Source organism: Massilia sp. YIM B02769 (genome assembly GCF_030411995.1).
Lineage (GTDB): Bacteria > Pseudomonadota > Gammaproteobacteria > Burkholderiales > Burkholderiaceae_D > Telluria.
In genome coordinates, this window is sequence record NZ_JASNRC010000001.1 from 522,853 (window position 1) to 568,230 (window position 45,378).

The 45,378-nt window shown below is 65.6% G+C and carries 40 protein-coding genes and 1 riboswitch (1 of these 41 only partly in view); of the genes, 21 read left to right on the forward strand and 19 right to left on the reverse strand.

Going from position 1 to position 45,378, the window contains the following annotated elements:
- The 4 genes in view from gspD to QPK31_RS02480 are tightly spaced (at most 10 nt apart) and all read left to right on the forward strand, a layout consistent with a single transcriptional unit that may run on beyond the window.
- On the forward strand, positions 1–45 hold the final stretch of the coding sequence (gene gspD / locus QPK31_RS02465; RefSeq protein ID WP_290421347.1) for a type II secretion system secretin GspD. The gene continues 2,250 nt to the left of window position 1, outside the view; 45 of the gene's 2,295 nt are visible here — the last part of the coding sequence; the start codon falls outside the window, past its left edge; the stop codon is at positions 43–45.
- A gap of 6 nt (positions 46–51) precedes the next feature.
- The gene (gspE, locus tag QPK31_RS02470) at positions 52–1,473 is read left to right on the forward strand and encodes a type II secretion system ATPase GspE (RefSeq protein ID WP_290421348.1); all 1,422 of its coding nucleotides are present in this window, start codon (positions 52–54) and stop codon (positions 1,471–1,473) included.
- 4 nt (positions 1,474–1,477) lie between these two features.
- Positions 1,478–2,698: a type II secretion system inner membrane protein GspF gene (gspF, locus tag QPK31_RS02475; protein WP_290421349.1), complete on the forward strand. Its 1,221-nt coding sequence runs from the start codon at positions 1,478–1,480 to the stop codon at positions 2,696–2,698.
- Between the two features lie 10 nt (positions 2,699–2,708).
- A complete protein-coding gene (locus QPK31_RS02480) occupies positions 2,709–3,422 on the forward strand; it encodes a type II secretion system protein N (RefSeq protein WP_290421350.1) in 714 nt (237 codons plus the stop codon).
- A 331-nt stretch (positions 3,423–3,753) separates the two neighbouring features.
- Here QPK31_RS02480 and QPK31_RS02485 read toward each other — a convergent pair whose 3' ends face one another.
- The 10 genes from QPK31_RS02485 to QPK31_RS02530 all read right to left on the reverse strand — a co-directional run bounded on the left by QPK31_RS02485 (position 3,754) and on the right by QPK31_RS02530 (position 13,260).
- A complete protein-coding gene (locus QPK31_RS02485) occupies positions 3,754–4,485 on the reverse strand; it encodes a helix-turn-helix transcriptional regulator (RefSeq protein WP_290421351.1) in 732 nt (243 codons plus the stop codon).
- A gap of 292 nt (positions 4,486–4,777) precedes the next feature.
- On the reverse strand, positions 4,778–4,981 hold the full coding sequence (locus QPK31_RS02490) for a hypothetical protein (protein ID WP_290421352.1): 204 nt from the start codon (positions 4,979–4,981) through the stop codon (positions 4,778–4,780).
- Positions 4,982–4,990: 9 nt separating this feature from the next.
- Positions 4,991–6,328: an ATP-dependent protease ATPase subunit HslU gene (gene hslU / locus QPK31_RS02495; protein WP_290421353.1), complete on the reverse strand. Its 1,338-nt coding sequence runs from the start codon at positions 6,326–6,328 to the stop codon at positions 4,991–4,993.
- Between the two features lie 14 nt (positions 6,329–6,342).
- Entirely contained in the window at positions 6,343–6,879 is a 537-nt protein-coding gene (gene hslV, locus QPK31_RS02500) for an ATP-dependent protease subunit HslV (RefSeq protein WP_290421354.1), read from the reverse strand.
- Positions 6,880–7,001: 122 nt separating this feature from the next.
- On the reverse strand, positions 7,002–8,351 hold the full coding sequence (locus QPK31_RS02505; RefSeq protein ID WP_290421355.1) for an STAS domain-containing protein: 1,350 nt from the start codon (positions 8,349–8,351) through the stop codon (positions 7,002–7,004).
- A gap of 262 nt (positions 8,352–8,613) precedes the next feature.
- Positions 8,614–9,066 (reverse strand): RNA polymerase-binding protein DksA, encoded by a 453-nt coding sequence (dksA, locus tag QPK31_RS02510; RefSeq protein WP_229436024.1) that lies wholly within the window; start codon positions 9,064–9,066, stop codon positions 8,614–8,616.
- Positions 9,067–9,267: 201 nt separating this feature from the next.
- Positions 9,268–10,317 carry a GTP-binding protein gene (locus QPK31_RS02515; protein WP_290421356.1) on the reverse strand — a complete coding sequence of 350 codons (1,050 nt, stop codon included), beginning with the start codon at positions 10,315–10,317 and terminating at the stop codon, positions 9,268–9,270.
- 114 nt (positions 10,318–10,431) lie between these two features.
- Positions 10,432–11,358, reverse strand: a complete 927-nt coding sequence (locus QPK31_RS02520) for a tyrosine recombinase XerC (protein ID WP_290421357.1) — start codon at positions 11,356–11,358, stop codon at positions 10,432–10,434.
- 2 nt (positions 11,359–11,360) lie between these two features.
- Positions 11,361–12,023, reverse strand: coding sequence for a DUF484 family protein (locus QPK31_RS02525; protein ID WP_290421358.1), 663 nt, complete (start codon positions 12,021–12,023; stop codon positions 11,361–11,363).
- A 175-nt stretch (positions 12,024–12,198) separates the two neighbouring features.
- Positions 12,199–13,260 (reverse strand): porin, encoded by a 1,062-nt coding sequence (locus QPK31_RS02530; protein ID WP_290421359.1) that lies wholly within the window; start codon positions 13,258–13,260, stop codon positions 12,199–12,201.
- A gap of 465 nt (positions 13,261–13,725) precedes the next feature.
- On the opposite strand from QPK31_RS02530, the gene QPK31_RS02535 reads away from it, so the two are divergent.
- A complete protein-coding gene (locus QPK31_RS02535; RefSeq protein ID WP_290421360.1) occupies positions 13,726–15,360 on the forward strand; it encodes a tetratricopeptide repeat protein in 1,635 nt (544 codons plus the stop codon).
- Between the two features lie 62 nt (positions 15,361–15,422).
- Here QPK31_RS02535 and dapF read toward each other — a convergent pair whose 3' ends face one another.
- Genes dapF through QPK31_RS02550 form a run of 3 tightly spaced genes read right to left on the reverse strand, consistent with a single transcriptional unit; the run spans position 15,423 to position 18,001 of the window.
- Positions 15,423–16,286 (reverse strand): diaminopimelate epimerase, encoded by an 864-nt coding sequence (dapF, locus tag QPK31_RS02540; protein WP_290421361.1) that lies wholly within the window; start codon positions 16,284–16,286, stop codon positions 15,423–15,425.
- Complete coding sequence (locus QPK31_RS02545) at positions 16,287–17,153, reverse strand: lipid A biosynthesis acyltransferase (protein WP_290421362.1); 867 nt, start codon at positions 17,151–17,153, stop codon at positions 16,287–16,289.
- Entirely contained in the window at positions 17,150–18,001 is an 852-nt protein-coding gene (locus tag QPK31_RS02550; protein WP_290421363.1) for a lysophospholipid acyltransferase family protein, read from the reverse strand. The genes QPK31_RS02545 and QPK31_RS02550 overlap by 4 nt, the downstream gene beginning before the upstream one ends.
- A 184-nt stretch (positions 18,002–18,185) precedes the next feature.
- Here QPK31_RS02550 and metK point away from each other — a divergent pair, with 184 nt between their 5' ends.
- The 4 genes from metK (at position 18,186) to metF (ending at position 22,438) form a co-directional block, all read left to right on the forward strand.
- On the forward strand, positions 18,186–19,352 hold the full coding sequence (gene metK, locus QPK31_RS02555; protein ID WP_290421364.1) for a methionine adenosyltransferase: 1,167 nt from the start codon (positions 18,186–18,188) through the stop codon (positions 19,350–19,352).
- Between the two features lie 252 nt (positions 19,353–19,604).
- Positions 19,605–19,676, forward strand: a riboswitch (S-adenosyl-L-homocysteine riboswitch).
- Positions 19,677–19,705: 29 nt separating this feature from the next.
- Entirely contained in the window at positions 19,706–21,118 is a 1,413-nt protein-coding gene (gene ahcY, locus QPK31_RS02560; RefSeq protein WP_290421365.1) for an adenosylhomocysteinase, read from the forward strand.
- A 146-nt stretch (positions 21,119–21,264) separates the two neighbouring features.
- Positions 21,265–21,618: a phage holin family protein gene (locus tag QPK31_RS02565; protein WP_290421366.1), complete on the forward strand. Its 354-nt coding sequence runs from the start codon at positions 21,265–21,267 to the stop codon at positions 21,616–21,618.
- A complete protein-coding gene (metF, locus tag QPK31_RS02570; RefSeq protein WP_290421367.1) occupies positions 21,605–22,438 on the forward strand; it encodes a methylenetetrahydrofolate reductase [NAD(P)H] in 834 nt (277 codons plus the stop codon). Before QPK31_RS02565 ends, metF begins: the two co-directional genes overlap by 14 nt.
- A gap of 159 nt (positions 22,439–22,597) precedes the next feature.
- On the opposite strand, the gene QPK31_RS02575 is transcribed toward metF, so the two are convergent.
- A complete protein-coding gene (locus tag QPK31_RS02575) occupies positions 22,598–23,128 on the reverse strand; it encodes a 5-formyltetrahydrofolate cyclo-ligase (protein ID WP_290421368.1) in 531 nt (176 codons plus the stop codon).
- A gap of 136 nt (positions 23,129–23,264) precedes the next feature.
- Between QPK31_RS02575 and QPK31_RS02580 the strand changes: the two genes are divergently transcribed.
- The 6 genes from QPK31_RS02580 (at position 23,265) to QPK31_RS02605 (ending at position 30,846) form a co-directional block, all read left to right on the forward strand.
- Positions 23,265–25,313: a transglycosylase SLT domain-containing protein gene (locus QPK31_RS02580; protein ID WP_308633644.1), complete on the forward strand. Its 2,049-nt coding sequence runs from the start codon at positions 23,265–23,267 to the stop codon at positions 25,311–25,313.
- Positions 25,314–25,368: 55 nt separating this feature from the next.
- Positions 25,369–26,331: a complex I NDUFA9 subunit family protein gene (locus tag QPK31_RS02585; RefSeq protein ID WP_290421370.1), complete on the forward strand. Its 963-nt coding sequence runs from the start codon at positions 25,369–25,371 to the stop codon at positions 26,329–26,331.
- 25 nt (positions 26,332–26,356) lie between these two features.
- Positions 26,357–27,076, forward strand: a complete 720-nt coding sequence (locus tag QPK31_RS02590; protein ID WP_290421371.1) for a glutathione S-transferase family protein — start codon at positions 26,357–26,359, stop codon at positions 27,074–27,076.
- Between the two features lie 2 nt (positions 27,077–27,078).
- A complete protein-coding gene (locus tag QPK31_RS02595; RefSeq protein WP_290421395.1) occupies positions 27,079–28,215 on the forward strand; it encodes a multifunctional CCA tRNA nucleotidyl transferase/2'3'-cyclic phosphodiesterase/2'nucleotidase/phosphatase in 1,137 nt (378 codons plus the stop codon).
- Between the two features lie 379 nt (positions 28,216–28,594).
- Entirely contained in the window at positions 28,595–30,148 is a 1,554-nt protein-coding gene (locus QPK31_RS02600) for a DAHL domain-containing protein (RefSeq protein ID WP_290421372.1), read from the forward strand.
- A 17-nt stretch (positions 30,149–30,165) separates the two neighbouring features.
- A complete protein-coding gene (locus QPK31_RS02605) occupies positions 30,166–30,846 on the forward strand; it encodes a GNAT family N-acetyltransferase (RefSeq protein WP_290421373.1) in 681 nt (226 codons plus the stop codon).
- Between the two features lie 201 nt (positions 30,847–31,047).
- Here QPK31_RS02605 and QPK31_RS02610 read toward each other — a convergent pair whose 3' ends face one another.
- Positions 31,048–31,563 (reverse strand): Lrp/AsnC family transcriptional regulator, encoded by a 516-nt coding sequence (locus QPK31_RS02610; RefSeq protein WP_290421374.1) that lies wholly within the window; start codon positions 31,561–31,563, stop codon positions 31,048–31,050.
- Positions 31,564–31,807: 244 nt separating this feature from the next.
- On the opposite strand from QPK31_RS02610, the gene QPK31_RS02615 reads away from it, so the two are divergent.
- The 3 genes from QPK31_RS02615 to QPK31_RS02625 all read left to right on the forward strand — a co-directional run bounded on the left by QPK31_RS02615 (position 31,808) and on the right by QPK31_RS02625 (position 39,190).
- The gene (locus QPK31_RS02615; protein ID WP_290421375.1) at positions 31,808–35,368 is read left to right on the forward strand and encodes an indolepyruvate ferredoxin oxidoreductase family protein; all 3,561 of its coding nucleotides are present in this window, start codon (positions 31,808–31,810) and stop codon (positions 35,366–35,368) included.
- 202 nt (positions 35,369–35,570) lie between these two features.
- Positions 35,571–37,205 carry a S41 family peptidase gene (locus QPK31_RS02620; protein WP_290421376.1) on the forward strand — a complete coding sequence of 545 codons (1,635 nt, stop codon included), beginning with the start codon at positions 35,571–35,573 and terminating at the stop codon, positions 37,203–37,205.
- A gap of 224 nt (positions 37,206–37,429) precedes the next feature.
- Positions 37,430–39,190, forward strand: coding sequence for a M14 family metallopeptidase (locus tag QPK31_RS02625; protein WP_290421377.1), 1,761 nt, complete (start codon positions 37,430–37,432; stop codon positions 39,188–39,190).
- Positions 39,191–39,261: 71 nt separating this feature from the next.
- Here QPK31_RS02625 and QPK31_RS02630 read toward each other — a convergent pair whose 3' ends face one another.
- A complete protein-coding gene (locus QPK31_RS02630; RefSeq protein ID WP_290421378.1) occupies positions 39,262–39,783 on the reverse strand; it encodes a phosphoglycerate mutase family protein in 522 nt (173 codons plus the stop codon).
- Between the two features lie 80 nt (positions 39,784–39,863).
- On the opposite strand from QPK31_RS02630, the gene QPK31_RS02635 reads away from it, so the two are divergent.
- Positions 39,864–41,090, forward strand: a complete 1,227-nt coding sequence (locus tag QPK31_RS02635) for a YbfB/YjiJ family MFS transporter (RefSeq protein WP_290421379.1) — start codon at positions 39,864–39,866, stop codon at positions 41,088–41,090.
- Between the two features lie 12 nt (positions 41,091–41,102).
- Here QPK31_RS02635 and ttcA read toward each other — a convergent pair whose 3' ends face one another.
- The 3 genes from ttcA to QPK31_RS02650 form a co-directional block, all read right to left on the reverse strand.
- Positions 41,103–42,032, reverse strand: a complete 930-nt coding sequence (gene ttcA, locus QPK31_RS02640; protein WP_290421380.1) for a tRNA 2-thiocytidine(32) synthetase TtcA — start codon at positions 42,030–42,032, stop codon at positions 41,103–41,105.
- Positions 42,029–42,427, reverse strand: coding sequence for a dihydroneopterin aldolase (locus tag QPK31_RS02645; protein WP_290421381.1), 399 nt, complete (start codon positions 42,425–42,427; stop codon positions 42,029–42,031). The genes ttcA and QPK31_RS02645 overlap by 4 nt, the downstream gene beginning before the upstream one ends.
- A 64-nt stretch (positions 42,428–42,491) precedes the next feature.
- Positions 42,492–43,274, reverse strand: coding sequence for an SDR family oxidoreductase (locus tag QPK31_RS02650; protein ID WP_290421382.1), 783 nt, complete (start codon positions 43,272–43,274; stop codon positions 42,492–42,494).
- A gap of 58 nt (positions 43,275–43,332) precedes the next feature.
- On the opposite strand from QPK31_RS02650, the gene QPK31_RS02655 reads away from it, so the two are divergent.
- Complete coding sequence (locus tag QPK31_RS02655; RefSeq protein WP_290421383.1) at positions 43,333–44,481, forward strand: class I SAM-dependent methyltransferase; 1,149 nt, start codon at positions 43,333–43,335, stop codon at positions 44,479–44,481.
- Positions 44,482–44,629: 148 nt separating this feature from the next.
- On the forward strand, positions 44,630–45,378 hold a 749-nt coding region (locus tag QPK31_RS02660), incomplete at its 3' end, for a J domain-containing protein (protein WP_290421384.1).

Sequence of the window (45,378 nt, forward strand, 5' to 3'; positions counted from 1 at the left end):
CCGGTACCCCAGTACCGCCCGGTGCAGCCGTCGAACGGGAAGTAACACGCCATGACTAATTTGTTGCCTTACGCCTTTGCCCGCGACCACGGGGTGCTGGCGCGCGCCGGCGACGACCCGGCGCAGAGCGTCGAAGTGCTGATCTCGAACAGCACGCCGCCGGCGGCAATCGCCGAAGTGTCGCGCCGCTTCGGGCGCATCGCCCTGCGCCGCCTCGATCGCAGCGAACTCGACGACGCCATCGCCAGCGCCTATGCCTCGGCCGGCGGCGACGCCAACCAGGTGGCCGACGAATTCGACGCCGACCTCGACCTGACGCGCCTGCTGCAGGATGTGCCGGCCATCGAAGACCTGCTCGAATCGTCCGACGACGCGCCGGTGATCCGCATGATCAACGCGCTGCTCACGCAATCGTTGCGCGAAGGCGCCTCCGATATCCACATCGAACCCTTCGAGCAGACCTCGGTCGTGCGCTTCCGCATCGACGGCGCCCTGCGCGACATCGTGCGTCCGCGCAAGGGCATCCATGCCTCGCTGATTTCGCGTATCAAGATCATGTCGCAGCTCGACATCGCGGAAAAACGCCTGCCCCAGGACGGCCGCATCACCCTGCGCATCGGCGGCAAACCGGTCGACGTCCGCGTTTCCACCTTGCCGACCGGCCACGGCGAACGCGCGGTGCTGCGTCTGCTCGACAAGGAAGCCGGCCGCCTCGATCTGTCGCACCTGGGCATGAGTCCCGATTTGCTGCCGCAGTTCGACAAGCTGATCAACCAGCCGCACGGCATCGTGCTGGTCACGGGTCCGACCGGTTCCGGTAAAACCACCACGCTGTACGCGGCGCTGTCGCGCCTGAACGCCTCGACTACCAACATCATGACGGTGGAAGACCCGATCGAGTACGACCTGAACGGCGTCGGCCAGACCCAGGTGAATGCGCGCATCGACATGACTTTCGCCAAGGCCCTGCGCGCGATCCTGCGCCAGGACCCGGACGTGATCATGATCGGCGAGATCCGCGACCTGGAAACGGCGCAGATCGCGGTCCAGGCCTCGCTCACCGGTCACTTGGTGCTGGCGACCCTGCACACCAACGATGCCGCCGCCGCCGTCACCCGCCTGCTCGACATGGGCATCGAACCGTTCCTGCTGTCGTCGTCCTTGCTGGGCGTGATGGCGCAGCGCCTCGTCCGCAAGCTCTGTCCACAGTGTAAGAAAAGCGATGGCGTGCAATGGCATGCGGTGGGCTGCGAACGCTGCGGCCACACCGGCTACCAGGGCCGCGTGGGCGTCTACGAGTTGCTGGAAACCGACGAGCGCATCCGCGCGCAAATCCACAACCAGGCCTCCGAAGCCGAGATCCGCACGGCGGCCCAGGCCAGCGGCATGAAAACCATGCGCGAAGACGGCGAACGCTGGCTGCGCGAAGGTGTCACCACGCAGGCGGAATTGCTGCGCGTGACGAAGGACTGAGGCCATGCCGGCATTCCGTTACGAAGCCGTCGATACGGGCGGCGCCACGCGCAAGGGCGTGGTCAACGCCGACAGCCCACGCGCCGCGCGTGCCGACCTGCGCACCCAGGGACTGACCCCGCTCAGCGTGGAAGCCATCGCGGCCCAGGTCGATGCCTCCGGCGCCACCCGCGCACGCGGCATCGGCGAGCGCCTGTCGCAAAACGAACTGGCGCTGTTCACGCGCCAGCTGGCCAGCCTGCTGGAAGCCGGTTTGCCGCTGGAACAAGCCTTCACGGCCCTGCTGGAACAGGCCGAAAAGCCGTATTTGCGCGACCTGATCGCCTCGATCCGCTCGGAAGTGATGGGCGGTATTTCCTTCTCGGCAGCGCTGTCGCACCACCCGCGCGACTTCGCCGAGATCTACCGCGCCCTTGTGGCGTCGGGCGAACAGATCGGCCAGCTGGCCAAGGTGCTGTCGCGCCTGGCGGACTACATCGAGCGCCGCAATGCGCTGGTGCAAAAGGTGCGCCTTGCGTTCACCTATCCGGCCATCGTTACCGTGGTCGCGTTCGCCATCGTGATCTTCCTGCTCACCTATGTGGTGCCGCAGATCGTCTCGGTGTTTGCGAACACCAAGCAGAAGCTGCCTTTCCTCACCGTGGTGATGCTGGCCGTGTCCGACTTCATGCGTGCCTGGGGCATCGTGCTGGGCCTGGCGCTGGTCGGCGCCTGGTTTGCCTGGCGTAACGCCCTGAAGAATCCCGTGCTGAAACGGCGCTGGCACACCTGGCTGCTGACCGCGCCCGTCTACGGCAAGTTCGAGCGCAGCCTGAACACGGCGCGTTTCGCCAGCACCCTGGCGATCACCACCGGGTCCGGCGTGCCGATCCTGCGCGCTTTGGACACCAGTCGCGAAACTTTATCGAACGTTGCGATGCGTGAGCTGGTCGAACAGGCGACGGGCAGCGTGCGCGAAGGCGTCAGCCTGGCGCGGGCCTTGTCGGCGCAAAAACATTTCCCGCCGATGCTGGTGCACATGATCCGCGCCGGCGAGATCACCGGCGAACTGCCGGCCATGCTGGAACGCGCCGCCAACTCGCAGCAGGCCGACCTCGAACGCCGCACGCTGACCATCGCCGGCCTGCTCGAACCGGTGCTGATCCTGGCCATGGGCCTGGTCGTGCTGCTGATCGTGCTGGCCGTCCTGATGCCGATCATTGAAATCAACCAGCTGGTGCGCTAACAAGGACATCATGAAGCGTTTGCCCATCCTTCTCACCCTGCTTGCGCTGGTCTTCCTGGCGGTCTCGGCCACCTATTGGGCCATGCAGTTGTACAAGCCAAAGCAGCCTCCACTTGCCGCGGCGCCACCGGCCGGCATCCCCGAGCCGGCGCCCGATGCCGCCGCAACCTTGTTCGGCGGCCAGGCCGCCACTGTCGCCGTCAGCAATTACCAGTTGACCGGCATTGTCTCGGCTGGCCGCGACAGCGTGGCCATCATCGTTGCCGACGGCCAGCCGCCGAAGGCCCTGAAAGTCGGGCGCGAACTGGCGCCGGGCGTGACCATCAGCGAAGTGCACCCGCGTTACGTGATGCTGTCCGATGGCGGCGTCATGAAGCGTGTGGAATTGATGGCCGACACCAAGCCGGCGATCCCGCTGTCGGGCGCCGCCATGCCGCCGCAAGCGCCGACTATGCAGGCCGCCCCGGTCGGCGCCATGCCGGCGGTCGAGCCGCAAACCGCACCGGGCGCCGTGGTGCGCGGCCCACCGCCGCCGGGCGAAGTCGACCCGGTGGTCGGGCCGAACGAAGAGCCGCCGCAGGAAACGCCGCCATCGCCGGCCGCCGCGAATTACAACCAGTACAACCAGGCCGTGCAAGGCAATGGCGCACCGGCCCAGCCGCAGATGCCGCCGCCGACGCGGGTGATGGGGCAGCCGTCTAGCGACCAGCCGGTGACGCAGTAAGGCGTTCGCGCTGTAAGGGCGTTCGGCACGAGCGGCAAAGCGCGTCCCGCAAACGGTCGCGTGGCCCGCAACCGCAACCGTAGGGTGGGCAGCTCGCTGCCCACGCGGAACGTCGCGTCATCTGCGGCTTTCACGTAATGGTTGGCTGAAGCGTCCTGATCAGGCTCGAAAGATACACGTTAGCGCTGATCCCTTCATACGCCAACACGTCGCCAATTCTTCGGCAAGCTCGGGTGTCGTCTCTTTGCTGGCTTACGCGTGGGCAGCGCGCTGCCCACCCTACGGTCACCTGCGCTGGCCAGGTCCAGGCGAGCTGCTACGCAATGGCCTTTTATCGCCGCAACGCCGTAAACGCCGCAAACTCCCACGACCGGAACCCCACCACCAAACTCATTCCATCCCGCTCCTCCGCCGGCAACCTGCGGTCATGCTTGTGCAACCGTGCCAGCTCGGCCGCCAACTGGGCAATCTTCTGCGCCACCTCGGCCGCACTGGCCGGCGACAGCCGCGCAGGCAAGCACATCAGCGTCTCGCCCGGCCCATCGAAGCGGCCCGCAAAGTAATCCGGCACCATGTGCTCGCGGAAGAATTGTTGTACCGGCCCGTCCGGCAGCCAGTGGAAGGCATGCGAGACGCGCATGCCATAGCGGTTCAGCGGACGCAGCTCGATCAGGCCCAGCCGGTCGAGCTCGGCCATGGCGGCGATGCATTCGGGCTGGGTCAGGCGGTAGTTGTCGACGATCTGCTCGAAGGTCCAGTGTCCCAGGCAGCAAATCGCCACCAGCAGCAGGTGCGGCTTGGCGACCAGGGCGGTTTCCTGGGGCAGGGTCAGGGCGTCGGCTTGCGGACGGGCATCGGCAGCGCGGCGCAGCACGTCTTCCAGGGCAATGCCTGCCGCCTGGCAGATCTGGGCCAGGCGCGACAGCGGCATGTCCTTCTGGCCGAACAGGCGCTTGACGCTCGACTCGCTCATGTCGATGCGTTCGGCCAGGGTTTTGTAGGTGAGATTCGCCGCGCGCAGCTCGGCGCGCAGCACGTCGACGATCAGCTCGGGTGAGCTCATGGGAATCCTGTTCAATGGCGGTGGCGCCGCACAATGTACAGGTGAATTGTTAGACAGGCAAGATGACGGGCGAGGACGTTGGCGATGCCAGCGTCCGCAGTTGGAGTGTGGTGCGCCTCTGTTCAAGTGAGGAGACCGCGTGGACACGTCATTGATGCTCCCAGCATCAATGACCCACTCTACAAAAGCGACTTACGTAGGGTGGACTCCCGAGTCCACGCGGTCTTTCGTGTCGATAAAAACCCGACGACATGCAAAATCCCGAATACCGGAACCGAAACTCCCGGAGAACTTACTCCTCCTCGTCCGCCATCAGCTTCACTTTCTTCAACTGCCGCTTGGCATCCTGGCGCTCGCTCGACAACGGCTTGGCGTGCGCCCCTGCCGAGCGGGCCTTGGCCAGTGCGGCGATCGGGTTGCGCGGCTTGCCGAACTGCTGCGACGGCTCGACGCGCAGACGCATCTTTTGCCGGGTCGCGAGTGCCTTGTTCGCCATGTTTGCTCCTTACAGCACGTAGCGCGACAGGTCTTCGTTGGCCGACAGCACGTCCAGGCGGGTGTTCACGTAGGCCGCGTCGATCGTCACCAGCTTGTCCTGCCTGTCGCTGGCATCGAAGGAGACTTCCTCGAGCAGCTTTTCCATCACCGTGTACAGGCGGCGCGCGCCGATATTCTCGGTGCGTTCGTTGACCGAGAAAGCGATCTCGGCCAGGCGGTGGATGCCGTCATCGAGGAAGTCGACCTTGATGCCCTCGGTACCCAGCAAGGCTTCGTACTGGGTGGTCAGGCAGGCATCGGTGCTGGTGAGAATGCGCTTGAAGTCGTCGATCGACAGCGATTCCAGCTCGACACGGATCGGGAAACGCCCCTGCAGCTCCGGAATCAGGTCCGACGGCTTCGACAGGTGGAACGCGCCCGAGGCAATGAACAGGATGTGGTCGGTACGGATCATGCCGTACTTGGTGTTCACGGTCGTGCCCTCGACCAGCGGCAGCAAATCGCGCTGGACGCCGGCGCGCGAGACGTCGGCGCCGCCGTGTTCCGAACGGGTCGCGATCTTGTCGATCTCGTCGAGGAAGACGATGCCGTTGTTCTCGACATTGTGGATCGCCTTCTGCTTCATCTCGTCTTCGTTGATCAGGCGCGCCGCTTCTTCCTCGGCCAGCACCTTCATCGCTTCCTTGATCTTCATCTTGCGCGGCTTCTTGCGCGTGTTGCCGACGCCGGCAAACATCGACTTGATCTGTTCCGTCATTTCTTCCATGCCCGGCGGCGCCATGATTTCCATCTGCGGCGCGGCATCAAGCACTTCGATTTCGACTTCGCGGTCGTCGAGCGAACCTTCGCGCAGGCGCTTGCGGAAGGTCTGGCGCGTGCTGTCGCCTTCCTTCGCCTCGGCGGAGGCGCTGACATTGAAGCCGAAGTCGCGCGCCGGCGGCACCAGGATGTCGATGATGCGGTCTTCGGCGGCATCTTCGGCGCGCTGGCGCACCTTTTTCATTTCCGAGGCGCGGGTCTGCTTCACGCCGATGTCGATCAGATCGCGGATGATGGTGTCGACGTCGCGGCCGACGTAGCCGACCTCGGTGAACTTGGTGGCTTCGATCTTGATGAAAGGCGCGTCGGCGAGTTTCGCCAGGCGGCGCGCGATTTCGGTCTTGCCGACGCCGGTCGGGCCGATCATCAGGATGTTTTTCGGGGTGATCTCGTGGCGCAGCGGCTCGGCCACCTGCTGGCGGCGCCAGCGGTTGCGCAGGGCGATGGCGACGGCACGCTTGGCCTTGCCCTGGCCGACGACGTGCTTGTCCAGTTCCGACACGATTTCGAGGGGAGTCATGTTCATGATATGCATGCCGGTCAGTCCAGCGTTTCGATGATGTGGGACAAATTGGTGTAGATGCACAGCTCGCCGGCAATCGTCAGTGCTTTCTTGACGACCTCGGCAGGCGGCAGCTCGGTGTTTTCCTGCAGCGCCTTGGCTGCGGACTGGGCGTAGATGCCGCCCGAACCGATCGCACCGATGCCGTCTTCCGGCTCGAGCACGTCGCCATTCCCGGTGATAATCAGGGTCACTTCCTTGTCGGCCACCAACAGCATCGCTTCAAGCTTGCTCAGCATGCGATCGGTGCGCCAGTCCTTGGCCAGCTCGACCGAGGAGCGCAACAGATTGCCCTGGTGTTTCTCGAGCTTGGCTTCGAAGCGGTCGAGCAGGGTAAAGGCGTCGGCGGTGGCGCCGGCGAAACCGCACAGGACCCTGCCCTGGTACAGTTTGCGCACCTTGCGCGCCGAGCCCTTCATGACGACGTTCCCCAGGGTGACCTGGCCGTCGCCGCCCAATGCGACTTGCGCGCCGCGACGTACACTCACAATCGTGGTGCCGTGAAATTGTTCCATATCTGCCTCGTGGTTGACTAGCCCTCCGCAAGTGGGGCTATTGCACAAAATTGCAAGACAGGATGACGCTAAAGCTCAGCAGTATTCGCAGACTGCCATTCCGCACGATCGCTCAGTACAGTTCAATATCTGTGCGCATACAGGCGCGCACAGTCGCCGTAGTTCAGGAGGCGCAGCAGGGCCGCCACCATGTGGTTCAGCTCGCGCAGCTCGACCGGATGCCCCGCGCCGGCCAGGCTCCGCAGCCTGACGTGCAGGGCGCCGGCCGCGGTGAAACCGATGCGCGCCAGGCGCGAGCAGTCGAGCACGACCGGCGTCGCGAGGACGGGCACGCCGCCGTCCGTAGCGCCGGAAACGTCCCCGTCCGAGGCGGCATAGGCATCGATCGCCGCCAGCAAGGCGCCGATATCGCCGTCCACCGCCGGCGGCAAGAGAAAACGCTGTTCGGCTTCCAGCCCCGCGGTATTCGCCGCTGCCGCGCTGGCCGCGCCGGCCGGGGCAAGCAGCGGCGTTTCGAACGACGGCGGCGACACCTCGAAGGTCACGCAATAATCCATCGCGGTTTCCTCGAAATCCTTTTCGCGGTCCAGCAGTTGCAGCAGTTCGAGCAGGAGCAGCCAGGGCGCTTCGCCACTGCCGCGTTCGCCGATGGCCAGCATCGGGCGCAGCACCGCCAGCAAGGCGTCCGCGCCGGCCAGGACCACGGCGCGCTCTTCGCGGCGCAGGGCTTGCAGGCTGGCCAGCAGGGCGCCGCAGCCTTCGGGATTGGCGCTGCGCACGGCGCCGAAGTCGAGCCGCACCGGCGTGCCCGGCGGCGCCGGCTTGCGCAGCGCCGCCAGGTGCGCGCCCAGGCTGGCGTCGAGCGCGGCCGGCAGGCGCAAGGCCGGGGCCACGCCCGCGAAAGCCGGTTGCGGCGCGGCGCGCGGCAGACGGTCGGTGTAGGCGGGCGGGGAAGTTTCGAAATGGCTGGCGTAGTCGATGGCGATGCTGTCGAAGTCCTGCTCGCGGCCCTGGGCCTGGTACAGGTCGAAGAGCATCCACCAGGGCAGGCGTTCGGTGCGGCCGAGCTCGCCCAGGCAGTCGCGCAGCATGCCCTCGGCCAAATCCGCCTGGCCATTGGCATACAGGATGGCGCTTTCCTCGACCACGGGCGCGTTGGCCGGGGTGACGGCGGTGTCCGGCTGTTCGGCCAGGGGGCCGAGTTCGGTGTCGGCGCTGGTGGCCAGCGGAGTGGCGGCAGCGGCCGGCGGGCGGTGGCCGCTGCCCCAGCCGGCGTCGAGGTCGTCGAACAGGTCGGTGGTCATGGCCAGTTCGATGGCGTCGATCTTGGCGGCGGTGGCGCGCGCGATGTCGCGCTGGCGCTCGCGTTCGGCATCGGTCGACAGGCGCGAGGGTTCGCCCGCGCGCAGGCGCGTGGCCGGCGCCTCGGCTACCCCGTCATTCTTTTTCTTCAGGAAGGAGAATAAGCCCACGTCGTTTCCGTCTATCGTTTGCCCGCTGTTACCTTACGCCTGCGTCGCATGACAGTGCGCTTTGCAAGCGCTCATCCATGACGGTAGCACGGACGCCCACGCGACGTCCTGCGCACACGTGCGCAGGCGCAAACCCTGTGCAGGCGAGCGCTAGTGTATCCCATGGGAAAGATTTTGACGGCACGCCTGGTGCTGCCGGACGTGTAAAAAAGAAAAAAGCATGCGGTTGCGCGCATGCTTTTTCGGTGGGGGCGTGATCGGATCAGTCGCCGTACAGTTTTTGCTTCAGTTCACGGCGCTGTTGGGCTTCGAGCGACAGGGTGGCGGTCGGACGGGCGATCAGGCGCGGAATGCCGATCGGCTCGCCGGTTTCCTCGCACCAGCCGTATTCGCCGGCTTCGATGGCGGCCAGCGATTGCTGGACCTTTTTCAGCAGCTTGCGTTCGCGGTCGCGGGTGCGCAGTTCCAGCGCGTGCTCTTCCTCGATGGTGGCGCGGTCGGCCGGGTCCGGGACCAGGACGGTTTCGCGCAGGTGCTCTGTGGTCTCACCGGCGTTTTTCAGCAGCTCTTTCTCGAGCTGTTGCAGGCGGTCCTTGAAGAACGCGAGCTGGGCCGGGTTCATGTAGTCCTCGTCGCCCATCGCCCGAATTTCCTCTTCCGAAATGAGTCGGTCTTCGGACTGCGCGGCGGTATTCGATTTCGTTGTTTTAGTCATGTTGCCTTCGATACGACAGAGGTTTCATTTTATCAGCTGGCTCAGCAACAACGCCGGGTCACGGGGCGTGTACGTCTTCCAGCTGCCATGACGGCACAGCAATCTGCCGTCTTCGCCGCCGGACTGGCCGGCGGCGCCTGCTTGGCGGTGCCTGTCATGCCGTGGCAAAAGGCGCGACGGGTACCGCGAAACCGGGATAGTTTATACCAAACACTGTTCCAATCCGCGGATAAATACGTCTTTTGGTAAATTTTTACCAATAAACACCATTTTACTGCCTCGGGCTTCGTTCTCTTCCCACTTTGCGCCCAGGTCACTGCCCATGATTTGATGCACGCCTTGGAACACGACTTTGCGGTCGGCGCCCTGCATGGAAAGAACGCCCTTGTAGCGCAGCATGTTCGGGCCGAAAACCTGCACCAGGCTGCCGAGGAACTGGTCCAGGCGTTCCGGATCGAAAGCGCGTTCGCTCTTGAACACGAAAGCGGCGATGTCGTCGCTGTGGTGCGAATGGTGGTGGTCGTGGCTGCAGGCCTCGCCGTGTGCATGGTCGTGGCCGCAATGCGCGTGGTCGTGGTCATGATCATGATCGTCGGCGCGCAGGAAATCGGGATCGAGCTCCAGCTTGTCGTTCAGGTTGAAGCCGCGCAAGTCCATCACTTCGCTCAGCGGCGCGCTGCCGAAGTCGGAGGTCGAGATCGGCGCGCGCGGGTTGATGCGCGCCAGGCGCGCCTTCAGGGCGTCGATGGCGGCGGCATCCACCAGGTCCAGCTTCGAGAGCAGGATCTTGTCGGCAAAGCCGACCTGGCGCTGGGCTTCTTCGTGGCGGTCCAGCTGGTCCATCGCATGGCGGGCGTCGACCACGGTCACCACGGCGTCGAGCAGGTAGTAAGCACCAACTTCCTCGTCGACGAAGAAGGTCTGGGCCACCGGTCCCGGATTGGCCAGGCCCGTGGTTTCGATGACCACGCGGTCGAAAGCGAGTTCGCCGGCTTCGCGCTTTTGCGCCAGGTTCGTCAATGCGACGATCAGGTCGCCGCGCACGGTGCAGCAGATGCAGCCGTTGTTCATCTCGACGATCTGCTCGCCGCTGTCCTGGACCAGGATTTCGTTGTCGATGTTTTCCTGGCCAAATTCGTTTTCGATGACGGCGATGCGCAGGCCGTGTTCCTCGCGCAGGATGCGGTTGAGGAGGGTGGTCTTGCCGGCGCCGAGGAAGCCGGTCAGGATGGTGGCAGGAATCAGTGACATGGTCTTTACGTTGCGTTGTGCCTGGTATCAGGCGCGGAGAATCGAAAGATTATGCCGTAATTTGCAATCTGCCACCATCAACCGTGCCAGCCTTTGCGTCAGCTCAGGTAAAGCCTACTTCAGCTTCGCCCGCGGATGCGCCCGGTCATAGACAGCGGCCAGGTGCTGGAAGTCGAGCGCCGTGTAGACCTGGGTAGACGTGATGCTGGCGTGGCCCAGGAGTTCCTGCACGGCGCGCAGGTCGCCCGAGGATTGCAGCAGGTGCGAGGCAAACGAGTGGCGCAGCACGTGCGGGTGCACGTGCACCGGGGTGCCGGCCTTCAGGGCATGCTGTTTCAGGCGGTGCTGGACCACGCGCGGCGTGACGCGGGTGCCGCGGCTGGACAGGAACAGGGCGGCGCTGCCGTCGCTGGCCGGCGGACGCACCGCCAGCCAGGCCGCCAGCGCCTCGCGCGCCGGGGCGCCGACCGGCACCCGGCGCATCTTGCCGCCCTTGCCGGTGACCACGACGTCGCCGGCGGCGGCATCGAACCAGCCGAGCGAGGCGCCATGCGCGTGGTCGGTATAGGCCAGGTCGAGCCCGGCCAGTTCCGACACCCGCAGGCCGCTCGAATACAGCAGTTCGAACATGGCGCGGTTGCACAATTCCTCGGGCTCGGGATGGCCGTGGCGGTTCGCTTCCAATAACTGCACGGCGTCGTCGACGGCCAGCGCCTTCGGCAGCGACTTGGCGCGGCGCGGGGCGCGCACGCCGTCGACCGGGTTGGCCGGCAGGGCGGTGTGCAGCGACAGCCACGCATAGAAGCCGCGCCAGCCGGACAGCTTGCGGGCGATCGAACGCGGATTCTGGCCGGCGCCATGCAGGCGCGCGGCAAAGCGGCGCATGTCGGCGTGGTTCAGCCTGGTCCAGTCCGTGTGGCCGGCCAGTTGCGCCAGCTCGGCCAGGTCGCGCCGGTAGGCGCCGATCGTGTGCGGGGACAATTGGCGCTGGGTGAGCAGTTCACCCAGGTAGCGCTGCGCCCAGTCTGCGCCGCCCTCCATGCTCAGGCGCGCAGCTGGGCCAGCGCGGTGCTGGCGCTCTGGCCCAGCTGGACCAGGAAATCGGTGGCCATGACTGGGCTGAAGCGTTCGGTATCCGGCGAACCCAGTACCAGCAGGCCGAAGGTCTTGCCGTCGGCCACCAGCGGCAGCAGTACGGTCGAGCGTACCGCTGCCGGATCGTCGAGCCAACGCACCGCCTCGAAATCCTTGTTCGGGCCGCAATAGGGCACGCGCAGGCTGGCCGCGAACAGGCGCGCATCCTCGGTCACGCCGGCTGCGAATGGAGCGTCGGCATGTTCTGCTGCCACATTCCACAAGCGCAAGGTGGCTTGCGGCACGCCGAAGTGAGCGACCAGGCCGTCGACCAGGTCGCGTGCCATGGCCGCGCCGCCTTGCGAGCGCAGCAGGGCCAGATGCCAGGCGTGGAAATTGTTCAGGATCGTGGTGTTGTCGGTGGCGGTACGCACCAGTTCCGCCATGCGCAGCTCGAGCGCGTTGTATTTCGCGCGCATCACTTCCATCTGGCGTTCCTGCAAGGACACCGTCTTGCCGGTCAGCGGGCTGGACAGCCTGACGTCGCCCAGCAGGCCGGCATGTTCTTCGAAAAAGCGTGGATGGTCGGCCAGGTATTGGGCGACGGCGGCGGAGTCCAGGGTGGCGGTCATCTTAGGTCTTGCAGTAATAGTGTGTGCGCAATTCTACCCGAGCGGGACAGGGCGGCGGGCAGAAAAAGGGCGCCTGCGCAACGCCGTTCCCGGCACGGTGGAATGAAAAAAGGCGGACACCGTTGCCGATGTCCGCCTTCCTTATCCAGTCTGTCGGGCCGGAGCCCAGGTCAGCTTAGAACGAGTGGTTGATGCCCAGGTCGTAGTAGTTGACCGAACGATCCACGCCGAACTGGGCCTGAGGGCCAGTCTTGCGCGACGCGTCGATGTACAGGTAGGTACGCTTCGACAGGCTGTACTCGTAGCCCAGCGACATCTGCTTGGTCTTGATGTAGTTGTCTGGATCTTTCTGGCCGTAACCGACCAGGATCTTGCCTGGACCCATGGTGTAGTTGGCGCCCAGGACCCATGCGTTGGTCTCAGGACCGACGCGGACACCGTTCGCCAGCACTGGCAGCGCGGTGAAGGCGTTGCCCTGGTCCTGGTGGGTGTACAGGGCCATCAGTTTCAGTTGCGGGGTTGCCATGAACGAACCGGCAGCCGACCAGACCTTGGTTTCGACGGCGTTACGCTCGTAGCCCAGCATCAGGGCTGCAGGACCGTTGTTGTAGGTGGTCGAGATCGAGAACGGATTGGCCGATGCTTCGGCGCCGACCGGGTACTGGGTGCCGACTGCACGGCCGTTGGCGCCTGCGCCTTCCTTGGTGGCGATCGCGGCGTTCACCTGGAAGCCGCTGACGACTGGCGAGTTGTACCAGAAGGCGTTCGACCAGCGGTTGTTCGACGAGTTGGCTGGTTCCAGCGGTGCCGAGTTGTAGCCTGCGACTGCCAGGTCGGTGTAGAAGCCGCCCTGGTTCGGCAGTGCGTGCCATGGCTCGAAGGCGCCGATGGTTTCCTGGTACGGGGTCAGGCCACGACCGATGCGGACCATACCGAAGTCGCCCTGCAGGCCGACGCGGCTCTGGCCCTGGAACAGCGGACGCGAACCGTTTTCGACGGTGCCGGTGTCCGACTCGTAGCGGATTTCCAGTTGGAACAGGGCTTTCAGGCCGTTGCCCAGGTCTTCAGTACCCTTGAAACCCAGGGTGTTGGCTGCGCGCTTGCCGATCGACAGGGTGTTGCCGCTGCTTTTCTGGACGCCAGCATCGACGGTACCGTAGATCTGGACGGAGGTTTGTGCATGGGCAACGCCGGCGAAAGCGCCAACAAGAGCGACTGCCATCAGTGACTTTTTCATTTATTCGTATCCTTCTTATAAGTGAATCGGGATCCAGAGAGCATTGAGACTTTATTGGTTTGCTGAATACTCGGACGAGTGAACAGTAATTGCTTAATGCGTCAAGATTGCCGGATTGGTTAATTATGCGTGCTGGACTTGGTGGAAAGCCAATTTAACCAATCGTGCTGTTGTATTTTCGAAACGCTGAGCTCGCCTTTTCGCACCATCGAAGTGCTTGCCGCACTGCAATGTGGCTGAGTTCCGCTTCGTTTCGGTGCCCTTGTTCGATATCAATCATTGGGCGGTTCGGGTCATGACGGGCCCGGTGCTGGCTTAGACTTTTCCCAAACCCGTGCAGTGTGGGCGTGATTTTTCCGGTTCTTGTATATTGGCAACTTTGGCCGCGGCAGGCGCCGCCGGTCGCCGCCTTGCCGGTCCTGATCGCGCTCCTGCTGCCCCATCCCATTCATAAAGACCCGAACGATGGCTAATCGTGAAGAACTGGCGATCATCCGCGGCGCCCGTGCCGGCCGCGCCGATGCCCAGCTCGCGCTCGGCAAGCGCTACCTGTTCGGCAGCGCCGGCCTGCCGCAGAGCCTGCCAACCGCGCTGCACTGGCTCGACCGCGCCGCGCGCCAGGGTTGCGCCGAATCGTGCGAACTGATCGGCAATCACGTGCCGATCGAGCTGGCGCGCCAGCATCCGACGCCGCTGGCGCCCTGGTACGAGCAGGCCTACGACGCCGGCAATACCCGCGCCGGCCTGGTGCTGGCCCAGCTGTTGCTTGAAAAGCCAGGCGTGGCCGCCGTGCCGGCGCGCCGGGCAAAAGCCTTGCGCGCCCTGGAGGACGCGGCCCGCGCCGGTTTCGCCGAGGCCCAGTGGCTGCTGGCGCGCCAGCCCGAAGCCGTCGCGACGGTCGCCGGTGCCAACGGCGCCGGCGCCCTGCGCAGCCCGGCACGCGCGCCGCATGCGCCGGCCGCCAACGCGCCTGCCTCCGCAGGCGGATCGGCCGGCAACTGCCAACCCTGGCTGCGCCGGGCCGCCGACAGCGGCCTGGCCGAAGCGCAGTTCGCCTTGCTCGAGCAAAGCTGGAAAGGCGAACGCTGGAGCGATTACTTCGAGCGGGCGCTGCCGCTGGCGCGTGCCCTGGCCAAGGGCGGCAGGGAACAGGCCCAGCGCCTGACGCCGGGCGAAGTCGGCCTGCTGTCCCGGGTCGCACGGCTGGTCGAACAGGGCGAGGGCGCGGGTGTGGACGAGACCGAGCTGCACACTTTCTGGGAACTTGCCGCGGCCGAGAACGACCGCCATGCCCAGCTGGCCATGGGCCTGTGGTATGCACGCATGCAGGTCGACGGCACCCGGGTCGCGGGCGGCGCCGGCGCGGCGAATTTCAAGAAGGCGATCCGCTGGCTGCTGCTGGCCGGCGAACAGGGGCTGGCGGCGGCCTGGTACGCGCTGTCGCGTATCTATATCAAGCCTGAATTTTCCCAGCGCAATGTGGCCGACGCCCAGCGCTATCTGGAACGGGCTGCCGAAATGGGTTACCGGGTCGCCCAGCTCGAGTGCGGCAACAATGCCTGGCGCGCGCGCCGCGAAAACGAAAACAACGATGTGCGCGCCGTCTACTGGCTGCAGCAGGCCGCCGCCGGCGGCTGCCCCGACGCTGCCGGCGCGCTGCACAAGATCGCCCCGCGCCTGTTCGATCCCGTGCATACCGAAACCGGGGCCCTGCTGGGCTGCGCGATCGATCTCTCGAACCACCCGCTGCTGGCCGCGCGGCTGGAACTGGCGGCGCTGTTCAACCTCAGCCGCGCCGAAGCGCTGCTGGTCGACCTGCATGCGGCCGACCAGGGCCACTGCCTGGTGATCGACATCCGCGCCAGCTATGGGCGCAGCAAGCGGCGCCTGGTCATGATCGACACCGCGCACGAGCGCCAGGCGCTGGACCGCATCGTGGCCTTGTTCGAGAACATCGATTGCGGTCCTGGCGGGCCGGAAGGCAATTACCGCCAGCGCCTGTACCGGCTGCGCACCGTCGTCACCGAAGCCGGACCCGGGCTCAAGCCAAGCGGGCCAGGCACGCGGCGCGCGAATGCGTCCTACGGCATGGCGGCCTGACAACTCAGGCGCGCATGCCTCGGATGGCGCTCAGATGGACTTAGATGGCGCTCAGATAACGCTCAGATGGCTATTTCGCCTTCGAACACCGTCACGGCAGGGCCGCTCAGGTAAACCGGCTGGCCTTCGCCGGCCCAGGCAATCGACAATTCGCCGCCGCGCGCCGACACCCGCACTGGGGAATCCAGCAAACCGCGCCGGATGCCGGCCACCACCGCCGCGCAGGCGCCGGTGCCGCAGGCCAGGGTTTCACCGGCGCCGCGCTCGTACACGCGCAGCCTGACATGCCCGCGTTCGACGACTTGCATGAAGCCGGCATTCACGCGCTTCGGAAAGCGCGGGTGCCGCTCGATCTGCGGACCAAGCTCGGCCACCGGCGCGGTGTCCACATCGTCGACCACCTGCACCGCATGCGGATTGCCCATCGATACGGCCGATACCAGCACCGTGTGCCCGGCATTGTCCAGCCGCAGGTCCAGGGGCCACAGGGTATCGCGGCCCTCGGGCTGGCCGGCCAGGCCGCTGCTGTCAAAAGGCACGGCAGCCGGTTCCAGCACCGGCGCGCCCATGTCGACCGTCACGCTGCCGTCGTCTTCCAGGCGCGGCTCGATGATGCCGGCCATGGTCTGCACACGGATGCTGCGCTTGTCCGTCAGCCCTTTTTCGCTGACGAAGCGGACAAAGGCGCGCGAACCGTTGCCGCACTGCTCGACTTCGCCGCCATCGCTATTAAAGATGCGGTAGCGGAAATCGCAGCCCGCTTGCGTCGGGCGTTCGACCACCAGGATCTGGTCGGCGCCGACGCCGAAGCGGCGGTCGCCCAGCTGGCGCCACTGCGCGCTGCTGAAGTCGATGTCCTGGTGGATGGCATCGATCACGACGAAATCGTTGCCGGCGCCGTGCATTTTGGTGAACTTGAGTTTCATTTATTCGTCGTACAAAGAAGGTTCGCCTGGCGGGCGCGTCTTGAAGCGCTTGTGCGTCCAGAAATATTCGCTCGGGGCTTCGCGCACGCGTTCCTCGATGAAGGCGTTCATGCGCCGCGTCGCTTCGACCATGTCGGTGCCCGGATAATTTTCCCAGGCAGGAAAAAAGCGTACGCGCCAGCCCTGGTAGTTCGGCAGGAAAGTCGCCACCACCGGGATCACCTTGGCGCCGGTGGTCGCTGCAATACGGCCGAGCGCGGTCAGCGTCGCCGCCGGCACGCCGAAGAAGGGCACGAATTCGGCATCTTTTTCGCCGAAGTCCATGTCCGGCAGCATGAAGTAGGGCAGGCCGTCGCGCAATGCGCGCAAGATCGGCTTGATGCCTTCCTTGCGCGTGACCAGGCGCACCGGGCCGTAGCGTTCGCGGCCGTGGCGCAGCAATTTGTCGAAGGCTTCGTTCTTTTGCGGCACGTACATGCTGCACACGGGGATCACGCGCGACGCGACACCGGCCACATCCAGGCAGACGAAGTGCGGACAGAGCAGGATGGTCGGGCCGGCTTCCATCTCGGCCTGGGGCACGGCCGGCTCGACCTGGATCAAACTGCGCACGCGCGCTTCCGGCGCCCACCACAGGATGGAACGCTCGAAAATGCTGCGCGAATAACCGCGGAAATGCTGGCGCGCAATCGCATGCCGCTCTTTTTCGCTCAGTTCGGGCAGGCACAGGCGCAAATTGGTCAGCGCGATCTTGCGCCGTTTGCCGAGGATCAGAAACATCAGGCTGCCGATGGCTTCGCCGAAACGGCCGAGGATGGGGAGCGGCAGCCAATGCAGCAGCCACAGGAAAGCGATCAGGACCCTCATGCGACGGCCTCGGCTTGCGGCGCATCGACGCCCTGCGGTTGTTTATAGCGGTTGTAGCTCCAGAAATACTGGGCCGGTGCACGAGCAATCAATTGTTCCATCGCGCGATTGATGCTGGCGGCCTGCTCGGCCGGGCTGCCGGCGAGCTCGCCTTCGAAGGGCACGAAGCGCACCACGTAGCCGCGCCCCTTTGGCAGGCGCTCGGCATATACCAGCAGGATGTCGGCCTTGCCCAGCTGGGCAAGCTTGGCGGGCAGCGTCATCGTGTAGGCGTTGCGGCCGAACCATGGCGCCCAGGTGCCTTCGCCTTCCTGCGGCACCTGGTCGGGCAGCAAGCCGATCGGCTGGCCGCTCTTCAGGGTCTTGGCCAGGATGCGTACGCCGGACAGGTTCGCCGGCGCCAGGTGCAGGTTGTGGCGCGCACGGGCGCCTTCGACCAGCGGCCGCAAGGCGTCCTTGCGCGGCGGGCGATACATGACTGTCAATGCCGTGTGCAGGGCAATTTGCTGGGCTGTCATTTCAAAACAGCCAAGGTGTGGCGTGAGGAACACAATCCCGCGGCCGGCATCGAGCACGCGCTGGACCATGTCCCAATTTTCAACAGTTGCATGGCGTGCCACGCGTTCGGGTTTGCCGCACCACACGAACGCCAGCTCGACGATGGCCTTGCCGGCTTCGGCAACGGCGGCGCGTCTATAGGCGCTGTACCCGGCCTGGGCCAGGTTGGCGTCGAGGCGGCGGCGGTAGGAAGGGGAGAGCAGGTAGACCAGCCAGCCAAGGGCGGCGCCCAGCGCATGCAGCATGCGCAAGGGGAAAATTGACAAGACTCTGAATAAAATAACTAGCATGCGTTTGATCGGGGTTGAGGACGAGACGGTCCCCTCCGCCAAAAATTTCTTAAAGGAGCGTAAAATACCACTTTACGCAGGATCCGCCGAGTTAATAGACAACTTGCGAAGCGGAATATAAATGTCGCTAAAGCGTCGCAGGCATGTTGCTGCGGCAGTTTTTTGAACAGTAACAGGAGCCTTCATGTCCAACGATTACCTCTTCACTTCCGAATCCGTCTCGGAAGGCCATCCCGACAAAGTCGCCGACCAGATTTCGGACGCGATTCTCGACGCCATCCTCGAGCAGGACCCGCGTGCCCGCGTCGCCGCCGAAACGCTGTGCAACACCGGCCTCGTCGTGCTGGCAGGAGAAATCACGACCCACGCCAACGTCGATTATATCGGCGTGGCACGCAACACCATCAAGCGCATCGGCTACGACAACACCGACTTCGGCATCGACTACAAGGGCTGCGCGGTCATGGTCTGCTACGACAAGCAGTCCCCGGACATCGCCCAGGGCGTCGACGAAGGCGCTGGCCTCGACCTCGACCAGGGCGCCGGCGACCAGGGCCTGATGTTCGGCTACGCCTGCGACGAAACCGCCGAGCTGATGCCGGCCGCCATCCACTATGCCCACCGCCTGGTCGAGCGCCAGTCGCAGCTGCGCAAGGACGGCCGCCTGCCATGGCTGCGTCCCGACGCCAAGTCGCAGGTCACCCTGCGCTACGTCGACGGCCGCCCGGTCGCCGTCGACACCGTGGTCCTGTCGACCCAGCACCATCCGGATGTCACCCACTCGCAGATCGAGGAAGCGGTGATCGAGGAAATCATCAAGCCGATCCTGCCGCGCGAGTGGCTGCAAGGCACCAAGTACCTGGTCAACCCGACCGGCCGCTTCGTCATCGGCGGCCCGCAGGGCGACTGCGGCCTGACCGGCCGCAAGATCATCGTCGACACCTACGGCGGCGCAGCCCCGCACGGCGGCGGCGCGTTCTCGGGCAAGGATCCGTCGAAGGTCGACCGTTCGGCTGCCTACGCCGCCCGCTACGTGGCGAAGAACATCGTCGCCGCCGGCCTGGCGCGCCAGTGCCAGGTGCAGGTCAGCTACGCCATCGGCGTGGCGCGTCCGATCAACATCACCGTGTACACCGAAGGCACCGGCGTGATCTCCGACGAGAAGATCGCCAAGCTGGTCATGGAACACTTCGACCTGCGCCCGAAAGGCATCGTGCAAATGCTCGACCTGCTGCGCCCGATCTACCAGAAAAGCGCCGCCTACGGCCACTTCGGCCGCGAAGAGCCGGAATTCACCTGGGAGCGCACCGACAAGGCGGCGCTGCTGCGCGCCGAGGCTGGCCTGTCGTAAAAGACGAAGCGGCTGCTTTGGTAGGGTGGGTTCTTGAACCCACCATTGATATGTGGGCATGCCGCTGACGCTGGCCAGCATGGGGTGGGTTCGAGAACCCACCCTACGTCTACCGAAATTGGTGGGTTCGAGAACCCACCCTCCGTCTACCGAAATTGGTGGGTTCAAGAACCCACCCTACGTTCATGTTGCAGCCGCAGCAAATTGGGCGCCGCCGAGCTTCCCCCAAGCGCCATCCGTGCTAAACTACTCCGTTCCGAGGAGCGTTGCGACGAAAAGATTCCTTTTCGCCAGGCTCGGACATCAACACTGCGCTCACGTTACTTTTTTCTAAACATTGAAAGGAGGGCGTGATGAGCGCCGTACTGAAAGACACCCAAGACTTCCTCGTTGCAGACATCTCCCTGGCCAGCTGGGGCGAGAAGGAAATCCGCATCGCCGAAACCGAAATGCCGGGCCTGATGGCGATCCGCGAGGAATACGCCGCGACCCAGCCCCTGAAGGGCGCACGCATTGCCGGTTCGCTGCACATGACCATCCAGACCGCCGTGCTGATCCGCACGCTGGAGGCCCTCGGCGCGCAAGTGCGCTGGGCGTCGTGCAACATCTACTCGACCCAGGACCACGCCGCCGCCGCCATCGCGTCGGTCGGTACCCCTGTCTTCGCCATCAAGGGCGAGACCCTGGACGAATACTGGGAATACACCCACCGCATCTTCGAGTGGCCAGGTGACAACCACGCCAACATGATCCTCGACGACGGCGGCGACGCGACCCTGCTGCTGCACCTGGGCACCCGCGCCGAAAAAGACATCTCCGTACTGGCCAACCCAGGCTCGGAAGAAGAAATCTGCCTGTTCAACGCCATCAAGGGCCGCCTGGCAAAAGACCCGACCTGGTACTCGAAGCGCCTGCCATGCATCCTGGGCGTGACCGAGGAAACCACCACCGGCGTGCACCGCTTGTACCAGATGCACCAGGAAGGCAAGCTGGCCTTCCCGGCGATCAACGTCAACGACTCCGTCACCAAGTCGAAGTTCGACAACCTGTACGGCTGCCGCGAATCGCTGGTCGACGGCATCAAGCGCGCCACCGACGTGATGGTCGCCGGCAAGGTTGCCGTCATCGCCGGTTACGGTGACGTCGGCAAGGGCTCGGCCCAGGCCATGCGCGCCCTGTCGGCGCAAGTCTGGGTCACCGAAATCGATCCGATCTGCGCACTGCAGGCGGCGATGGAAGGCTACCGCGTCGTGACCATGGACTACGCTGCAGAGCACGGCGACATTTTTGTTACCTGCACCGGCAACTACCACGTCATCACCGAAGAGCACATGCTCAACATGAAGGACCAGGCGATCGTCTGCAACATCGGTCACTTCGACAACGAAATCGAAGTCGCCGCACTCAAGAAATATGAGTGGGAAAACATCAAGCCGCAGGTCGATCACGTGATCTTCCCGTCGGGCCGCCGCATCATCCTGCTGGCCGAAGGCCGCCTGGTGAACCTCGGTTGCGGTACCGGTCACCCGTCTTACGTGATGAGCTCGTCTTTCGCGAACCAGACCATCGCCCAGATCGAGCTGTTCGCCAACACCGACAAGTACCCGGTCGGCGTCTACACGCTGCCGAAGCACCTGGACGAGAAAGTCGCGCGCCTGCAGCTGAAGAAGCTGAACGCGCAGCTGACCACGCTGACCGAAGAGCAGGCCGCCTACATCTCGGTGAGCCAGGACGGTCCGTACAAGCCGGATCACTACCGCTATTAATTCGCCGCGGTAAAACGGGCGCCGTGGGCGCCCGGGCATGGATGGGCATGGCCTGTCCATGGCGGATCATGCCGTCGTCACATTGCGCTGGCATGATTCGTGTCTTCTACCCAACAACAAGAAACGCACCACGAAAGAAGTTGAACATGCGCCTGCTCCTGACCTGGCTGATCAACGCCGCTGCGTTGATGGCCTTGCCTTACCTGATGCACTCCGTCGCCGTCAGTAATGTCGGCACCGCCCTGATCGCCGCACTCGTGCTGGGCCTGGTCAACACGCTGATCCGGCCCGTGCTGGTATTGTTGACTTTGCCTGTCACGTTGCTGTCGATGGGGTTGTTTATCCTGGTCATCAATGCCTTGCTGTTCTGGCTGGTGTCGCACTGGGTAAGCGGTTTCGAGGTGGCGGGTTTCTGGTCGGCCTTCCTGGCGGCTATTTTGTACAGCATCATTTCGTGGGCGCTTTCCACCTTGCTCCTGAAAGACGATGGAAACTCATAATTTCAGCATCGAGTTTTTTCCGCCCAAGACTCCCGAGGGTGTGGAAAAACTGCGCGTCACGCGCCGCAAGCTGGCCGAACTGAACCCGACCTATTTTTCGGTCACCTTCGGCGCCGGCGGCACCACCCAGCAGGGTACGCTCGATACCGTGCTCGACATCATGGCCGATGGCCACATGGCCGCGCCCCACCTGTCCTGCATCGGCGCCACGCGCGATTCGATCCGCGCCATCCTGCAGCAATTCCAGCAGCAGGGCATTCGCCGCCTGGTGGCGCTGCGCGGCGATTTGCCTAGCGGCTATGGCGGCGCCGGCGAACTGCGTTACGCCAATGAACTGGTGGAATTCATTCGCCAGGAAACCGGCGACTGGTTCCACATCGAGGTGGCGGCGTATCCGGAAATGCACCCGCAGGCCCGTTCGCCCCAGGATGACCTGCAGAATTTCGCGCGCAAGATCGGGGCCGGCGCGAATGCCGCGATCACCCAGTACTTCTACAATGCCGACGCCTATTTCCAGTTCGTCGACAACGTGCGCAAGATGGGCATCGAGGTGCCGATCGTGGCCGGCATCATGCCGATCACGAACTATACGCAACTGATGCGGTTTTCCGACATGTGCGGCGCCGAGATTCCGCGCTGGGTGCGCCTGAAACTGGCCAGCTTCGGCGACGACAGCGCCTCGATCAAGGCTTTTGGCCTGGATGTGACAACCGGCTTGTGCGAACGCCTGCTGGCGGGCGGCGCGCCTGGCTTGCACTTCTACAGCATGAACCAGGCGGCGGCGACCACCGCGATCTGGCAGCGCCTGACTGGCAACTGAGCGGCAACTGAGCGGCACTAAGTGGCAAATAAGCGGCAACTGAGCGGCACTAAGTGGCAAATAAGCGGCAACTGAGCGGCACATGAGCTGCAGCGCCCATAGCTTCAGCATAAGAAAACCCGGCAGCGCCCAAGCGTTGCCGGGTTTTTTATCCTCTGACTATTCCAGGTTCGTCTTCTCGGTCACGATCAGGTCGAGCGGCAAGTCGTGCACATCGATATCGAACTGCGCCGCCTGGCAGGCGTAGGCCACGCCGAGTGTCGCCGGACGCACGCCCCCGGCCAGCGTGCGGTCGTAGAAGCCGCCGCCATAACCGAGCCGGTAACCCTGTTCGTCGAAGCCGAGACAGGGCACCAGCAACGCCGGCGGGCGCGCGACGAAGCGCAAGTCGGCCGGCGCCGCGATGCCCGTCACGTCCTTGCCCATCGCTTCGCCGGGTGTCCATGCCGAAAATGCCAGCGGCGCATGGCGCTCCAGCACCACCGGCAAGGCCAGGGCCGCGCCTTCCAGGGCGAGCAGGCGATAGGGTTCGCTCAAATCCGGTTCGCCGGCCAGCGGCCAGTACACGGCCAGCAGCGGCGGACGGGTGCGGCGCCACCAGGCCAGCACTTGCTCGCCGATGCGGCGGTCGGCGGCGCGCTTGTCGTCGCCGTCAATGCCGGCACGTTGGGATTTGAGGTGTTTGCGCAACGCCGCCTTCGCTGCGGCCGCGCTTGCCTTGTCCAGAGCCGTCCCGCTTGAGGCGTTCTCTGGCGGCACGATTGATGCGCATGGTATTCTTGATTCGCCGGTCATGTTATCGAATGAGGGTAGAACAGCTGTGTTTTTGCTTCCAAGGAAATTGATCGCCGGCGCCGTTTTTGCTGCAACCAGCGTCGCCGCCACCCATGTTGCCGCCATGGCCGATGCGCCGCCAGCGGCAAGCTCGCCCGCACCGGGCGCCGCCACCGTTCCTGCCGCGCCTGCCACCGCATTGGCCACCACCTCGGCCGTCGCATTGGCAGCCGCCCCGGCCAGCGAGGCATCGCGCGCCGACGACGACACCTTCCTGCTGCTGCGCGAAGCCGCGCGCCAGAACGATGCCGCCCGCACGAATGCGCTGGCTTCGCGCCTGCCGAACTACGTGCTGCCAGGCTACGTTGAGTATTATCGTCTCAAACCACGCCTGCGCGAGGCCACGCAGGATGAGATCCGCAGCGTGCTCAACCGTTACGAAGGCAGCGCCGTGGCCGACCGCCTGCGTACCGACTGGCTGCTCGAACTCGGACGCCAGCGCGAGTGGAACACCTTCGAGCGCGAAATGGCCCTGCTGGTACGCAGCGACGACCTGCAGGTACGCTGCTATGCCTTGCTGGCGCGCGCCCTGCGCGGCGAACGCGTGGCAACCGAAGCGCGCGCCCTGCTGGTCAATCCGCCGTCATATGGCGAAGGCTGCGCCGCCCTGATGACCCAGCTGTCGCAACTCAACCAGCTGAGCCAGGCCGATCTGCTGGCGCAACTGCGCCTGGCCGGCGAAATGGCGGCCACCGGGCCGTCGCGCCGCATCGCCGCGCTGCTCGGAGCGTCCGATACCCGCGCCGCCCAGGCCGTCGACGTGCCGGCGGTGGCGATGGCGCGCGGCATCGGCGCGAATCGCGTGGAACACGAGATCTACCTGGTGGCCCTGGGCCGCATGGCGCGCACCAGCCTGAAGCTGGCAACCGTGGCGCTGGAAAAGAACAGCAGCAAGTTCACGCCGGAAGAGCGCGCGATCGGCTGGGCGAACGTGGCCCTGGCCGCCTCGATCACCCTGTCGAACGATGCCCACGATTACTGGAAGCGGGCCGAAGGCGCGCCGCTGACCAATTTCCAGCTCGAATGGAAAACCCGCATGGCGCTGCGCCGCGGCGACTGGGCGACGGTGGCCGCCACCATCGACGCCATGCCGCCCACGCTGGCCGCCGAGTCCGGCTGGATCTACTGGCGTGGCCGCGCCCACGAGGCACAGGGACGCAGGGAAGATGCCCAGGCCCTGTTCCGCCGCATCGCCACCCCGAACAATTTCTATGGCCAGCTTGCCACCGAAGAGCTGGGCGAACTGGTGAACACGCCGCCGCTGGCCGCAGCGCCGACGCCGGGCGAAGTGGCCTATGTGGCGGCGCTGCCGGCGGTGCGCCAGGCCCTGAAATTCTACGAACTGAGCCTGCGCGCCGACGGCAACCGCGAGTGGAACTGGGCGCTGCGCAATTTGTCGGAACGCCAGCTGCTGGCTGCCGCCGAGTATGCGCGCCGCAACGAATTGCTCGACCGCATGGTCGAAACCTCGCTGCGCACGCGTAACGAGCTCGACTTCAACCAGCGCTTCCCGGCGCCGCACAACGACATCCTGCAACCGACGGCGAAAGGGCTGTCGCTCGATACCGCCTGGGTGTATGGATTGATCCGCCAGGAATCGCGCTTCGTCAGCGATGCGCGCTCGGGCGTGGGTGCGGCCGGCCTGATGCAGGTGATGCCGGCCACCGGCAAGTGGGTGGCGGCGAAGATCGGCCTGACCGATTTCGTGCACGACATGCTGCACGACGCGCGCACCAACATTACGCTGGGCACCAATTACATGAACATGGTGCTGGAAAATAACGGCGGCTCGCAGGTACTGGCCACCGCCGCCTACAACGCCGGCCCGGGGCGCTCGCGCACCTGGCGCGGCGTGCTCGACGCGCCGATGGAAGGCGCCATCTTCGTCGAGTCGATTCCCTTCACCGAAACCCGAACCTATGTGCGCAATGTGATGTCGAATGCGACGAACTATGCCGCTTTGTTCGACAAGCGGCCGCAATCGCTCAAGGCACGCCTGGGCACGATTACCCCGCGAGGAAGCACCGGCGCCCTGCCTTGATTTACCCTTGATTTACCCTTGATCTGCCCTGCTGTGCCTTTTTGACGAGGCTTCCATGCGCGACCTGTCGGTGGTGGTGTTCGGCGGTTCCGGTTTCATCGGCAATCACTTGCTGGCCATGCTGGCCGAGGACAGCATTCCCGTGCTGCTGCCCACGCGCCATCCCGAGCGCGTGCGCCACCTCACCATGCTGCCCGGCGTCGACGTGGTCGAGGCCGACATCCATGACGACGCCACCCTGCGCCGCCTGCTGGCCGGGCGCACCGCCGCGATCAACCTGGTCGGCATCCTGCACGGCAGCCGCGCCCATCCCTACGGCCCGGAATTCCGGCGCGCCCACGTCGAGCTGCCGCGCCGCATCGTCGACGCCTGCGCCGCCAGCGGAGTCGACCATTACCTGCACATGAGCGCGCTCGGCGCCAACATCGACGGCCCCTCGATGTACGCGCGCTCGAAGGCCGACGGCGAACTGGCCGCGCGCAGCCGGCCTGACGTCGCCGCCACCATCTTCCGTCCCTCGGTGGTGTTCGGCCCCGGCGACCATTTCCTCACCGTGTTCGCGCGCCTGCAGCGGCGTTTCCCGGTCATTCCGATGGCCTGCGCGAACGCCGTGTTCCAGCCGGTCTACGTGTGCGACGTGGCCCAGGCCTTCCTGCATGCGCTGCGCGACCCGGCCACCCGCCAGCAGGTGTATCCACTCGGCGGCCCGAACGTGTACACGCTGGCCGAGCTGGTGCGCCTGGCCGGGCGCTATGCCGGCTGCGAGCGGCCCATCGTCGAATTGCCGGAGCGCCTGGCGCGGATCCAGGCACGCCTGTTCGAGCGGCTGCCGGGCGAACCCATCCTCACCCGCGACAACCTCGACTCGATGCGCGTCGATAACGTGATCGACCCGGCGGTCCAGGACTTGACAGCGGCCGCGCTGGGAATCAAGCTCACAGCGCTCGAATCCGTCGCTCCGCACTACCTGGCGCCGGGCGAGCCGCTCGACCGCCTGCGCACCCGCGCCGGCCGCTAACCCTTATTCCCCGCACAGGAACGCCATGCAGACCACGGAACTCGACCCGACCCTCAGCGATGCACTGAACAAGGCGCGCCAGCCCGGCCTGACGCTCGTCATCGGCAACAAGAACATCTCGTCGTGGTCGATGCGGCCCTGGGTGGCCGCGGTCGCCTTTAACATTCCGTTCACCGAAGTGCGCCTGCTGCTCGACCAGCCCGACACCGCCGCGAAGATCGCCAGCTACTCGCAGGCGGGCAGGGTGCCGGTGCTGCTGGCCGGCGAGATGACGATCTGGGACAGCCTGGCCATCTGCGAATACCTGGCCGAGCAATTCCCCGACAAGCACCTGTGGCCGCAGGACGTGGCGGCGCGCGCCATGGCGCGTTCCATCACGGCCGAGATGCATTCCGGCTTCGCCGCCCTGCGCAACGACATGTCGATGAACATCCAGGCCAGGCTGCCGGGCCGCGGCCGCACGCCGGGCGCCCAGGCCGACATCGGCCGCATCTGCGAGATCTGGGAAGAATGCCTGGCGCGCTTCGGCCACCACGAGTACCTGTTCGGCGACTTCTCGATCGCCGACGCCTTCTACGCACCGGTGGTCACGCGCTTCAAGACCTATGGCGTGCCACTGGCGCCGGCCCTGCAAGCCTATTGCGACCGCGTGCTGGCCCATCCGGCGGTGGCGCGCTGGGTGCGCGAAGCGATGCTGGAAACCGAGCCGACCCCGCTGCACGACGCCGACCTGCCGCGCGCATGACGATGCGGATCTACGTTGTCGGCGGCGCCGTGCGCGACGCGCTGCTCGGCCTGCCGGTGCAGGACCACGACCACGTCGTGGTCGGCGCCACCCCGGAACAGATGGTCGCCGCCGGTTTCCGCCCGGTCGGCAAGGATTTCCCCGTCTTCCTGCATCCGAAGACGCAAGAGGAATACGCCCTGGCGCGCACCGAGCGCAAGACCGCGCCGGGTTACCACGGCTTCGTGTTCCACACTTCGCCCGACGTCACCCTGGAAGACGACCTGGTGCGGCGCGACCTGACCATCAACGCCATGGCGCGCGGCGATGACGGCGTCGTCGTCGACCCGTACGGCGGGCAGCGCGACCTCGAAGCGCGCCTGTTCCGCCACGTCTCGGACGCCTTTGCCGAAGACCCGGTGCGCATCCTGCGCGTGGCGCGCTTCGCCGCCCGCTTTGCCGACTTCCGCGTGGCGCCCGAGACCAACGCCCTGATGCGCGGCATGGTGGAGGCGGGCGAAGCCGATGCGCTGGTGCCCGAGCGGGTCTGGCAGGAAGTCGCGCGCGGCCTGATGGAGCACTGTCCTTCGCGCATGTTCGCCGTGCTGCGCGACTGCGGCGCACTGGCGCGCATCATGCCGGAGCTCGACGCCCTGGGGGACGGATCGGAGGAAGCGGACAAAGGTGTCCGCGCCATGGACGTCGTCGACTACGCCGCCGGACGCGGCCATCCACTGGCCGTGCGTTTCGCCGCGCTGGTGCAGGACGCCGAGGCAATCGATGGCCTGTGCAAGCGCCTGAAGGTGCCGAACGACTGCCGCGACCTGGCCCTGATGACGGCGCGCGAGCACGCCGGCATCGGCGGCGCCCTGGCGATGGCGGCCGACACCCTGGTGGCGCTGTTCGCCCGCTGCGATGCCTACCGCAAGCCCGAACGCTTTGCCGAGATGCTGCTCGCCGTCGAATGCGCCACGCTCGGCGCCGACTATCCGCAGCGGCCCTGGCTGCTGGGCGCCCTGGAGGCGGCGCGCGGCGTGAACGCGGGCGAGGTCGCCGCCGCCTGCGGCGAGGACAAGGCCAGGATTCCGCAGGCCGTGCTGGCCGCGCGCGTGGAGGCGGTCCAGGCGTGGATGCGCCAGGCACCGGGAGCCGCTGCATAAAATCCAGGCAGCAGCGCCGTGGGCTGGAGCTGCCTGCCGGTTTCCGGTGTGCGGTGGCTGGACGGATGTTCCTGCTGTTCCAGCCCTTGCCGCTGAGCCGGCTCAGCGGCGCGATCCGCGCCGCGCCACCAGCCCACGCCGCCTTCAACTCGGCCATGAACGCCTGGATGTTCGCGCGTCTCCGGCCCGCCCGCTGCTCCCGCAACGCGTCGCCTGACTCATCTCTCAACTCATCGCCTGACTCATCTCTCAACTCATTGCTTAACTCGTCAGTTAACTCTTGTTACAAGCGCGTGCGCGAACCGCCCTGCGCTTGCGCTATGCTCCACCAACTATGGGTAAATTGTTACGTTGGTCGGACAAGGCGTTTGCAGTCAGCATGCGCCGGATGGAGGCGCTGCATCCGCGGCGCCGGCTGCAATTCGTGGCCGGCGCGGCGGTGTTGCTGATCGCGCTGCTGGCGGTGCTCTACACGCGCACCACCGGCGTCGATGTCGACAACCAGAACCGCGTGATGTACCAGTTGCACGAGCTGCAGCAGCTCGACGCCGAGTGGGACACCAACCTGCTGCGTGCCCACATCGGCAGCGGCATGGCCGATGCGCGCCTGGCGACGCCGGTGGCGCAGATGCGCGAACTGATGACCAACCTCGAAGACGCGCTGCCGGCCAAGCGCGACCGCGCAGCGCGCCAGGCGCATACGGCGCTGGATGGTTCGCTGCGCATGAAGGCCGACCTGGTGGCCGAGTTCCGCAGCCTGAACCCGCCGCTGCGGGCGGCCTTGCAGTCGCTGCCGCCGGCGCTGGCCGATTTGAAGACGGAGCTGGGCGGGATCGAGGGCGCGCTGGCGCCGGGCCGGGTGGTGGTGCGCCTCGACGCGCTGCTGAATGACCTGCTGGCCGACACCCTGCGCTACAACCTGGCGCCGACGCCTGGCCTGGCGCGCCGCATCGAATCCATCCTGGCCCAGATCGAGCCGCAGAAGGCGCGCTTCTCGCAGGCCATCATGGACCAGATCGACACCCTGGCACGCGACACCCGCACCATCCTGGCGAACCGTCCGCGCGAGAATGCGCTCGAGGCGCAGATCGCCGCGCTCGGCACCGGCGAAGCGATGGCGCGCCTGGGCCGCGAATTCGACCGCGCCTTCCAGGCCGAGGTGCTCGAGCGCCAGCGCTACCGCGGCTTTTTGTTCGGCTATTCGATCCTGCTGCTGGCGCTGCTGGCCTATGCCGGCTGGCGCCTGCGCCGCAGCTACCGCATCATCAACGACGTGAACCACCGCCTGAAAGCGGCCAACGACACGCTGGAACACCGGGTGGCCGAGCGTACCGCCGAGCTGGAAGAACAGTCGAAGAAGCTGGCGCGCCTGGCCCAGCACGACAGCCTGACCGGCCTGGTGAACTACGGCCAGCTGACCCGCCTGCTGGAACTGTCGCTGGTGCGCGCGGCGCGGCGCGATACCGTGGTGGCCGCCATGTTCATCGACCTCGACGGCTTCAAGGGCGTGAACGATACCTGGGGCCATGCCACCGGCGACCTGGTGCTGCAGCTGGTGGCGCGCCGCGTGCAGAAGGTATTGCGCGCCGAGGACGTGCTGGCGCGCCTGGGCGGCGACGAATTCGTGATCATGCTCGAAGGCGTCGGCATGCCGGAAGGGGCGCTGCGCGTGGCGCAGACGGTACTGAACGAAATCGAAGGCATCGTGGAAGCCGACGGCAACCCGGTGCGGATCTCGGCCAGCATCGGCATCGCCAGCGCGCGCGGCCGCGCCGGCGCCGAGCATGGTGCGGCGGCGCTGCTGGCCGATGCCGACAAGGCGATGTACGCGGCCAAGCAGGCCGGCAAGGGCACCTTCGTGATCAGCCCGAACGCGCAGTGGGGCAGTCCGGAGTCCGACGGAACCACGGGGACGGCGGATCAGGGTAGCTGATGGGCTAGAATGTCCGCATGTCCGAGAACCCGCGCCGCTACAATTCGTTCACCCACTGGCTGGCCAGCCTGGCCGGCAAGACCGACCGTCCGGCCGTGCTGGTCAAGGAGCTGGGCAAGCGCGACCGCCGGCGCATGCTCAAGCATTTCCTGGCGCTCGACACCAATGATCGCCTGCTGCGCTTCGGCACCGTGCTGCCCGACGAGCAGATCCACGCCTATGTGAACAAGATCGATTTTTCGCGCGACATCGTGTTCGGGGTGTTCAGCCACGTGTTCCAGCTGGTCGGCGTCGGCCACCTGGCCTTCGCGCCGGCGCCGGCGCAGCGTTCGGCGGCCACCAGCAAGGAGCGGGTGGCCGAATTCGGCGTCTCGGTGTCAAGCAGCGCGCGCGGGCAGGGCGTGGGCACGCGGCTGTTCGGGCGCGCCGCGATCCACTGCCGCAATTCGGACATCGACACCCTCTACATGCAGTGTCTGTCGACCAACCGCACCATGATGCACATCGCCAAGAAGGCGGGGATGGAGATCAAGCGCGAGTATGGCGAGGCGGACGCCTACCTGCACCTGCCGCCGCCGAGTCCCGGCAGCGTGATGCGCGAGGCGCTGGAAGAACAGTTCGCGGTGATCGATTACACCGTGAAGGCGAATGCCCGCGCGGCGGTGAAGTGGTTCACGCCGCGCAAGCGTTCCAAGTGAGGCTGTTGCTTTTGTAGTTGTAGGGTGGGCACCTGTGCCCACGCGGTACCACAGATGCACCTCGAAAAGCTGCCCGGTAGGCGACGGAAACGGCTGCTTCGCGACCCTTTTCGACCAATCATGCGTCCTACCGCGTGGATACAGGTGCCTAGCGCGGCCCGGTCCACCCTGCAAACACCCAGCAGGCACGATTCCGAACCCTTACCGCGCTGGCGGCGCTTCGATCGGCAAGGCCGTGGTTTCCTTGATCCGCTGCAGCGCAAAGCTCGACTTCACATCCAGCACCGACGGATGGCGCAGCAGGGTCGCCATCATGAAGCGCGAGAAGTGGTCCATGTCTTCCACGTGCACGCGCAGCAGGAAATCCATCTCCCCGGTCATCGCATAGCAGGCCACCACTTCCGGCCAGGCCGCCACCGCCTGGGCGAACTCGAAACGCGGCGAGGTCGCCGGTACGCGCGAGTTGGCAGGACCCTCGCTGTGCTTTTCCAGGCGCACGTTCACATAGGCCAGCAGGCCCAGCCCGATCTTGTCGGGGTCGACCAGGGCCACGTACTGGCGGATCACGCCGGCCTCTTCCAGGCGCTTGATGCGGCGCAGGCAAGGGGAGGGCGACAGGTTCACGCGCTCGGCCACGTCCTGGTTCGACAGGCGCCCATCGGCCTGCAGGATTTCCAGGATCTTGCGGTCGGTTTTATCGAGCTCGATCTTTGACATAAATTTTCCTTCAATTGAATCCAGCCGCAATTTTATTGCGCATTTGATTCTGCGTGGGGAATTGATTGGTATTTAATGCCGGGGGCACAAGACTATACTGTCGCCAAATACGGAGGAGACATCTCCGTGGCGCTCCGAATAATAAAAACGGCGCCAAATTCGAAGGACGTGTATCGGGGTAGCGCGGCTTGCCGGGACGGCGGCCGCGCCGCTTTGCGTCCTGCACAACGACCACGGAGACACCATGAACGCACCCCTCGACCTCTCCCAGCTGCAGCCATCCCAGCCGGAACACGACATTTCCCTCGACGACAAGTGGACGCTCGAGCGCGGCCGCGCCTTCATGACCGGCACCCAGGCCCTGATCCGCCTGCCGATGCTGCAGCGCGAGCGCGACCTGAAGGCTGGTCTGAACACCGCCGGCTACATCACCGGCTACCGCGGCTCGCCGGTCACCGCCGTCGACCAGACCGCGATGAAGGCGAAGAAGCACCTCGATGCCCACCACGTCAAGTTCCATCCGGGGATGAACGAAGACCTGGCGGCCACCGCCGTCTGGGGCACCCAGCAGACCAATCTGTACAAGGATGCCAACTACGATGGCGTGTTCGCCATGTGGTACGGCAAGGGTCCCGGCGTGGACCGCTGCGGCGACGTCTTCAAGCACGGCAACAACGCCGGCTCGTCGCAGCACGGCGGCGTGCTGGTGCTGGCCGGCGACGACCATGCGGCCAAGTCCTCGTCCACCGCTCACCAGTCGGATCACATCCTGACCGCCTGCGGCATCCCGGTGCTGTACCCGTCGTCGGTGCAGGAATACATCGACTACGGCCTGCACGCCTGGGCCATGAGCCGCTACACCGGCCTGTGGGTGTCGATGAAGTGCGTTACCGACGTGATCGAATCGGGCGCCGTGGTCGACCTCGACCCGGACCGCGTGCAAACCGTCATCCCGACCGACTTCGAAGTCCCTGAAGGCGGCCTGAACATCCGCTGGCCCGACGCCGTGCTGGACCAGGAAGTCCGGATGAACAACCACAAATGGTATGCGGCCCTGGCCTATGCCCGTGCGAACAAGCTGAACAAGATCATCTGGGACAGCCCGGCACCAAAAATCGGCATCATCACCGCCGGTAAAAGCTATGTCGACACGCGCCAGGCCCTGGCCGACCTCGGTATCGACGAGCAGGCCGCCGCCGACATCGGCATCCGCCTGTACAAGATCGGCATGACCTGGCCGCTCGAACCCGAAGGCGTGCACGAATTCGCGCGCGGCCTGGACGAGATCCTGGTCGTGGAAGAAAAGCGCCAGGTAATGGAATACGCGCTGAAGGAAGCGCTGTACAACCTGCCCGACGGCGAGCGTCCGCGCGTGGTCGGCAAGTTCGACGACACCGGCGAATGGAGCAACAAGGACCGCAAGGGTCACGGCGACTGGCTGCTGCCGGCCACCTACGAGCTGAATCCGGCGCAGATCGCACGCGCCATCGCATCGCGCATCACGCACTACTGCGCCGGTCACCCTGTGGCCGAGCGCGTGCGCGAACGCATCGCCTTCCTCGAAGCCAAGGAACTGGTGCTGAAGAATATCCCGGCGAAAGCCAATCCCGAGACCGACCGCATTCCTTACTTCTGCTCGGGCTGCCCGCACAACAGCTCGACCAAGGTACCGGAAGGCTCGCGCGCCATGGCCGGCATCGGCTGCCACTACATGGTGCTGTGGATGGACCGCGAAACCTCGACCTTCACCCACATGGGCGCCGAGGGCACGACCTGGATCGGCCAGTCGCCGTTCACCAGCGAGAAGCACGTCTTCGTGAACCTGGGCGACGGCACCTACTTCCACTCGGGGATCCTGGCGATCCGCGCCGCGGTGGCGGCCAAGGTGAACATCACCTACAAGATCCTCTATAACGACGCGGTCGCGATGACCGGCGGCCAGAACGTCGACGGCCCGCTCGACCCGGGCATGATCACGCGCCAGATCGCCGCCGAAGGCGTGGGCCCGATCATCGTCGTCACCGACGAGCCGGACAAGTACCCGAGCGACTATGCCTGGGCGGCGGGCGTGACCGTGCGCCACCGCTCCGAGCTGATGGACGTGCAGAAGGAACTGCGCGAACTGCCGGGCGTGACCGCCGTGATCTACGACCAGACCTGCGCCTCCGAAAAGCGCCGCCGCCGCAAAAAAGGCGAATTCCCCGACCCGGCCAAGCGCGCCGTCATCAATGAGGCCGTGTGCGAAGGCTGCGGCGACTGCTCGGTGCAGTCGAACTGCCTCTCGGTCGAGCCGCTGGAAACGGAACTGGGCCGCAAGCGCCAGATCAACCAGTCCTCATGCAACAAGGACTTCTCGTGCGTGTCCGGCTTCTGCCCGAGCTTCGTCACGGTGGAGGGCGGCGGCTTGAAGAAACCCAAGAAGGCAGCGGCTGCAACCGATAGCGCGCTCCCAAGCCTGCCGGCGCCGCGCATCCCGGAAATCGGCACGCCCTTCGGCATCCTGGTGGCCGGCATCGGCGGCACCGGCGTCGTCACCGTCGGCCAGATCCTGGCGATGGCGGCCCACGTCGAGGGCAAGGGCGCCATCGTGCTCGACCAGTCCGGCCTGGCCCAGAAGGGCGGCCCGGTGATGTCGCACGTACGCCTGGCCCAGCACCAGTCCGACCTGCACTCGACCCGCGTCGGCACCGGCAGCGCGGACCTGGTGATCGGCTGCGACCAGATCGTCGCCGCCAGCCGCGACGCCCTCTCCCGCATGGGCGAAGGCCGCACCTGGGCCGCCGTGAACGGCACCGGCGCCACCACTGCCGCCTTCGTGAAGAACCCGGACTGGCAATTCCCGGCCGAGGGTTCGCGCGGCGCCATCGTGCAGGCCTGCGGCGAAGCCAATGTCGACTTCATCGACGCTGGCCGCATCGCCACCGCGCTGATGGGCGACGCGATCGCCACCAACATGTTCATGCTCGGCTACGCCTTCCAGAAGGGCCGCGTGCCGCTGAGCGAGGAAGCGCTGATGAAGGCGATCGAACTGAATGGCGTCTCGGTCCCGTTCAACAAGGCCGCCTTCCACTGGGGCCGCAGCGCCGCCCACGACCCGGCGGCGGTGACCCGGCTGGCGACGCCGGCCAAGGTGGTCGAGTTCAAGCGCGCGCAAACGCTGGACGAACTGGTCGCGCGCCGCGTCGAGCTGCTCACCGCCTACCAGGACGCCTCCTACGCCGCCCGGTACAAGGCTTTTGTCGATGGCGTGCGTGCGCAGGAAGCGAAGCTGGGCAAGGGTACGCGCCTGACCGAAGCGGTGGCGCGCTACTTCTACAAGCTGATGGCCTACAAGGACGAGTACGAGGTCGCACGCCTGCATACGGATCCGGCTTTCCGCGAGAAGATCGCCAACATGTTCGAGGGCGACATCACCGTGAAATTCCACCTGGCGCCGCCGCTGCTGGCCAAGCACGACAAGGAAGGCCGCGCGCTGAAGAAGGAATACGGTCCGTGGATGATGAGCGCCTTCGGCGTGCTGGCGAAGCTGAAGGGCCTGCGCGGCACCGCCTTCGACGTGTTCGGCTACACCGAGGAGCGCAAGACGGAACGCGCCCTGATCGCGCAGTACCGCGACACGGTGACGGCCCTGCTGCCCAAGCTGTCCGGCGACAACCTTGCCCAGGCGGTGGCGATCGCCAGCATCCCGGAAGACATCCGCGGCTATGGCCACGTGAAGGCGCGCCACTTGAAGATGGCGAAGGAGAAGGAGGCGAACCTGTTGTTGGCATTCCACAGTCCGGCGCCTGCCACCCGGGTGGCCTGAGCGCTACCTGAGCGCTACCTGAGAAATTAAGCGCCGCGCATACCGCGCCGGAGCTGGCTTTGCGCCAGCCCGGCGTTTTTTTACGTCTACAGATGAAAAGTTATGCAAAAAAAATTTAAAAAAAGCAATCGTGCGCTCTTCTCAAATAGACGGGCTTGTCTTACTCTTTCTTAACAAACTTGTCCATTACTTAACGAATCCCATGAAGACGCCAACTTCCTCCAAGGGTCAACTGACCACTTCGCTACGCCTGATCTGCGCCGCCGTTGTGGCCGCTTCCACGCTTGCCGCCTGCGGAGGCGGTGGCGGCGGCGGCGGCGGCGGTGGCGGCCAGATTGGCGTGAATCCGCCGACCAACCCTCCAGTCACCCCGACGCCGACGAACCCGGCGCCATACACGCCAGGCCAGGCGAACACCGGCGCGGATCCGGACGTAACGACCCTGGGCAATGCCTTCGACACCTACTGGAACTACTGCGAAACGCCGCGTACCGGTACCGACCCGTACACCGGCAAGGCCTACCCGGACAAGAAGGGCAGCCTGCGCGACGAGCTGACCTTCCTGCGCGCCTGGACCCACCAGTACTACCTCTGGTACAACGAAATCCCGACCGATTTCAAGATGTCCGATTTCACCGATCCGGTCGCCTACTTCGACAAGCTGAAAACCCCGCTGACCACCGCATCCGGCGCGCCGAAGGACAAGTTCCACTTCACCTACGACAGCGACGAGTGGGACAAGCTGAGCACCGAAGGCATCGAGCTGGGCTACGGCGTGACCTGGACCAGCAGCGGCGCGACCGCACCGCGCATCTGGAACGCCACCATCGTGGAAGAGGGTTCGCCGGCGGCCCTGGCCGGCCTGAAGCGCGGCGACCGCCTGACCGTGGTCGACGGCGTCGACTTCATTAACGCCACCGACGAAGCCTCGGTCGCGAAGATCAATGCCGGCCTGTTCCCGGCCGCTGCCAACGAGACCCATAGCTTCACCGTGACCCGCGGCGCGACCTCGATTCCGGTGACCCTGGCGGCCAAGGAAGTGACGGCCAAGTCGGTCAAGAACGTCAAGACCTTCGACATCGCGGGCGGCCGCCGTGTCGGCTACCTGACCTTCGAGAACCACAACGCCGTGGCCGAGCGCCAGCTGATCGATGCCTTCAACACGCTGAAGACCGCCAACGTCAACGACCTGGTGATCGACATGCGTTACAACGGCGGCGGCCTGCTGTACGTCGCGGCCGAACTGGCCTACATGGTCGCCGGCCCGACCTCGAACGGCAAGGTCTTCGAAAGCCTGTCGTACAACGGCAAGGTCCAGACCGACGCATCGGATACCGTGCGCTTCGCACCGACCGCCTACGGCTTCGAGGCGCCGAACGCGGTGGCCAAGGGCGCCGCGCTGCCGACCCTGAGCCTGCCGCGCGTGACGATCCTGACCACCGAAGGCACCTGCTCGGCCAGCGAAGCGGTGATCAACGCCCTGCGCGGCGTCGACGTCCAGGTCGACGTCGTCGGCAGCCAGACCTGCGGCAAGCCATACGGCTTCACGCCGGTGCCGAACTGCGGCACGACCTACTTCTCGATCGAGTTCAAGGGCGTGAATGCGAAGGGCTACGGCGACTACGCGGACGGCTTCGCGCCGACCTGCCGCGTGGCCGACGACCTCAGCCACGAGCTGGGCGACAAGGACGAAGCCCTGCTGGCGGCGGCGCTGTCCCACCGCGCCACCGGCACCTGCCCGGCCACGCCTTCGGCCACCGCGATGTCGCTGGCCCAGCCGAAGACCCTGGTGCGCAAGAACGTGTCCGAGCTGAAGATCTACAGCCGTCCACGCTGAGCCGCTCGCTTGCCGGAATGAAGAACGCCACCCTCGGGTGGCGTTTTTTTTAGGCGCTGACACCGTTTGCTATGGATGAGTCCAATTGCAAGTTCGGTGGTCATCGCGTTCTCCAGTGGGTGTCAATACGCCAAGCTTAACAAAGTGAACTTCAAGCCTCTGTGGGCACGCGAACGCGACTATAATTTTCCGCTTTGCTTCTTCCCCTTGCCGGAGCCTCCTCGATGATTCGTTCTGCGTTACTGCTTGCCCTGCTCGCCGCTTCCCCCCTGATCCATGCCGCCCCGGATCTGACCACCGTCTCCGAGCGCTCGGGCTTCCAGGCCACCGGCCGCTACGACGAAGTCATCAAGCTGTGCGCCGACTTCCAGAAGGCCTATCCGAAGGAGGTGAAGTGCATCGAATTCGGCCGCACGCCGGAAGACCGCCCGATGCTGGCGCTGGTCGTCACCCGTAGCGGTGCGTTTACCGCGCAGGCGGCGGCGAAAGCCAACCTGCCGGTGACCCTGATCCAGGGCGGCATCCACGCCGGCGAGATCGACGGCAAGGACGCCGGCTTCCTGGCCCTGCGCGAAATGCTGGAAGGCCGCCTGGCCAAGGGTGCGCTCGACAAGCAGGTGCTGCTGTTCGTCCCGGTCTTCAACGTCGACGGCCACGAGCGCTTCGGCCAGTGGAACCGTCCGAACCAGCGCGGCCCGGTCGAGATGGGCTGGCGCACCACGGCCCAGAACTTCAACCTGAACCGCGACTACGTGAAAGCCGACGCGCCCGAGATGCAGGCCATGCTGGCGCTGGTGAACGCCTGGGACCCGCTGACCTACGTCGACCTGCACGTGACCGACGGCGCCAAGTTCCAGCACGACGTCTCGATCCAGGTCGAGCCGGTGTACTCGGGCGACCCGGAATTCCGCAAGGCCGGCCTCGCATTGCGCGACAACGTCATCGCCGACATCGCGAAACAGGGTTCGACCCCGCAGTCCTACTACATGTCCTTCGTGAAGACCGACGACCCGATGTCTGGCTTCATGGACGGCGTGTCCGACCCGCGCTTCTCGACCGGCTACTTCCAGCTGCGTAACCGCATGGCGATGTTGGTCGAGACCCATTCGTGGAAGGATTATCCGACCCGCGTGCGCATCACCCACAACAGCTTCGTGTCGGTGCTGGAGCAGGTGGCGAAACACGGCAAGGAATGGCAGCAGGCCGCGCGCGCGGCCGATGCCCGCGCGCTGAAACTGGCAGGTACGCCGGTGCCGCTGACCTGGAAGACCCTCGAGAAATCGAAGATGGTCGACTTCAACGGCTACGAATACACGCGCACGCCGTCGGATGTGTCGGGCATCCTGATGACGCGCTACGACGAAACCAAGCCGCAGGTCTGGCGCGTGCCGCTGCGCGACGAGGTGGTGGCCGATTTGCAGGTGGCCGCGCCGCGCGCCGGCTACATTGTGCCCGCCGCCTACGCAGCCATGGTGGCCACCAAGCTGACCCAGCACGGCATCGCCTTCCGTAAACTCGACAAAGGGATCGAGCGCTTCGAGGCCGAGACCTTCCGCGCCGACAAGGTGACCTTCGGCGCCAAGTCGCTCGAATCGCACCAGCGCCTGACGGTCGAAGGTAATTGGAAGGCTGAAGCGCGTAGCGTCGGCCGCGGCGCCCTGTTCGTGCCGATTGCCCAGCCGAAGGCGCGCCTGGTGATGGCGATCTTTGAGCCGCAAGGCCCGGACTCGCTGCTGGCATGGGGCATGTTCAATAATGCCTATGAGGCCAAGGAGTACATGGAAGAGTACGTGGCCGAAGACGTGGCACGCGAGCAGATGGCGGCCGACCCGGCCGTTGCCGCCGAGTTCAAGCGCCGCATCGACAGCGACCCGGCGTTCGCGAAGAACCCGCACGCGCGCCTGGAATTCTTCGCGCGCCGCCATGCGTCGTGGGACGAGCGTTTGAACCTGTATCCGGTGCTGCGCGCGAACGTCGCGCCCTGAGGTAGGGTGGGTTCTCGAACCCACCTGGGCGCCATCACCATTCCCGCAATGGTGGGTTCGGAGAACCCACCCTACGGCGCCGCGCCCGTCTCGGGCAGCGACGTGAACACCACCGTCCCCACACCGCCATTCGCACCCGGCGTCAACTGGTACACCCGGTCATACTCGTTGTCGGCGATCTCCGCTCCCGGCTGGCCGCCGAACAGCCGCACCAGCTCCGACAGCGTGTTCGAATGCCCCACCACCAGCACCGGCCCATGCAAGCCCTTCACCTTCGCCACCAGCGCCTGCGGCGTGCGCGGATCGTAGAGCGCCACCTTCAAGCCATTGCGCTCGGCCAGCGGCTGCGCGGTCTGGCGCGTGCGCGTGGTCGGCGTGCTGAAGATGTGGGCGATGCCCGCCTTGTGCAGCATGACGGCGATGTTCTGCGCGCGCTGCCGCCCCTGCGTCGTGAGCGCGGGGTCCTGGCCCGCGGCTTCCTTCTCGCCATGGCGCACAAGGTAGATCGCGGCGGGGTCGGCAAGGGCGGCGCAGGGCGTCAGCATGGTGAAGGCAAGTGCGAAGACGGCGGACAGGCGGGGCAGCAGGGGCATGGATTCACCTTGTGATCGATTCAGGCGATTGTAATACCGATAACGCGCGACACGCCGCGTTTTGACTTTACAATCGCAGCATGGACCGTCACGCGAAAACCGCATCGAGCATCCTCCCCGGCCCCGCTTCGCTGGCCGCGCGGCGTCCCTTCCTGACCGCCTTTGCGCTGTCGCTCGGCGCCGCCGTGTCGCTGGGCCTGACGCGCTTTTCCTACGCCTTGCTGCTGCCGCCCATGCGCGCCGACCTCGGCTGGTCCTATTTCCTGTCGGGCGCCATGAACACAGGGAACGCCCTCGGCTATTTTCTCGGCGCCCTGGCCACGCCGGCCCTGATGCGGCGCTACGGCGCGCAGGCCGCGCTGGTCGGCGGCGCGGTGCTGGCCAGCCTGTTCATGCTGCTCTCCGGCTTCGTGGTCGACGCCGGCCTGCTGATCGGCCAGCGCGTCCTGGCGGGCATCGCCAGCGCCTTCATCTTCATTGCCGGCGGCCTGCTGGCGGCGCGCCTGGGCGTCCTGCATCCGGACCGTTCCGGCCTGCTGCTCGGGATCTATTACGGCGGCACCGGCCTGGGCATCGCCGCCTCCGCGCTGCTGGTGCCGTTGGCGATGGACAGCGCCGCCGCCCGGGGTGCTGCGCACACCTGGCAATGGGCCTGGGTCGCACTCGCCGCACTCTGCCTGCTGGCGACGCTGGCCATGGTCAAGCCGGCGCGCCAGGTCGACGGTGCGCCCTCGAACGCGGGCGGGCAGGGCGGATTCACGCTGCGGCCTTTCGCGTTCGGCCTGGCCGGCTACCTGATGTTCGGCGTCGGCTACATCGGCTACATGACCTTCGTGATCGCCTTGCTGCGCGAGCAGGGCATGGGCGCCGGCACGATCACGCTGTTCTACGCCATGCTGGGCCTGGCCGTGATGGCATCGTCGCGCATCTGGGCGCGCATGCTCGACCGCTTCAAGGGCGGGCAGGCGATGGCGATATTGAATGGACTGCTGGGCGTGGCGACGATCCTGCCGGCCTTGACGAGCGCGCCGGCGCTGATGTTCGTCTCCGGGTTGATGTTCGGCGGGATCTTCCTGTCGGTGGTCGCCTCGACCACGGCCCTGGTGCGCCACAACCTGCCCCAGCATGCGTGGTCGGCCGGCATCAGCGCGTTTACCACCGTGTTCGCGCTGGGCCAGATCGTCGGGCCATCGACCATCGGCTGGATCGCCGACGGGCCGGGCGGCCTGCAACGCGGGCTGGTGTTTTCCGCGCTGGCGCTGTTTGCCGGGGCGCTGCTGGCATCGCGCCAGCGCGCCCTTGTCTAGATCAGAGTGGGTTTAGAGCTGACTAAGCGAAATCGTATTCGCCACCGGCGTCGAGCACGGCTCTTCGTCGAAGGCGATATCGCCGAGCGGATTCGGCACGCCATCGGTTTTGAGATCGACAAAGCCGAACAGGTTCCGGTCCTGCAGGTGCGAGGGCACCACGGTCGAGAGCGACGAGAACACATTCTCCACGCGTCCCGGATTCGTTTTTTCCCAGCCGCGCAGCATGGCCTTGATCTGCTTGCGCTGCAGGTTTTCCTGCGAGCCGCACAGGTCGCACGGAATGATCGGGAAATTCTTCACCTCGGCATAGCGCTCGGTGTCGGCTTCCTTCACATAGGCCAGCGGGCGGATCACCATGTGCTTGCCGTCGTCGGAGACCAGCTTGGCCGGCATGCCCTTCAGCTTCCCGCCGAAGAACATGTTCAGGAAGAAGGTCTCGAGGATGTCGTCGCGGTGGTGGCCGAGGGCGATCTTGTTGCAGCCGAGTTCATCGGCTACGCGGTACAGGATGCCGCGCCGCAGGCGCGAGCACAGCGAGCAGGTGGTCTTGCCTTCCGGGATCAGGCGCTTGACGATGCTGTAGGTGTCCTGGTTCTCGATGTGGTACGGCACGCCCAGTTTATCGAGGTAGGCCGGCAGGATGTCGGCCGGGAAGTTCGGCTGCTTCTGGTCGAGGTTTACCGCCACGATGTCGAAATGGATCGGGGCGCGCTCGCGCAGGGTCATCAGGATGTCGAGCAGGGCGTAGCTGTCCTTGCCGCCGGACAGGCAGACCATCACCTTGTCGCCGTTCTCGATCATGTTGAAGTCGCCGATGGCCTGGCCGACCAGGCGGCACAGGCGCTTGTGGAGCTTGTTGTTTTCGCGCGCGACCTTGTCGAGTTTCGGGTTGCTGACGGCGTCTTGGGCCAACGTTTCGTTCATTACTGCTGCATTCATGCTTCATCCTTGATCTTGAACACTTCCACGCCGACGCCTTCGCAGTCGGGATACACGTCCGGCTTCATCGTCGACAGCGCCACGGCGCGCACGCGCGGGTGGGCCAGCAGGGCGTCCACCAGGTCGTCGACCAGGGTCTCCTGCAGGTGCACGTGGCCCTGCGCCATGCGCTTCGAAACGGTTTCGCGCATGAAGTCGTAGTCAACCACTTCGTCGAGCTGGTCCGCCTTGGGCGTCGATTCGGCCAGCGGGATGTACAGGTCGACGTTGATCAGCACGCGCTGCTCGCCCTTTTTCTCGAAGTCGTGGACGCCTATGTTGATCATCACTTCGTAATTGCGCAGGAACAGCCGGCGGCAATCGCGCAAGCTCGGGTGGGTCAGGGCGGACAGCATAAGAAGCCTTGTGAGAGTGCTGGTTAAATTGCTAGTTGCGTTGCTAGTTGCGTTGCTTGTTGCGTTATTTGGTCAGGAACATCACGTCGCGCACCAAAGGCACCAGGTGCTGGCCGCCGTCGACCACCAGGGTGGTGCCGGTGAGCGCGCGCGCCGAGGCCGCGTACACCACGGCGTCGGCGATGTCCTGCGGGGTCGAGGAACGGCCCAGCGGCGTCGCCGTGTGCGCCTGGGCGAAACCGCTTTCGCTCTGGTCGCCCGAGACCATGGTGATGCCGGGCGCCACGCCGACGATGCGCAGCCGCGGCGCCAGCGCCTGGGCCAGCATCCGGGTCGCGGTATCGAGCGCGGCTTTCGACAGCGTGTACGATAAAAAATCCGGGTTGAGATTGTACAGTTTCTGGTCCAGCAGGTTGACCACCACCGCCTGGCCGTTTTCCGGCGTGGCCGCGTGCAGGGCCTGGGCCAGCAGCAGGGGCGCGGCCAGGTTGGCGCTCATGTGGGCGCTTAATAAAGCCGGCGAAAAACTGGTGGCGTTGTCGTATTCGAACAACGAAGCATTGTTGACGATGCAAGTCAGCGGGCCCAGGGCCTCGGCCGCGCGGCCGGGCAGGGCGCGCACCGCCGCTTCGTCGGCCAGGTCGCATGCCAGGGTCGCGGCGCGGCGGCCGAGCGCCCGGATCGCCTCGGCGACGTCCTCGGCCTCGCGGGCGGAATGGCGGTAATGGACGGCGATGTCCCAGCCGGCCGCGGCCAGGCCGAGCGCGATCGCGCGGCCGATGCGGCGGCCGGCGCCGGTGACGAGCGCAACGCGCGGAGCAGCATGCGGCGAAGTGTCTTGCGTCATAACAGAATGTGGCTTGACTGAAATTGTTGAACCCTGCCGATCTGGCTACAATGCCGGGATGTCCCTACCCCTTCCCGACAGCGACGCGCTGGCCGCGTCCCACGCCTTGCAGCAACTGATTGCCGCTGAAATTGAACAGCAGGGCGGCGCGATTGCCTTTTCGCGTTTCATGGAGCTGGCGCTGTACGCGCCCCGGCTCGGCTACTACAGCGGCGGCGCGGCCAAGCTGGGCGCCGATGGCGATTTCACCACCGCGCCCGAGATCACGCCCCTGTTCGGGGCGGCGCTGGCGCGCACGGCAGCCGCTATTATCGCCCAAAGCGCGCCCAACATCATCGAATTCGGCGCCGGCACCGGCAAGCTGGCGCGCGACGTGCTTACCGCGCTGGCGGCCGATGGGGTGCGGGTCGACAGCTACACCATCATCGAACTGTCGGGCGAACTGCGCGCGCGCCAGCAGGAAGCCTTGCAGGATTTCCCGCAGGTGCGCTGGATCGACGGCTTCCCGGATGCGTTCAGCGGCGTGGTGCTGGCCAACGAGGTGCTCGACGCCATGCCGGTCGAACTGGTCGTGAAGACAGCGGACGGCTGGCGGCGCCAGATGGTCACCGTCGAGGCAGGGCGCTTCGCCTACGTCCAGCAGGAACCCGACGCGGCGCTGGCCGGGCAACTGGCGCGCCAGATCCCCGATGCCGACGCGCTGCCGCAAGGCTACCTGACCGAGATCCACCCGGTCGCCTGCGGCTTCATGGCGTCGCTGGCGCAGATGTTCAGGAACGGGAAAGGGGCGGCGCTGCTGTTCGACTACGGCTTCCCGGCCCATGAATACTATGTCGACCAGCGCAGCGGCGGCACCCTGATGTGCCATTACCGCCACCATGCGCACCCGGAACCGTTTTATTTGCCGGGCCTGCAGGACATCACGGCCCACGTCGACTTCACGGCGATGGCGCTGGCCGCCCAGGACGCGGGCCTGGAAGTGCTGGGCTATACCAGCCAGGCCGGTTTCCTGCTCGGTTGCGGCATCGGCGAGCTGCTGTTGCAAACCGATCCGGAAGACGCGGTGCGCTACCTGCCGCAGTCGAAGGCGGTGCAAAAGCTGGTGTCCCCGGCCGAGATGGGCGAGTTGTTCAAGGTGCTGGCGGTGGGCGCCGATGTCGAACTGCCGGGGGCGATCCTGCAGGCGGACCGCAGCCACAGGTTGTAATCCCTTGGTCGTGACCCATACGTGACCCATAAGTTGTAATACAGATATCTTGCTTTGTGGACACAAATCCGGCTATGCTGTACTGCTGAACTGGCGGTGACTTCGGCTATCATCGGAACAGAACATACGCCTTTCCTCCAACAGACCCATGGCCAAGATCCACACCCACTACGATAACCTGAAGGTGGCGCGCGGTGCGCCGGGGGAAGTCGTGCGTGCGGCCTACAAGGCGCTGAGCCAGAAATACCATCCCGACAAGAATCCGGGCGACGAAAAGGCCGCCCGCATCATGGCGATCGTCAACACCGCCTACAACACCCTGTCCGACCCGGTGCGCCGCAAGGAGCACGACGAATGGATCGCGGCCGAGGAGTGGGAAGTCGAGTGGCTGGAAAGCAGCGGCGAAGAGGGCGGCCGTACGCGCGAGGGCAATTGGGAAGCGCCGCCGCCGGCCCTGCCGCGTCCTAGCCTGTGGCGCGACCCGAAATGGTGGCTGGGCATCCTGGGCGGCGTGACGGCCGGCGCCGGCGCCGTCTTCCTGCTGCTGCAGCCGCCGGGCGTGCTGCCTTCGGCCCTCGCCTTCAACGCCAGGCCGGCCGCCGCACCGAGGACCGAGGGCACGGCGCCCACGCCGGGTTTGACGCCGGCTCCCGCGCCGGTTTCCGAAGCCGAGCCCGACGTCTGGGCCGGCCTGGACGGCGCGCGCCTGCCGGCCAGCCAGGTAAAAGCCCTGGCCGTGACCCAGCTGGTGGTGCCGCCGCGCCAGCCCGACTGCGCCACCGATCTCGCCACGCCGGGCGCGCCGAACGGCGAACCCTGGCCGGCCGATTCCGGCTACATCGCCGGTTACCCGGTCGGCAACCAGGGCAAGGAAATGTCGGTCGTGGTCGACAACAG

Bases quoted from the DNA above. Each gene is read 5' to 3' on its own strand.
- hslV (WP_290421354.1), bottom strand. From the start codon at position 6,879: ATGGAACAATTTCACGGCACCACGATTGTGAGTGTACGTCGCGGCGCG.
- QPK31_RS02520 (WP_290421357.1), bottom strand. From the start codon at position 11,358: ATGGAGGGCGGCGCAGACTGGGCGCAGCGCTACCTGGGTGAACTGCTC.
- QPK31_RS02530 (WP_290421359.1), bottom strand. From the start codon at position 13,260: ATGAAAAAGTCACTGATGGCAGTCGCTCTTGTTGGCGCTTTCGCCGGC.
- QPK31_RS02480 (WP_290421350.1), top strand. From the start codon at position 2,709: ATGAAGCGTTTGCCCATCCTTCTCACCCTGCTTGCGCTGGTCTTCCTG.
- QPK31_RS02550 (WP_290421363.1), bottom strand. From the start codon at position 18,001: ATGCTAGTTATTTTATTCAGAGTCTTGTCAATTTTCCCCTTGCGCATG.
- QPK31_RS02535 (WP_290421360.1), top strand. From the start codon at position 13,726: ATGGCTAATCGTGAAGAACTGGCGATCATCCGCGGCGCCCGTGCCGGC.
- QPK31_RS02595 (WP_290421395.1), top strand. From the start codon at position 27,079: ATGCGGATCTACGTTGTCGGCGGCGCCGTGCGCGACGCGCTGCTCGGC.
- dksA (WP_229436024.1), bottom strand. From the start codon at position 9,066: ATGACTAAAACAACGAAATCGAATACCGCCGCGCAGTCCGAAGACCGA.
- metK (WP_290421364.1), top strand. From the start codon at position 18,186: ATGTCCAACGATTACCTCTTCACTTCCGAATCCGTCTCGGAAGGCCAT.
- ahcY (WP_290421365.1), top strand. From the start codon at position 19,706: ATGAGCGCCGTACTGAAAGACACCCAAGACTTCCTCGTTGCAGACATC.
- QPK31_RS02655 (WP_290421383.1), top strand. From the start codon at position 43,333: ATGTCCCTACCCCTTCCCGACAGCGACGCGCTGGCCGCGTCCCACGCC.
- QPK31_RS02515 (WP_290421356.1), bottom strand. From the start codon at position 10,317: ATGTCACTGATTCCTGCCACCATCCTGACCGGCTTCCTCGGCGCCGGC.
- QPK31_RS02650 (WP_290421382.1), bottom strand. From the start codon at position 43,274: ATGACGCAAGACACTTCGCCGCATGCTGCTCCGCGCGTTGCGCTCGTC.
- QPK31_RS02600 (WP_290421372.1), top strand. From the start codon at position 28,595: ATGCGCCGGATGGAGGCGCTGCATCCGCGGCGCCGGCTGCAATTCGTG.
- QPK31_RS02485 (WP_290421351.1), bottom strand. From the start codon at position 4,485: ATGAGCTCACCCGAGCTGATCGTCGACGTGCTGCGCGCCGAGCTGCGC.
- QPK31_RS02645 (WP_290421381.1), bottom strand. From the start codon at position 42,427: ATGCTGTCCGCCCTGACCCACCCGAGCTTGCGCGATTGCCGCCGGCTG.
- metF (WP_290421367.1), top strand. From the start codon at position 21,605: ATGGAAACTCATAATTTCAGCATCGAGTTTTTTCCGCCCAAGACTCCC.
- gspF (WP_290421349.1), top strand. From the start codon at position 1,478: ATGCCGGCATTCCGTTACGAAGCCGTCGATACGGGCGGCGCCACGCGC.
- QPK31_RS02610 (WP_290421374.1), bottom strand. From the start codon at position 31,563: ATGTCAAAGATCGAGCTCGATAAAACCGACCGCAAGATCCTGGAAATC.
- hslU (WP_290421353.1), bottom strand. From the start codon at position 6,328: ATGAACATGACTCCCCTCGAAATCGTGTCGGAACTGGACAAGCACGTC.
- gspE (WP_290421348.1), top strand. From the start codon at position 52: ATGACTAATTTGTTGCCTTACGCCTTTGCCCGCGACCACGGGGTGCTG.
- QPK31_RS02590 (WP_290421371.1), top strand. From the start codon at position 26,357: ATGCAGACCACGGAACTCGACCCGACCCTCAGCGATGCACTGAACAAG.
- QPK31_RS02625 (WP_290421377.1), top strand. From the start codon at position 37,430: ATGATTCGTTCTGCGTTACTGCTTGCCCTGCTCGCCGCTTCCCCCCTG.
- dapF (WP_290421361.1), bottom strand. From the start codon at position 16,286: ATGAAACTCAAGTTCACCAAAATGCACGGCGCCGGCAACGATTTCGTC.
- QPK31_RS02565 (WP_290421366.1), top strand. From the start codon at position 21,265: ATGCGCCTGCTCCTGACCTGGCTGATCAACGCCGCTGCGTTGATGGCC.
- QPK31_RS02635 (WP_290421379.1), top strand. From the start codon at position 39,864: ATGGACCGTCACGCGAAAACCGCATCGAGCATCCTCCCCGGCCCCGCT.
- QPK31_RS02545 (WP_290421362.1), bottom strand. From the start codon at position 17,153: ATGAGGGTCCTGATCGCTTTCCTGTGGCTGCTGCATTGGCTGCCGCTC.
- QPK31_RS02605 (WP_290421373.1), top strand. From the start codon at position 30,166: ATGTCCGAGAACCCGCGCCGCTACAATTCGTTCACCCACTGGCTGGCC.
- QPK31_RS02585 (WP_290421370.1), top strand. From the start codon at position 25,369: ATGCGCGACCTGTCGGTGGTGGTGTTCGGCGGTTCCGGTTTCATCGGC.
- QPK31_RS02620 (WP_290421376.1), top strand. From the start codon at position 35,571: ATGAAGACGCCAACTTCCTCCAAGGGTCAACTGACCACTTCGCTACGC.
- QPK31_RS02490 (WP_290421352.1), bottom strand. From the start codon at position 4,981: ATGGCGAACAAGGCACTCGCGACCCGGCAAAAGATGCGTCTGCGCGTC.
- ttcA (WP_290421380.1), bottom strand. From the start codon at position 42,032: ATGAATGCAGCAGTAATGAACGAAACGTTGGCCCAAGACGCCGTCAGC.
- QPK31_RS02615 (WP_290421375.1), top strand. From the start codon at position 31,808: ATGAACGCACCCCTCGACCTCTCCCAGCTGCAGCCATCCCAGCCGGAA.
- QPK31_RS02630 (WP_290421378.1), bottom strand. From the start codon at position 39,783: ATGCCCCTGCTGCCCCGCCTGTCCGCCGTCTTCGCACTTGCCTTCACC.
- QPK31_RS02525 (WP_290421358.1), bottom strand. From the start codon at position 12,023: ATGACCGCCACCCTGGACTCCGCCGCCGTCGCCCAATACCTGGCCGAC.